Raw genomic sequence first — 56,395 nt, 5'->3', positions numbered from 1 at the left:
GCGTCCCAGAACCAGGGCGCCGTGGTGCACCTCGACAAGCCGTTCACCTTCGAGCCGCTGGCCTGGGCCATCCGCAAGGGAGATCAGGACACCCTCAACTGGTTCAACAACTACCTGCGCCAGATCAAGGGCGACGGCAGCTACGACCGTCTCTACAAGAAGTGGTTTGAATCCACCGCCTGGCTGAACCAGCTCAAATAACCTCTCAAAGGGGCGGCATGCCGCCCCTTCACGCAGACTCCCCACACGATAACGACAAAAGAGGTTGTGACAGTGATCAACCCCAAACTCACAAGACAGATGGAAAAACAGCCCAATCAGCTGCTCTGGCACGGGATCTTCCTGCTGCTGGTGCTGGCCGCCATTTTCGGCATCTACAAGGCCGTGCAGGCAGTGGATTACACCTGGCGCTGGGAACGCATTCCCCAGTACATCGCCTATCAGGCAGAACAGAAACATTATGCCGAGTTTGACGGCACCGTGGTCGCGGACAAGGGACAGCTCTTCCTGCAAGACGATCTCGACCCCAGCCGCCGTCAGGCCATCGCACCCAAGGGCTCCCAGCTGGCTGAAGGGGATACCGTCTTCCTCGGCGATACCCTGGATGTGCAACTGAGCTGGACCGCCGGCCCCATCGCCTGGGGCGTCTGGGTCACGGTCAAGCTCTCCCTGGTGGCGGGCATCTTCGCCATCCTGCTTGGCACCCTGGCCGGGCTCGCCCGCCTCTCCCCCAATCCGGCCCTGCGCAACCTGGCCGTGACCTATGTGGAGCTCATCCGTGGCACCCCGTTGCTGGTGCAGATCTTCATCGTCTATTTCTTTATCGGCACCGTGCTGAACCTCGACCGATTCACCGCTGGTGTGGCGGCGCTCGCGGTCTTCACCGGCGCCTACGTGGCGGAAATCGTGCGCGCCGGCATCAGCTCCATTCACAAGGGGCAGATGGAAGCGGGCAGAAGCCTTGGCATGACCTCGGCCCAGACCATGCGCTACGTCATCCTGCCCCAGGCCTTCAAACGGGTGCTGCCACCGCTCGCGGGCCAGTTCATCAACCTCATCAAGGACTCCTCCCTGGTCTCCGTCATCTCCATCACGGATCTCACCAAGGCGGGACGCGAAGTGGTCAGCTCCACCTTCAGCCCGTTCGAGGTGTGGTTCACCGTGGCCCTGCTCTATCTTGTGCTGACCGGCACTCTCTCCTTCCTGGTGCGTCGTCTGGAGGTGAAATATGCGCGCAGCAACTGATCCCGTTATCAAGGCGCCATCGGTGTCGAAACGTTCTGCCATCACCGGCACTCCCTGCCCCTTGCCGGCGCGTCGTCTGGAGGTGAACTATGCGCGCTGCAACTGATCCCATCATCAAGGCGACCGGTGTAGAGAAGTTCTACGGCACCGAGGTGCACGCCCTGAAAAACGTCAGCACCCAGGTGGCCGAAGGGGAAGTGGTGGTGATCGTGGGGCCGAGCGGCTCGGGCAAGTCGACCTTCCTGCGCACCCTCAACCAGCTGGAGACCATCAACGATGGCAATATCGTGGTCGACGGCATCAGCCTCACCGAACCCGGGGATGTCAACAAGCTGCGGGAAGAGGTGGGCATGGTGTTCCAGTCCTTCAACCTCTTCCCTCACCTGACGGTGCTGGACAACATCACGCTGGCCCCCCAGAAGGTGAGAGGGCTCTCTCGCCAGGAGGCAGAGGAGCGGGCCAAGGCCCTGCTGCTCAAGGTCGGTCTCTCCAACAAGGCCCAGAGCTACCCCTCCCAGCTCTCCGGCGGCCAGCAGCAGCGGGTGGCCATCGCCCGGGCGCTCGCCATGCAGCCGCGCATCATGCTGTTTGACGAACCCACCAGCGCCCTCGACCCCGAAATGGTGGGAGAGGTGCTGGACGTCATGAAGGGGTTGGCCCGTGAAGGGATGACCATGGTGGTGGTGACCCACGAGATGGGCTTTGCCCGGGAAGTGGCGGACAGAGTGCTCTTCATGGAGAGCGGCGAGCTGCTGGTGGACGAGAAACCCGCCGACTTCTTCGACAATCCCCCCTCCCCACGCCTGCGCCAGTTCCTGAGCCAGGTGCTATAACCCGCGATGCACCAACACGAAGAGGGAGCCCATGGCTCCCTCTTCTATGCTTGCCTTCCCCCCAGATCATCTCCCTGGCGCATTGCTTGCCGCAGCCTTTTGCCATCGGGTTGTCACCACGCCAACGAGCAAGGATGTTAATGAAATTTTAAATTCATCCGGTATGCTGACACCCAACTGGTCCAACCGGATGGCTCACATGGATGTGCAACTGCTCCTGCTCTACCTCTCGCCCCTCTTTCTGGTGTTCATCGGCTGGGAGATGCTCTACCTGCGAAAACACGGCGCCGCCTATCCCACGGCGGGCTACCAGTGGAAGGATCTCTTCGCCAATGCCACCCTGGCACTGATGCATCAGGGGGGCGATGCCCTGGCCGCCATTGCCATCGCCTATCTCTATGACACCCTCTGGGGCTGGCGACTATTCGATATCGAGCTGAACCTGTGGAGCCTCTTGCTGCTCTTTCTGTTGCAGGATCTCTGCTACTGGCTGTTCCACTTCGCCAGTCACCATGTGCGCTGGCTCTGGGCCTCCCACGTGGTGCACCACAGCTCGGAGCGGCTCAACCTCTCCACCGCCTTTCGCCAGAGCCTGATGTATCCGGTCTCCGGCATGTGGCTGTTCTGGATCCCCATGATCCTCATCGGCTTCCCCCCCGAGGCGGTGGTGGCCACCGTGCTCTTGAGCCTGGGTTTTCAGTTCTTCGTCCACACCCAGGTGGTGGGCAAGCTCGGCTGGCTGGAGTGGGTTTTCAACACCCCCTCCCACCACAGGGTGCACCACGCCAGCAACGCCAGATACATCGATCGCAACTTCGCCGGCGTGCTCATCATCTGGGATCGGCTGTTTGGCACCTTCGTGGAAGAAGACTTGGGCGAGCCGTGCCGTTTCGGCATCACCAAGCCAATCCACAGCTTCAACCCCCTCACCCTCACCTTCCACGAGTGGCGCGACATGCTGCAAGAGGCCCGGGGCCTCCCCTGGCGGCAAAAGCTCGCCGTGCTGTTTGGCAAACCGGCGGGCCCCACCAGCGGTTGACCCACCGACCAAGATAAAAAAGAGCGCCCAGGGGCGCTCTTTTTCATGACAGGGACAACCCCCAGGTCAGACGTGAACGAAGGACCAGACGGCGGGGATCAGGCTCAGCAGCGTCACCCCGGCCAGCAGCCGTTCGCGACCGCTGAGCCGCTGTTCGGCGCCGAGCTGGCGACGGCTGTAGAGAAACAGCAGCAGACCCGGCCCGTAGAGCAGAAGCGACAGCAGCAGGTACTCCACCCCGGCGGCGTAGAGCAGCCAGAAACCATAACCGCTCGACACCAGCGCCACCACCTGCATCAGGCCGCGGCCCTGCCCCCCCTTGCCACTGAAGACCAGCTTGAGCAGGAAGAGGCCGATGAGCAGGTAGGGCACCAGGATCATGGAGGTGGAGATGAGCAGCAGGTTGGTGTACCCCTTGCCAAGCAACCACACCAGCAGCAAGCAGCCCTGCACGGTCAGGCTGGTGAGCCAGAGCGAGGCGATGGGGGTGCCGTTGCGGTTCTCGCGCCGGAAGATAGCCGGGAAGGCCCCGTGACGCGCCGCGCTGAACGGCACCTCGGCCGAGAAGAGGGTCCAACTCACGTAGGAGGCGAGCACCGACACGATGAGGCCGGCGCTGATGAGCAACTTGCCCCAGGAACCGGTCATCTGGGCCATCAATCCCGCCATGGAGGGGTTAGGCAGGGCCGCAAGCTCCGGGCGGCTCAATATTCCGAGCGCCAGCACCGAGATGAGCACATAGAGCAGCAGCGCCAGCACCACACCGAGCACGGTGGCGGTGCCCACGTCCCGCTTGTTTCTCGCCCGGGCCGAGAGCACCGCTGCCCCTTCGATGCCGGTGAAGACCCAGAGGGTGATGAGCATGGTGTTGCGCACCTGCTCGGAGACCGGTACCGCCAGGGTGCTGCCCTCCTGATCCGCCGCAAAGGTGACCGGATCGAACCAGTAGCAGGCGAACAGGATGAACAGCAGCAGCGGCAGGCTCTTGGCCAGGGTCGCCACTAGGTTGAACAGCGCCGCCTGCTGCACGCCGCGGGCCACCAGCAGGTGCACCGCCCAGAGGATGCAGGACTCGCCGACAAAAGCTGCCAATGTGTTGCCCTCGCCAAACCAGATCCGCTCCGGCGTGTCGACGAAGCTGCCCAGCGCAGCGAAGGCGATCACCAGATAACCCACCACGCCGATGGTGGCACAGAGCCAGTATCCCCAGGCGGAGAAGAACCCCACCAGCTCGCCAAAGCCGGCCCGGGCATAGCTGTAGATGCCGCCGTCGAGCTCGGGTTTGAGCCGCGACAGGTAAAGGAAGCTCATGGCCAGTGCCAGTATGCCGACCCCGGTGACGGCCCAGCCGATCAGCACGGCGCGGGCGCCCGCCACATCGGCCATGTTCTGGGGCAGGCTGAAGATGCCGGCCCCCACCATGGAGCTGAACACCAGCGCAGTGAGGGACCAGAGCCCGATCTTGCTCTCTTTCATGGGCGCTCCTTAACGCAGCCGGCTGGCCAGCGCCTCGATGTGTTCCGGGCCGATGCCGCAGCAGCCGCCGATGAGGTTTGCCCCGGCTCTGCGCCAGCGCTCGGCCCAGCCGAGGTAATCCAGCGGCCCCAGATCGCCGCGGATCTCGTCCAGACCATCATTGGCAGTCGCCTCCTTGGGCTGGGGCGGGAAGGCGTTGGCATAGGCGCCGAGGCGAACGTCGGTGCGCCCCTGAACCTGCAACGCGGCGACGGCCACCTTGAGCGCCCCTTCAATCACCTCGGGCTGGCAGCAGTTGAACAGGATGGCATCCACCCCGGCCGACGCCAACGCGGCCACGGCATCCGCCACCCGCTCGCCGGAGCGCAGGGTGGGCTCGCTGCCTGGCGCCTCGTCTTCCAGAGTAAAGGAGACCCAGAACGGCTTGCCGTCCTCGGGCAGCAGGGCCTTGAGGGCCAGGGGCTCGGCGATGAGGCTCATGGTCTCCGCCAGCCAGAGATCCACATGGGGTGACAGGGCACGGATAAGCGGTGTCGCCAGCTCGCTCACCCGCTCGGCTTGATAGAGGTCCGCACGATAGGAGCCAAAGAGCGGCGGCAAGGAACCGGCCACCTTGACGGCTCCCCCCTGTTCGTCGGCCACGCCTCGGGCCAGTTGCCCGGCCAGAGCCGCAAGTGCCTCCCCTTGGGCGGCAAAGCGTGCCTCGCCGATATGGAAGGGCACCAGGGCATAGCTGTTGGTGGTGATCACCCGGGCACCGCTCGTCGCATAGGCCTGGTGTACCTCGCGCACCGTCTCGGGCGCTTCCATCAACGCCAGTGCCGACCACTCCGGTTGACGGAACGGCGCACCACGCCGCGCCAGTTCACGACCCATACCGCCATCGAGTACCCACAAATCCTGCTTGTCCATCTCTGTCTCTCTGCGTCTCCCCGCCATGACGGGTGTTTATTGTGTGAAACCATATTAAGCCATCAAAACATCTAGACGGCTAGAAATCCCAAATATCATGACCCAAAGTAGAACAAGAGGCAATCGGGGGCTACGAACAAATCCGGGCAAGCTCAGGATGATGGCGGCAAAGGGAGGTCTCCCCGGCACAGGCATCACCTGGCCAGGCACTGAAACGACAAGAGGCCACCCCGGGGGGTGACCTCTTGTGAAACAGGGGATCAAGGCGGGCACAGCCGCCGATAACCAGGGGGCTCAGCGCCCGGCCAGCACCCGCTTGGTCTGCTTGACCCAGTCGGAGACCCGGCCCTGCTGGGGATAGCCCTGCCAGATCTGCTCCCACTGGGCGGGGCTGAGCGGACGGCCCAGCCGACGCTGCACCCCGGCATAGAGGTAGTCGTGGGCCGTGGTGCGTGCCTGGGCGGAGGTGAGGAACTTGGCCACCGGGTCGGTCAGGCGCACATCCCGCATGCCGAGCAGCGGGTAGTCGCTGTGCACCGCCGCCAGCATGGTCTCGCGCATGGCGGATTCGATGTAACCCCGGGCAAACAGGGCGGTGACCGATTCAAGCGACCCTTGATCCGGGCCGTGATACTCCTCGTCGAACACCGGGCTGGGCTCTGCCACGGCGCTTTGCACCACCGCATCGGGATCCTGCTGCGGGACCACCACGGCAGGCTCGGGGGTAACGGGTTTGGCAGGCGTCACCGGCTTGCGCGGTGCGCTCTGGCTGCAGGCACCCAGTGCCAGGGCGAGCGCCACACAGGCCAGCGCACGGGAATGAGTCTTCATCTTCATGATTGCTAACGAACTCCTTTAGGATTCCTGAGCGGGCTTCTCATTGCTCGCAGGTTCTACCCGGGTGACCAGCAACTGGTCAATCTTGTAACTGTCGATGTCCACCACTTCGAACTTGTAACCGGCATATTTGACCGAGTCGGTGCGCTTGGGGATCTTGCGCAGCATGTACATGATGAAACCGGCGATGGTCTCGTAGTTCTGGTTTTCCGGGAACTCCTCGATGTCGAAGGCGCGCATCACGTCGGAGATGGGGGTCACCCCGTCCACCAGCCAGGAGTTCTCGTCCCGCTGGACGATCTGCTCTTCCACCACGTGGGTGGCCCACTCCCCCATGACGGTGCTCATCAGGTCATTCATGGTGACGATGCCCACCACCAGGGCGTATTCGTTCATCACCACCGCAAAATCGCCGCGATGGTTCTTGAAGTACTCCATCGCCTCGTAGAGGTTGAGGGTGTCTGGAATGATGATGACGTTCTGCACCAGGGAGCCGCTGTTGAGATCGATGCTCTGGCCGCCGATGACGCGGATCAGCAGCTCCTTGGCATCCACGAACCCCTTGATGCTGTCGAGGTTGTGGTCGCACACCAGGAACTTGTTGTGGGGGTGCTCGGCGATCTTCGCCTTGATGCTCTCCTCCCCCTCTTGCAGGGTGAAGTAGATGAGGCTCTCCCGCGCCGTCATGGCGGAAGTGACACCCAAGGACTGGAGCTCGAACACGTTCTCGATGAGCTGGTGCTCCTCGCGCTGGATGACACCGGCTTCGGCACCTGCATCCATCACCGCATAAATATCGTCGGAGGTGATCTCGTCGTTGCGCACCATGGAGATGCGCATCAGCCGGAACAGGCCATTGGCCATGCCGTTGAACAGCCACACCAGCGGCATCAGCAAGGTGACGCACAGCATCATGGGACGCACCACCACCACGGCGATCCGCTCGGGCATGGTCATGGCAAGGCGCTTGGGCATCAGGTCCGCTATCAGGATGAACATGCCGGTGACGAAGACGAACGAGGCCGCGGAGCTAATCTGGCCGAGCCAGGGCCCCTGATAGAAGCCGGCAATCAGCTCTCTGATGGCGGGATTGAGGGCGGATTCCCCCAGGATACCGCCGAGGATGGCGACGGTATTGAGGCCTATCTGCACCACGGTAAAGAAGTTGCCCGGCTGGGCCTGCAATGCCAGCACCTTCTCGGCGTGGCGGTTGCCCTCGTCGGCCATCACCTGCAACTTGATCTTGCGGGAGGCGGCAAGGGAGATCTCGGAGAGTGAGAAGAACACGCTGCCGGCGACCAGCAGCATCAGAAAGAACAAACTATCGGCAAAACTCATGATTAACCTATTGCTACAGCCGCCTTAGCACAAGACGGCAAACTGGGCCCGGGAAACCGGACCGTGACTCCATCCGGGACTCACACAGGGGCCATATTCTAGCAGAAAAGCGCCCGCTGGGTGGCGTTATCTTGAACTGCCGTGCCATGCAATGAAAAAGGCGCTCAAAGCGCCTTTTTATTCAATCAGGGTTGGATTCCCATCGTGCAGCCGCGACGGAGTCTCCACTCAAGGCGCCCGATCAGCCCTTGCCCAGCAGGTCGCTCAGGTCATCGGCCTTGGTGTGGCGCACATCCTTGCCCTTGACGTAGTAGACGATGTACTCGCAGATGTGCTGGCAGCGATCACCGACCCGCTCGATGGCCCGTGCCGCCCACAAGACGTTCAGCACCTGCGGTATAGTGCGCGGATCTTCCATCATGTAGGTCATCAGCTCGCGGATGATGGACTCGTACTCCCGGTCCACCTTGTCATCTTCCTTGTAGACCGCCAGGGCGGCATCCAGATCCATGCGGGCGAAAGCGTCGAGCACGTCGTGGAGCATCTTGATGGTGCGACGCCCCATGTTCTCCAGCGACACCAGCGGTGGCTGGGGCTTGTTGGCGTTGTCGGTCAGCATGCGGGCAATCTTGTCCGCCACGTCGCCAATCCGCTCCAGATCCGTGATGGTCTTGATGATGGCCATCACCAGCCGCAGGTCGGACGCGGTGGGCTGACGCTTGGCGATGATGCGGGTGCACTCCTCGTCGATCGCCACTTCCATGGCGTTGACCTTGTGGTCGTTGGCCACGATCTTGCGCGCCGCATCCAGATCCTGGCCATGGATGGCGGCGATGGCGTCGGTGAGTTGCTTCTCCACCAGCCCCCCCATCACCAGTACCTGATTGCGCACGCTCTCAAGCTCGGCATTGAACTGACCGGAGATGTGTTTGTTGAGGTTCATATTGTCCATACCAGTAATCCTTGTTGCTCCGATTATGCCTTAGCCGTTGAACTGACTGCCAATCTGTTTGTTGATGCTCATCTTGCTCATCTTGCTCATCTCAATCAGCGGCATCCCTTAACCGTAACGACCGGTAATGTAGTCTTCGGTCTTCTTCTTGGCCGGGGTGGTGAAGATGGTGTTGGTATTCGAGTACTCGATGAGTTCCCCCATGTACATGAACGCGGTCTGATCCGAGACCCGCGCCGCCTGCTGCATGTTGTGGGTCACGATCACCACGGTGAACTGGCTCTTGAGCTCGTTGATGAGCTCCTCGATGGTGAGGGTGGAGATGGGGTCCAGCGCCGAGGTCGGTTCATCGAGCAACAGCACTTCCGGCTCGATGGCGATGGCACGGGCAATCACCAGACGCTGCTGCTGACCACCGGAGAGGCCGAAGGCGTTGTCGTGCAGACGATCCTTCACTTCCTCCCACAGGGCGGCACCGCGCAGGGAACGCTCGGCGGCCTCGTCCAGAGTACGGCGGTCATTGATGCCCTGCAGGCGCAGGCCGTAGACCACGTTCTCGTAGATGGACTTGGGGAAGGGGTTGGGGCGCTGGAACACCATGCCCACCTGGCGGCGCAGGGCGGAGACATCCACGCTCTTGTCGTAGATATTGTGGCCGTGCAGCTGGATCTCCCCCTCGATGCGGCAGATCTCCACCAGATCGTTCATCCGGTTGATGCAGCGCAGCAAAGTGGACTTGCCGCAACCGGACGGGCCGATGAAGGCGGTGACCTGACCCTTGGGGATCTTCATGTTGACGTTGAACAGCGCCTGCTTGTTGCCGTAGTACAGGTTGAGATCCTTCACCTCCAGCGCAGTCTGCTCCGGGGTCAGGTTGAGCAGGTCGGTGGCGGTGTGCGGGGCCGAACTCGGTGTTACGTTGATCATCTGTTTACCTCAAATTCTCTTGGTGGCAGCGGGCAAACGTCTTGCCCGCTGCCGGAATATCTGGTTGGCAGGGAAGGCCCCTGCCCGTCTCTGTAATGGCTGGATTAATGTTCCAGCGACCGGAATTTCTCGCGCAGGTGGTTACGAATACCGATCGCCGTCAGGTTGAGGCCGACGATCACCGTTACCAGCAGGAAGGAGGTGGCGTAGACCAGAGGACGCGCCGCCTCGACGTTCGGGCTCTGGAAGCCCACGTCATAGATGTGGAAGCCCAGGTGCATGAACTTGCGCTCCACGTGCAGGTACGGGAAGTTGCCGTCCATCGGCAACGTGGGAGCAAGCTTCACCACCCCCACCAGCATCAGCGGCGCCACCTCGCCCGCCGCACGGGCGATGGCCAGGATAAGGCCGGTCATGATGGCCGGGCTGGCCATGGGCAGCACGATGCGCCACAGGGTCTCGGCCTGGGTGGCACCCAGCGCCAGCGAACCCTGGCGAATGGTGCTCGGGATCCGGGCCAGCCCCTCTTCGGTGGAGACGATCACCACCGGCAGGGTCAGAATGGCCAGGGTCAGGGCTGACCAGATGACTCCGGGGGAACCGAAGGTCGGGCTCGGCAGCGCTTCCGGGTAGAAGAGGCGGTCGATGCTGCCCCCCAGGGTGTAGACGAAGAAGCCCAGACCAAACACGCCGTAGACGATGGAGGGCACCCCCGCCAGGTTGATCACCGCGATGCGGATGATCTTGGTCAGGCTGTTTTTGCCCGCGTACTCGTGCAGGTAGACCGCCGCCACCACCCCGAGCGGGGTCACGATGATGGCCATCAGGATCACCATGAAGACGGTGCCGAAGATGGCCGGGAAGACGCCGCCCTCGGTGTTCGCCTCCCGGGGGTCATCGGAGACGAACTTGCCAATCTGGTGGAACCAGTGACCCACCTTGGCCATCAGGCTCATGTCGTTGGGCCAGACTACATCCAGCACCCGGGACATGGGCATGGTCACCAGCTCGCCGCGCATGTCCTTGACGGTGATGCTGTCTCTGTCCGCCTGGGTACGCAGGGAGAAGAGCTCTTTCTCCAGCACCTGATAACGGTCGTTGAGCGCCTGACGCTCGCTCGCCAGCTCGGCTTTAAGCTGATCGGTCAGCTTGTCATCCAACTCGGCCTTGCGCTCTTTCAGGCGCAGGCGCTCCAGCTGATAGTTGATGCTGCCGATGGCCCCTTTTTGCAGGTCGTTGGCTTGGCTTGAGAGGCCGTTGGCACGGGCCAGCACCCGCTGCAAGGCGGGATGCAGATCCGTGGTCAGCTCCTGGCCATCTTCCTTCACCGAGGTGATGTAACCATAGAAGTTGCCGTTGGTGGCGCGTTCCACCATGGCGAGCTCCGCCGGCTGGGTGCGCGATTTGATATCGGTCTCCAGCACCCAGCGAAAATCGAGGTCGACGAACTCCCGGTTGCCGGTCTTGACCAGATAACGGGTGATCTCTTCGCGATCCTCCCCTTCCAGCGCCTGGCCTGCGGCGCGCAGGCGCTCCACCGGCACCAGCTCCCGGTCGTTGATCTCGCCAATCAGGACGCTCTTGTTGCCGCTTGCATCTTCAAGTTGCCACTCATAGATGGGATGGGGCCAGAAATAGACCAGACCACGCCAGCCAATCAGCAACAACAGACCCAGTACGGCCACCAGACTCAGGCTGACGGCGCCCCCCGTCATCCAGATCCAGGGGGCCCCCGATTTAAACCACTTACCCATTGTCGATTCCTTAGTCCTTACAGAGAGCTGTACTTTTCACGCAACCGCTGGCGGACGAATTCGGCCAGGGTATTGAACAAGAAGGTGAACACAAACAGCACGAAGGCGGCGAGGAAGAGCACCCGGTAGTGGGAGCTGCCCACTTCCGATTCCGGCATCTCCACCGCGATGTTCGCCGCCAGGGTCCGCAGCCCCTGGAACATGGAGAAGTCCATGATGGGGGTGTTGCCGGTGGCCATCAGCACGATCATGGTCTCGCCCACGGCGCGGCCAAGGCCCATCATCACCGCCGAGAAGATGCCCGGGCTCGCGGTGAGGATCACCACCCGGCTCAGGGTCTGCCACGGGGTCGCCCCCAGCGCAAGCGAGCCCTGGGTCAGGTGCTTGGGCACCGAGAAGACCGCGTCTTCGGCGATGGAGAAGATGGTGGGGATGACCGCAAAGCCCATGGCGATACCGACCACCAGGGAGTTGCGCTGGTCAAACTTGATGCCCATGTCGTGGGTCAGCCAGATGCGCGAATCACCGTGCATGAAGGCGTTCTCGATGATGGGGCTCAAGGCGAAGGCGCCCCATCCGATGAACAGCAGCACAGGGATAAGCAGGATGGCGTGCCAGCCTTCCGGCAGCCAGGTGCGGCCGCGCTCCGGCAGATAGTTCCACACCAGGGCGGTGAGCAGCATGCCCATGGGCAGCAGGATCAGCAGCAGGATCACCCCGGGCAGGGCCCCTTCGATGATGGGCGCGAGCCACAGACCCGCCAGGAAGCCGAGGATGACGGTCGGCAGCGCCGCCATGATCTCCACCGTCGGCTTGACGTATTTGCGCAGCCCCGCCGACATGAAGTAGGCGGTGTAGATGGCACCGGCGACACCCAGGGGCACCGCGAACACCATGGCATAGAAGGAGGCTTTCAAGGTACCGAACACCAGGGGCACCAGGCTCAGCTTGGCTTCGAAGTCGTTGCTGGCGGAGGTGGACTGCCACACGTACTGGGGCTCGGGATAGCCTTCATACCACACCTGTTGCCAGAGGGCAGACCAGGTTACCTCGGGGTGATCGTTCTCGACGTCAAAGACCTTGAAGTCATCCCCCTGCTGGGTCAACAGCAGGTTGTGGCGAGGAGAGATGGCAACAGCAGCCAGGTTGCCCCCGTCAACCTTCTCGCCAAGCAGCTTGGCTTCGCCGGTGGCATGGAAGAAGTTGATGGTGCCGTCGCTGCCTGCGCTGATGAAGCCCTTGCGAAAGTGCTCGGGGGTCAGCAGGGCGACCGGCGCGTCACTCTTGAAGTCACGGATCTGGGTGAACTGGCGCTTGCCATCCTTTGCCACCTCGAACCACTGGGAGATGACGCCGTTGTCGTTGCCCACCAGCAGGGAGGACGCACCGGAGAGCAGGGCCACCTGGGTCACGCTGGCATTGGGGGCGTTGATCTCCATGACATTGCGCAGGGAAATGTCGCTCAGGTTGTGGATGTCATAGACCGACAGGCGGTTGCCCTCGCGCACGAACAACAGGCGCAGGTTCGGGGTCAGCAGCATCTGGTCAACATGGCGTGGCAGGGACGGAATGGTGTAGGTCTGGTTGCTCCACTCGATTTCGCCGGAGAGGAAGTTCTCCTCGCCGCTCATCACCATCAGCACACCACGACCATCTTCGGTCACGGCCGCGGTCGCCATCTTGTCCTTGGTCGCCTCGAAGACCATGCGCGTCAGCGCCTTGCCCTGGGGATCGATCACCACGGGGGTCTCGCCGAAGGGATATTGCAGGCTGGGCTCAATGACGCGCACGTCATTGGGATAGGAGATCTTGAAATAGGGTTGCACCACCTGAGCCTTGCCGTCGGCAAACCCATAGGCGATGAGTTTCTGGCCCGGCGCAGGCGGCGCGACCGCCGTGATCTCGCCGTTCACCTGCGCCTCGCCAATCACCTGTCCGGTCTTGATCTTGCCATCCGGTTGCACGGCAAAGAATTTGACCTTCCCCTGGTCGCTGAAGCGGTAACCTATCTCGTTTTGCTCCTCGACCCCGAGCCAGGCGGTCTTGCCCTTGATGGGCAGGGTGAAGGAAGCGGTGCTCTCCATGCTGGCGCCATTGAAGATGGGCTTCACCACATAAAGCAGGTAGAAGAAGATAAGCAACAGCGCCACCAGCACCAGGGCTCCCCCTGTGGTGACGCCATATTTGGCCAATTTATCCTTGATCCGGCGTTTTCGACTGCCCGCCATGACCAGATTTAACGATTCCGATGACATGCAAGACCTCAATGTGAGCTAGGCTTGGCGGCATTATATGGCGGATGCATGACAGTTTTGTTACATCAACAGCGGCAAAGAGCGCAGGCTCCATCGGGGGGTGTGGCAGTTGGTATTCGGGGGGAAGCAGGCAGCCGGTCTGGCAGTGAAATAAAAGCAAACGGGGCCATCAGGCCCCGCTGTCATCTTGAGGAAGCGCCTCTTTCGCGGCGAGTCTGGCCGCCTTCTTCTCGGCGCGGCGCCGTTTGAAGAAATCCGACAGCTGGGCCGAGCAGGCGTCGGCGAGCACCTCCCCCGTCAGTGCCACCTGGTGGTTGTGGCGGGGATCCAGCAGGATGTCGAACACAGAGCCTGCCGCCCCCGTCTTCAAATCCCGGGCACCATAGACCACCCGCTTGACCCGGCTGTGGATGAGGGCGCCGGCACACATACAGCAGGGCTCCAGCGTCACATAGAGGGTAGTATCGAGCAGGCGATAGTTTTCAAGCTGCTTGCCCGCTTCCCGAAGCGCCATCACCTCGGCATGGGCGCAGGCGTCGTGCTCGCTGATGGAGCGATTCCACCCCTCTGCCACTATCTTGTCCCCCAACACCAGCACGGCGCCCACCGGGATCTCGCCTATCCCCTCTGCCCTGGCTGCCAGGGCCATGGCATGGCGCATCCAGCGTTCGTCCTCCTCGCGCTGGCTGATCTGTGCTGCAACTTCAGATGGTTTCACGCCCTGATCCTCTCGTCGATATGATGTCGGCTTGCCTGGCCCCTGCACGGCATCGGCCGCGCACTCCCGGATTGCTGCGTCCCGGCCCTGGGCACACCGGGCCCCTTCCGCCTCGCGCTGGCCGGTAGCCGGTAGCCCACGACAGAAGATGCTGTCAATGAAAGAGAGGCCAAAGGCCCCGGCGACATCGGAACGCCCCGAGTTGGGTGTGCCCGCCTAAGGGGGCGGCGATTATGCCAAAACTCCGGCCAGGGCCCAAGTTGCATCTTGGCTGAACAATAAAGAAGCAGTCGGCATCTCCCTGATAAAAAAGGAGTTGCGCCCGCCAAATCATCCGATTAGACTTCCTCCCCGTCAGCCGAGCTGACTCCGTCGGTGTGTAGCGCAGCCAGGTAGCGCATCTGCATGGGGTGTAGAGGGTCGGAGGTTCGAATCCTCTCACACCGACCAAATTCCCCGAGAATAGCCCAGTCAAACGACTGGGCTATTTTTTTGCCTGCACGCCCGACGCTTGCCTCTTTTCCCTCTCGCCTCCCCCGTTCATCAGGTCGCCGCTTTTTATTGGCATGAATTTTATACAGAACCACTTGAAGCTTTCATAAAGTGCCGCTAGGATACGCAACTTTTCCGCCGGCCATAAAAACAGGGAGGTGGACACTAGGGTGATGGAATCACCGACCGGCTTGCAATCAATGAGGCAAGCATCCATGACCCAAGCTGTTGACTCCCAGCCCGTTCAGCCCCTGATCTCCCCCACGCCCTCCGAGCTCGATTCCGCAGAGCACGGGTTTGGCAGTTCAGTGCACCTCGATGTGATCGATCTCGCCGCCCCGGATGAAGATTACTGAGACGAGCCCGTACCATAGTGCGGTTCAAGACGCCGGTTTTGCTGTCCGGCACCGCCCTTGACCCCGGCCAACAGACCGCCACCGCAAATAACGACAAAATGCTGGTTTTTCTTCAAAAATCAGTTTAATTGACCATCTTCTGCGCCCCAACCTCCCTCTCCTTCATGGACACGCCGTGATACAAACCTACGTTATTGCTCGTCATTTCCCTCTCTCCTGTTCGCCTTCGCCATTTTGACCCAATTTGACATTTTAGTTTTAAACATAAGTTCACTACCCGGTCACTTCATAGCCCTCATGCAGGCTGGATTGAACGAAGGCATTTCATACAGCTGTTTTTGCAAAGCTTGGAGTAATGTCGGGATTTGTTTTTGCATTTGTAATTTTATTACGTAATTAATTACATTTTTAACCCATCCCCTCTACCGAAATCCTCCCCCCTGCCGCCCCGGCAACCCAAGAGCATAACCATCTGCAAAGAGCTTTTGCACTAATCACATAAATCCATTTAAAACAGCACCTTAACTATCATCAAAAAACACCTGTTTTAAAAATCAAGTTGACGAATCCGCCATTCTTTTGCACCTTATGAATCGTGTTACCCCGCTGTTACGGGGAGTTTGAAAGAAAGGGATATAGACGTTAGTCGTAGTTAATAAATTCAAAATGTAACTTTTGGAGGAGTACCCACTATGTCGGCACCGGCCCAGACCATCAGCAGCACCCGCCTGCGCATTCAAGGCGAGATGCTTCCCGATTACGCGCAGATCCTGACGCCGGATGCGGTGGCCCTGGTGTCCGAACTGGTGGAACATTTCGCTCCCCAACGCAATGAGCTGCTGAAGCAGCGAGTCGCACGCCAGGCCCGTATCGATGGCGGCGAGTTGCCGGACTTCCTGCCAGAGACCGCCCATATTCGCGCTGGTGACTGGACGGTGCGCGGCATCCCCGCCGATCTGCAGGACCGCCGTGTGGAGATCACCGGCCCGGTCGAGCGCAAAATGGTGATCAATGCCCTCAACGCCAACGTCAAAGTCTTCATGGCCGACTTCGAGGACTCACTGGCCCCGGCCTGGAACAAGGTGATCGAGGGCCAGATCAACCTGCGCGATGCGGTCAACGGCACCATTGCCTACCAGAGCCCGGAGGGGAAGGCTTATACCTTGAATCCAAATCCGGCCGTGCTCATCTGCCGGGTTCGCGGTCTGCATCTGCCGGAGAAGCACGTCACCTTTGATGGTGCCCCCATTCCCGGCGGCCTGTTCGACTTCGCCCTCTATTTCCTGCACAACCACAAGGCGTTGCTGGCCAAGGGCTCCGGTCCCTACTTCTACGTACCCAAGCTGCAGAGCCATCTGGAAGGGCGCTGGTGGAGCGAGGTGTTCGCCTGGACCGAGGACAAATTCGGTCTGCCCCGCGGTACCATCAAGGCCACCGTACTCATCGAGACCCTGCCGGCGGTATTCGAGATGGACGAGCTGCTCTATCAGATGAAGGATCACATCGTTGCCCTCAACTGCGGTCGCTGGGACTACATCTTCAGCTATATCAAGACCTTGAAAAACCACCCGGATCGCGTCCTGCCGGATCGTCAGGTGGTGACCATGGACAAGCCGTTCCTCTCTGCCTACTCGCGACTCCTCATCAAGACCTGCCACAAGCGCGGCGCGCTGGCGATGGGGGGCATGGCTGCCTTTATTCCGGCCAAGGACGCGGCAGTCAACGAGCAGGTGTTTGCCAAGGTGCACGCGGACAAGCAGCGCGAGGCCGACAACGGCCACGATGGCACCTGGGTCGCCCACCCCGGTCTGGCCGATACCGCCATGGCGGTGTTCAACGCCACCATTCCGGCGGGTGCCCAGAACCAGATCGGCGTGCTGCGCGAGCAGGATGCCCCCATCACGGCCGCCGACCTGCTGGCCCCCTGTGAGGGCGAGCGCACCGAGGCGGGCATGCGCACCAATATCCGCGTCGCCCTGCAATATCTGGAAGCCTGGATCAACGGCAACGGCTGCGTGCCCATCTACGGACTGATGGAAGATGCCGCCACCGCCGAGATCTCCCGCACCTCCATCTGGCAGTGGATCCGCCACGGCAAGACCCTCTCCAACGGTCAGGCGGTGACCAAGGCGCTGTTCCGCCAGATGCTGGCCGAGGAGCAGGAGGTGGTCAGAGGCGAAGTGGGCGAGGCCCGCTGGCAATCGGGCCGTTTCGCCGAGGCGAGCGCCCTGATGGACGAGATCACCTGCGCCGACACACTCATCGATTTTCTGACGCTGCCCGGCTACGAGCGGCTGTGAGACCCGGGCCGGTAACGGCCCCCAAAACAAGTCAATGGAAACGTGAAATCAATGAAAGAGGGAACTGATATGGCACTGACCCGTGAGCAACAGATCCAGGCTATCGAGAAAGACTGGGCAGAAAACCCCCGCTGGAAAGGGATCAAGCGCGGCTACAGCGCCGAGGACGTGGTGAACCTGCGTGGCAGCCTGCAGCCGGCACACACTCTGGCCCAACGCGGCGCCGACAAACTGTGGGAGCTGATCCACGGCGGCGCCAAGAAAGGCTATGTAAACTGCCTCGGCGCCCTGACCGGCGGCCAGGCGGTGCAGCAGGCCAAGGCCGGCATCGAAGCCATCTATCTCTCCGGCTGGCAGGTGGCGGCGGACAACAACCTCTCCTCCACCATGTACCCGGATCAGTCCCTCTACCCGGCCAACTCCGTCCCCTCCGTGGTGGAGCGCATCAACAACTCCTTCGCCCGGGCCGACCAGATCCAGTGGGCCAACAAGGTTGGACCAGAGGACAAAGGCTTCATCGACTACTTCCTGCCCATCGTAGCGGATGCGGAAGCCGGTTTCGGCGGCGTGCTGAACGCCTTCGAACTGATGAAGGGGATGATTGAAGCGGGCGCCGCCGGCGTGCACTTCGAAGATCAGCTCGCGTCCGTGAAAAAGTGCGGCCACATGGGCGGCAAGGTACTGGTCCCGACCCAGGAAGCGGTGCAAAAGCTTGTCGCGGCTCGCCTCGCGGCAGATGTCTGCGGCACCACCACCTTGGTCATCGCCCGCACCGACGCCAACGCAGCGGATCTGCTGACCACGGATGCCGATCCCTACGATGCCGGCTTCCTGACCGGTGAGCGCACCAGTGAGGGCTTCTACAAGGTGCAGGCCGGCATCGAGCAGGCCATCTCCCGCGGCCTGGCCTACGCCCCTTACGCCGACATGGTGTGGTGCGAGACCGCCAAGCCCGATCTGGACGAGGCGCGAAAATTTGCCGAGGCCATCAAGGCCCAGTACCCGGACAAGATCCTGGCCTACAACTGTTCCCCGAGCTTCAACTGGAAGAAGAACCTGGACGATGCCACCATCGCCCGCTTCCAGCAGGAGCTCTCCGACATGGGCTACAAGTACCAGTTCATCACCCTGGCGGGTATCCACAACATGTGGTTCCACATGTACGAGCTGGCCTACCAGTACGCCCGTGGCGAGGGAATGAAGCACTATGTCGAGATGGTGCAGCAGCCGGAATTCGCCGCCGCCGAGCGGGGCTACACCTTCGTGGCACACCAGCAGGAAGTGGGTACCGGTTACTTCGACAAGGTGACCACCGTCATTCAGGGCGGCCAGTCGTCGGTGACCGCGCTGACCGGCTCGACCGAAGAAGATCAGTTCCACTGATAGCTGTGTAATGCTCGCAAACAAACCCCGGCCAAGTCCCGGGGTTTGTCGTTATGGGGCTTAGAACCTCTCCCAGTAGGCGTAATCGTTGAAGGCAGTTTGAACACGGACAGCGCGCAGAAACCGGAGCGTACTGTAGTACGTGAGGATTTCGAGCACTGCCCAGGTTCAAAATGGCGAATAAGATAGCCTAATGGGATAGGTTTTCAGAGCTCGAGGATCTCTTTGACGAAAGGGATGGTCAGCTTGCGCTTGGCACGGAAGGAGGCGTTGTCGAGACGATTGAGGGTGGCAAGCAGGGTGCGCATGTCGCGGGAGAGGCGGTTGAGCAGGAAACGGCCCACGTCGATGGGCAGCTTGAAACCCCGCAGCTCGGCGCGCAGTTGCAGGGCGCTGAGTTTGCCCTCGTCGTCCAGCTCGTCGAGGTGGAAGCTCACTCCCCAGTCGAGACGGGACGCGAGATCCGGCAGTTGCAGCCCCAGCTTGCGTGGCGCGCTGCAGCCGGTAACGATGAGCGTCCCCTCCCCCTTCTCCTTCCAGCGATTGTAGAAGTCGAACAGGGCCCGCTCCCACAGGGCGTTGCCGGCGATCGCCTCCAGGCTGTCAAGACAGACCAGGGGCAGGCTCTCCAAAGCATCGAGCATGCTGGGGTCGAGCTGTTCGAACTGATCGAGGGAGAGATAGGCCGCCGCCGCGTCGCGGGCGTTGACCTCGGCACAGGTAGCATGGAGCAGATGGGAGCGGCCCGACCCCTTGGCTCCCCAGAAATAGAGGAAGGGCGAGCCCTGACCGATGGCCGCATTCTTGAGGGCGGTGATCAGATGGGCGTTGTTGCCGGGATAAAAACTGACGAAGGTTTCATCATCCGGTAGTTGTACGGCTAAAGACAGTTGGGCCGGTTGCTTCACTCGTTGGGCTTTGACTGTGATATTTGCGGGCAAGTGTATCACCAGCGGGGCAGATAGAGAACCGCCCGGACCATGCCGGGCGGTCAGGATCCTTCCCCGGGATCAGGGCTGCGACCATTGATAGCGCAGGCCGCTCTCGTTGTCTTCCACCTGATGCAGGCGGCTCTCAAGTTGCAACCCCCTCACCAGCTCGGCCTTGTCCCCCTGCAGCGAGAGGTTGAAGGTCACCTTGTCCCCTTCCAACTTGCCGATGGCCACCTTGGTGACACTGGCCATCCCCTGCAGCAGCTTCTGGATCTGGATCATGCCATCGATATCGGACAGCCCCTCCACCACCAGGGTCTGGCTGGAAGCGACACCGGAGAGACGGGTACCGTACTGCTGCACCAGCCAACCGGCCAGGGCATCGGCAAAGCCCTTTGCCACCTCGGCCTGGGTACCTGAACCCGAGCCCTTGGTCAGCTCGGTCAGCTCTCCTGCCTGCGCCCCCGGCTTGGACCCATAAAGACCCCAGTCGATGCTCCAGGCCTCCCCCTCCGGGCTCAGTTTGCCGAGCACCACCATTTCAGCGCCGTAACGCTGGCTCGCCTTGAGCACGGGATCGGCAAAGCGGCCCCAGACATCGGTGGCATTGACCGCCATGTTGTCATCCAAGTCCATCAGCGGGAGACTGACCGGCAGCCCCATGGCCTGGGTCTGGGCACGCAGCGCCTCGGACCAGCCATCGCCGGACTGATCCGGCAGTATGCGCCGCTCCCCTTCGTCGACCACCAGCCAGATGGCGACCTGCGGCCGCACCGGGCCAAGCAGGGCAAACTTGCTCTGGCCAACCAGGGCGTTCACCTTGGCCACATTGAAATCCGCCTTGAGAAACTTGACCGAGCCGATGTCCTGATAGCTGTATTGCTGCACGTAATCCGCCGGCGCCGCCAGGGCCTTCACCACATCCGGCTGGGTGAGGATATCGCGCTTGCCCGTCACCTTGACGAGCACATCCCCCAGCGCCTGGGACTGGGCGGCCGTCATGTCGCCACTGGTGGGAGCCTTGCCCTGATAGAGGTCGGTTACCTGGGCGGCCGACACCACGAGTGGCAGACAGCAGCAGAGGAGAGTCGCTAAGCGTTTCAGCATAAAGAAGATTCTCGAAATGGGGGATGGTGCTTATGGTAGCGGCAAGGCGCGCATGGCAGCAAGCAAAGGGGGGAGAAACAGCGGAGCCGGCAGGGTGCCGGCTCCGTTTGCGCGCCTTGGGCGCGGCGATGGGGTGATGCTTATTTGGTGCCGAAGATCTTGTCGCCAGCATCCCCCAGACCCGGGACGATATAGCCTTTCTCGTTCAACCCCTGGTCGATGGAGGCACAGAACAGCTCCACGTCCGGGTGAGCGGCTTCCAGGGCCTTGATGCCTTCGGGGGCGGCAACCAGCACCAGCACCTTGATGGACTGGCAACCTTTCTTCTTGAGCAGATCGATGGTGGCGATCATGGAGCCGCCGGTGGCCAGCATGGGGTCGATGACCAGGGCCAGACGCTCTTCGATGTTGCTGACGATCTTCTCGAAGTAGGGGACAGGCTGCAGGGTCTCTTCATCGCGATAGATACCAACCACGCTGACGCGGGCGCTCGGCATGTGCTCCAGCACGCCATCCATCATGCCAAGACCGGCGCGCAGGATGGGCACGACGGTGACCTTCTTGCCCTTGATCTGGTCTACTTCCACAGGGCCGTTCCAGCCATCGATGGTCACTTTTTCGGTTTCGAAGTCAGAGGTCGCTTCGTAGGTCAACAAACTGCCCACCTCCTTGGCCAGTTCACGGAAACGCTTGGTGCTGATGTCGCCTTCGCGCATCAGGCCGATCTTGTGCTTGACCAGGGGGTGTTTGACTTCAACGACTTTCATTATTATCTCCTCTAACCGGCGCCAAAAAAATCGCGGAATCATACAACAAAAGCCACTGCTTGTAGAGCTTTTCGATTCAAAAACGCGCAAACGATTTTCTTTCTGGTTTTTCGTGCCCGCTGGTAGAATACGCCCCGAATTTTACCCTCCACTTCTTTATATGACGGGGAATACGCGTGACTGACAAAACCTCACTGAGCTACAAGGATGCTGGCGTAGATATCGATGCCGGCAATGCACTGGTTGAACGTATCAAGGGCGTGTCAAAACGCACTCGTCGTCCTGAAGTCCTTGGTGGTCTTGGCGGCTTTGGGGCCCTGTGTCAAATCCCTGCTGGCTACAAGGAACCGGTACTGGTCTCCGGTACCGACGGGGTGGGCACCAAGCTGCGTCTGGCCATCGACCTGAAGAAGCACGACACCGTGGGGATCGACTTGGTCGCCATGTGCGTCAATGACCTCATCGTGCAGGGCGCCGAGCCCCTCTTCTTCCTCGACTACTATGCCACCGGCAAACTGGACGTGGACACTGCCGCTGCCGTGGTCACCGGCATCGGCGCCGGCTGCGAACAGTCCGGCTGTGCTCTGGTCGGCGGTGAAACTGCCGAAATGCCTGGCATGTATGAAGGGGAAGATTACGACATCGCCGGTTTCTGCGTCGGCGTGGTGGAAAAGAGCGAGATCATCGACGGCAGCAAAGTTGGCGAAGGGGATGCCCTGATCGCCCTGGCCGCCAGCGGTCCCCACTCCAACGGCTTCTCCCTCATTCGCAAGATCCTGGAAGTCTCCAAGGCCGACGTGCAGCAGCCGCTGGGTGATACCACCCTGGCCAACGCCCTGCTGGAGCCGACCCGCATCTACGTGAAGCCCGTGCTCAAGCTCATCAAGGAGTGCGAGATCCACGCCCTGTCCCACATCACCGGCGGCGGCTTCTGGGAGAACATCCCGCGCGTGCTGCCCGCCAACACCCAGGCGGTCATCGACGAGCAGAGCTGGCAGTGGCCGGCGGTGTTCAGCTGGCTGCAACAGGCAGGCAACGTCACCCGCCACGAGATGTATCGCACCTTCAACTGCGGCGTCGGCATGATCATCGCCCTGCCGGCGGATCAGCTGGACAAGGCGCTGGCCCTGCTCAAGGCCGAAGGCGAGAACGCTTGGCACATCGGCCACATCGCCAAGGCGGCCGATGGTGAGGAGCAGGTCATCATTCAATGAATGATCGGATCAACGGCCAGATGACCTCCCCTATGAAACGCATCCTCGTCCTCATCTCAGGCAGCGGCAGCAACCTGCAGGCCATCCTCGACGGCTGTGCCGGCGGCAAGATTGCCGGTCAGGTGGTCGGCGTCATCAGCAACAAGGCTGATGCCTATGGCCTGGTGCGTGCCAGGGAAGCCGGGGTGGCAACCGCCATCCTGGCCCAGCAGCAGTTCGCCAGCCGGGAGGAGTATGATGCCGCCCTGCTGGCCCTGATGGCGGATTATCAGCCGGATCTGGTGGTGCTGGCCGGCTTTATGCGGATCCTGAGCGCCGACCTCGTGCGTCACTTCGCCGGGAGGATGATCAACATCCACCCCTCGTTGCTGCCGAAATACCAGGGTCTGCACACCCACCAGCGCGCCATCGAGGCCGGTGATGACGAGCACGGCGCCAGCGTCCACTTCGTCACCGAAGAGCTCGACGGCGGCCCGGTGATCCTCCAGGCACGGGTCCCCATCTTCGAAGGGGACAGTGCCGACGAGGTCGCCGCCCGAGTCCAGGTACAGGAACACAGCATCTACCCCCTGGTGGTGCAGTGGTTCTGTGAAGGGCGCTTGCAGATGCGAGAAGGGTCTGCCTTCCTCGATGGCAAGCAGCTTGGCCTGGCAGGCTATGCCAGCGAGTAACCGCTAGCAGCAGTAAGACACAACAAGGGAGGCTCAGGCCTCCCTTGTCATTTCCATCGACCAGCGCAATGGCTGTCATCACGTCCGATGACGCCGCTGCGCGGCTAATCGGCCCTACACCGGATTGTCGATATCGATAAAGGTCACCTCCAACCCGTGTACGGTGGCGAGCCACTCTCCCAGCGCCTTGACGCCGTAACGTTCGGTGGCGTGGTGGCCTGCGGCGTAGAAGTGCATGCCCATCTCCCGGGCGGTGTGAATGGTCTGCTCGGAGGCTTCGCCGGAGATGAAGGCATCGATGCCCTGCTCCGCCGCCTGGCTGATGTAGCTCTGACCACCGCCGGTGCACCAGGCCACGGAGCGGATGAGCTCGGGACCACTGTCACCACAATGAAGCGGCTCGCGACCGAGACGCTCGGCAATCAGCTTGGCAAAATCGCTGCCGCTCATGGGCTCCTCCAGCTTGCCCACCATGGCGACGCTCTTGCTGTTCCAGGGTTCGAGGCCGCGACGCACCTTGATGCCAAGCAGCCTGGCAAGCTGGGCGTTGTTCCCCACCTCGGGGTGCACGTCCAGCGGCAGGTGGTAGGCAAACAGGTTGATGTCGTGGGTCAGCAGGGTCTTGAGACGACGCTGCTTCATGCCGGTGATCTGGGCCGGCTCGCCGCTCCAGAAGTAGCCGTGATGGACCAGGATGGCGTCAGCATCGGCGGCCACGGCGGCATCGATGAGGGCCTGGCTGGCGGTGACGCCGGTCACCACCTTGCGAATGCGCTCGCGCCCCTCCACCTGCAGGCCGTTGGGGCAGTAATCCTTGATGGCATGGGGTTCGAGCAGGTGGTTGAGCAGGCTTTCCAGTTTACGATGAGAGATCATGGGGGTCTCCTAGCTGGGCTCCCCACGTACTGTGCGGGGAGCCGGATTCCGATCGTCAGGGCCCATGATAATCGAGCCGGACCGGCAAGGCCATGCGCCTGTCAGGCCTAGGCGGGCAGCTCGATGCCGGCGTCACGCATCTGGGCCAGCTTGTAGCGCAGGGTGCGCGGGCTGATGCCGAGCTTGTCGGCCACCGCTTTGCGACTGCCGTTGCACTCCTGCAGGGTGTCCAGAATGATCTGGTGCTCCTGCTGCTTGAGTTCGCCGCCGAGCCCCTCCCCTGACAGCCGCTCGAGCGGGCGCACCAGGGTCTCGTCCGTCTCCTCCAGGATCAGGTGCTCACAGTCGATGAGGCCATCTGGACAGAGGATCAAGGCGCGCTGAACCACGTTGTCGAGCTCGCGCACGTTGCCGGGCCAGGGGTGAACCATCAGACGCTCTCGGGCGTCCTCTGCGAGCTGCGGCGTCGGCAGCCCCATCTGGCTGGCATGCAGCGCCAGCAGATGCTCCGCCAGGGGAAGAATGTCCCCCGGGCGCTCCCAGAGCGCCGTCCAGCGCAGGGGGAAGACGTTGAGGCGGTAGTAGAGATCTTCGCGGAACTGCCCGTCCTGCACCGCTTTTTTCAGATCCCGGTTGCTGGTGGCAATGACCCGCACATCGAGGGGGATCATCTTGCGGCTGCCGAGCCGCTCCACCTCTTTCTCCTGCAAGACCCGCAGCAGCTTGGCCTGCAGCCCCAGATCCATCTCGGTGATTTCGTCGAGCAGCAGGGTTCCTCCCTGAGCCTGCTCGAACTTGCCAGGGCACCCCTGCACCGCACCGGTAAAAGCGCCCTTCTCGTAGCCAAACAGGGTCGCTTCCAGCATGTTCTCCGGAATGGCGGCGCAGTTGATGGCGACGAAGGCCTGCTCTGCCCGGCTGGAGTGGTCGTGAATGTAGCGAGCCAGCACCTCCTTGCCCGTCCCGCTCGGTCCGGTCACCATGACGGTGGCTTCGCTTCTGGCCACCCGGGTCGCCAGCTGGAACAGCTCCGCAGTCCTGGGGTCCCCGTACACCACGGCCCGTTTCTCCACCTTCTGGGCCGGCACATAACGGCTGACCTGGTTGAGCAGCACCTCGGGGGAGAAGGGCTTGGCCAGATAGTCGATCGCCCCCTCGCGCATGGCGCGCACCGCCCCGTCGATGTTGGCGTAGGCAGTCATCAGGAGCACAGGCACCTGGGGATATTGCTGGCGGATGTTGGCGAGCAGAGTCAGACCATCCATGCCCCCCATCTGGATGTCGGAGATCACCATGTCAAAGCGCTGACGGGACAGGGCAAGCAGGGCCCGCTCGCCGCTGTCCACCTCGCGGCACTCATAGCCACCGAGCAGCAGGGTATCCACCAGCGCCTCGCGCAGGCCGTTGTCATCTTCCACCACCAGAATGCGAGCCTGGGTCATGCCACACCTCCTACAACCAACATGGCCTTGTCGAGATTCATCTTCACCGGCGCTCCGGCTTTTGCGCGCCTCATGCCACGCCCCCCAACTGAACCTGTTGCTGATGCAGGGGGAAGGACAGGGTAAAACAGGTGCCCTCGCCAGGGACCGAGGCCACGCTTACCTCCCCCTGATGGGCTCGTACCACCGACTGCACCACCGCAAGACCGAGGCCCGTGCCCTGGGATCGGGTGGTAAAGAAGGGTTCGAAGATCTGGTTAAGCAGGGAGGGGGCCATTCCCTTGCCGTTGTCGATGACCCGCATCTCTACCCGGTTGCCGCTGCGCACAGCGCTCACCAGGAGCGAATCGGCGCCGGCCTGCCGGGCATTGGCGATAAGGTTGTTGATGGCCCCCGCCAGGGCACTGCTGTTGGCAAGCAGACAGAGATCAGGCTCAGGGGCCTCCAGATGCAAGACGCAGCCCTGCTGCTGGCAGAAGGCTTCGGCCCCCGCCTGCACTTCCGCCAGCAAGCCCTGCACCGAGAGGGGTGCCACCACCTGGTTGTCGCCATTGCGGGCAAACAGCAGGATGTCGTTGATCTGTTTTTCCAGGTCTTGCAACCTGGCCATCAATTTTTGCTGGAACTGGCTGCGGGATTCAGGCTTGAGGGTGCGGTTGGCCAGGTTGGCCGCATAGAGCATGGCGGCGGAGAGCGGGGTGCGGATCTGGTGCGCCAGAGAAGCCGCCATGTTGCCAAGGGCGGAGAGGCGCTTCATGTGGTTGACCCTGTCCTGCAACTGGCGGGTCTCGGTCAAGTCGGTAATGAACACCAGTTGGCCGGGCTGATCCGGCAGCGGCTGGGTCGACAGCTGGACCCGACGGCCGTCTCGCAAGGAGATCTCGTGACCGTCATCCTCACGGGGTTCGAAGCAGCGGGCGATGATCTGGCGCCAGGAGAGGCCCTCCAGTGGCTCCCCCAGCAGCGCCAGGGCGGCAGGGTTTGCGCGGGTGATCAGCCCCTCGCCATCGAGCAGCAGCACGCCGGTCGGCAGCGCCGTGAAGATGGCGTAAAGCTGACTCACTTCATGTGACTGGAGGGGGGCATCCTGCTGCAAGATTGTCATAAAGCTGACCTCAAACGGGCGATTGAGTCAGCTTATTCAATTTCCATGCCAGCAAAATAGACGTTATTTATCAATGTATTGGGTCAATGCGTCAAAGCATTGACCTCAATTGTCCTTGCTCATGCCGTACTTCTTCATCTTCTCCACCAGGGTGGTGCGGCGCATGCTGAGCAGGTCGGCGGCGCGGGCCACCACCCCGTCCTGGGACTCCAGGGCCTGGCGGATCAGCTCCACCTCGAGGTCGGCCAGCATCTCCTTGAGGTTGACTCCTTCCTGGGGCAACTGCATGGGCAGGGGCATGGCGATGCCGGGATCCAGCTCTGGTGGGGACTGAAACACGGCAGCCAAGGCGTCCCGCTCGTCCATCTCGGTGAGCCGTTCATCTCGTGGCTCGCAGGGCAGCAGGCGATAGCGGCCGGGCAGATCCGCCACATCGACGATCTGGTTCGGATAGAGGATGAGCAGGCGCTCGATGAGGTTGGACAGCTCGCGTACGTTGCCGGGCCAGGCGTACTGCATCAGGGACTCCATGGCGCGCTGGGTCAGACGGATGATCCCCTTGTGCTGTTCGGCATGGCGATTGAGCAGCTCCTGCAGCAGCAGCGGGATGTCGTCGGCCCGATCCCGCAGGGGGGGCGTCTCGATGGGGAACACATTGAGGCGGTAGTAGAGATCTTCGCGAAATGCCTGGGTGCGGATCATGGCTTCCAGATCCCGGTGGGTCGCCGCGATCACCCTCACATCGGCCTGGACGGCCTTGCCGCCCCCAACCCGGTCGAACTGGCGCTCCTGCAGCACCCGCAGCAACTTGACCTGCATCGGCAGCGGCATATCGCCGATTTCGTCGAGGAAGAGGGTGCCCCCCTGGGCCAGTTCGAAGCGGCCGCGCCGGGCGGCAATGGCACCGGTGAAGGCCCCCTTCTCGTGACCGAACAGCTCGCTCTCGAGCAGTTCAGCCGGAATGGCGCCGCAGTTGATGGGCACGAAGGGGCCCGCGCTTCGGGCGGACAGCTCGTGGATGGCGCGAGCCACCACCTCCTTGCCAGTCCCGGACTCACCGAGGATCAGTACGTTGGCGTCGGTCTCGGCCACCTGGCCGATGAGACGGCGCACCTCCTGAATGCCCCTCCCCTTGCCCACCAGCAGGCGCAGCAGGGTCTGACCCTTGTCGTGAGTCTGATGACGGGGATGCAGGGAGATGAAGGCCTGGCAGAAGTGCAGATGACGGGTGAGGGACTCATAGGTAAAGGGGGCCTCGGCCACCCCGATGAAGTTGCTGCAACCATGGCTCGCCGGCATCAGGGAGAGGAAGGGCAGACGAGGATGGGCGGCAAGCAGCTCACTCAGGGCGCGCTCGCGCAGTTCCCCGGCCAGAATCCCCTGCAAGGGCCCGGCAGTCTCGATGGCCACATCGAGATCGCTCTCCACCACCTCCTGCCAGGGGATCCCCATGAAGGAGAGCACAGTCCCCAGTTGCTGGCGCCGCACATCATCGGCATCAACAAGCAGCACACCCATAGCCATCCTATCCATATTTTCACACCTGACGCCAAGTTATTGTTTTTTAAGTGCTTATTAAAACCAATTTCGCACTGTGTCATAAGGGGGACAAAGTGCCAAAATTCTGGCGGATTGTCAAAACTTGTCGCATCCTCCCGGACCCTGGCGGGACGGGGATCACGCTTCCAGCCAGATTGAGTATCGGATGAAAACCAGCGAAGGGAAAAGAATGACGCCGACAGGGGGCGGCGTCAGAGGAGGGATCAGTGCTTCACGCTCTCCTGGGGAGCGGCATAGCGGCACTCGGGAAACCGGCTGCAGGCGAGGAACAGGCGACCGGCGTGGGGACCCTTTCGTGCTTCCCGTGCCACCAGGGGCGCGGCACAGCGGGGGCAATGGGGGATCGTCTCCCGGGGCTCCTCCTCATCCGGATCGAGGAAGGGATTCTCCTCCATCAACACGGGCATTGCCTCTTCGGCCTGGGAGGGCGGCACCTGGGGCTCCCTGGCAACCCCCGGGTGTGACGTGCCCAGATCGACACCATCGAGCAGCAGCGGGCTGAAGGTCGGTTCGCGGCGCTCGCCGGGCAGCAGGTCATCCACCGGCGCCGTCGTTCTCGCCAGCAGGGGCAGCAGTTGCTCCCGCAACTCGTCGACCTGGTAGTGGCTGCTGGCCGGGATCTGCAACAGCGGCAGACCGGCGCCATCGCAGGCCGCCTTCAGGAAAAGATCCCGCGCCTTGCGCTTCTGGTGGCGGTGCCCCTCGTCATCCAGCTCCACGGCACACAGGAAAGAGAGATCCGCCGGGTGGCAGAGCAGAAAATCGAAGTGCTTCTCCCCTATCTTGCCGAGCGCCTGCTGGCGCTTGCCCTTGCCAAGGTGCGCCTCGGGCGTCAGCACATAGGAGGCTCGTACCTTGGCAAAGACACGGGCCTTGTCCCCCACCGCCTGATCCAGCACCCCGAAGAAGGTGCGCTCCGCTGGGCTCATCAAGGTTTCCTGCAGATCATAGGGCTCGGCTTTGCCCCCTTTCTCCCTGCGCCAGACGATCACCAGCAGGAGCAACCCCAGCAACACGGCTCCCGATACGACAAGGCTATTCATACACGCACATCCCGTTTACAAGACAAATTCAGTTCACACCAGAGGAAGGGGCACACTCTACCACGGGGAAAGCGACTCAGGCAGCGCAGAAATCAAGCCCGTCCCGGCATTCACGTTTTTTCACTGAATTTGCGCAAGGCGGGCTTCATATGGCCTGTCACAGCAGGCACAATGCTAGAGCCCATGGACGTTCTGGCGCACTCCCCGTCACCGCCAGGCGTCAACGGACCCCACGCAGCCCCATTCAAGGAGAGCAGGATGCAAAAGCAATTGGTCGTCACCGTGATCGGCGCAGACAAACCCGGGATCGTCGAGAGCCTGGCCGATACCATCACCCGGCAGCAGGGCAACTGGCTGGCCAGCTCCATGAGCGAGCTGGCGGGGCAATTTGCCGGCATTTTGCACGTCGCCGTGCCTGACGAGCATTACCGCAGCCTGTGCGAGGCCCTGGTGATGCTGCCTGGCCTCACCGTGAGCTTCGCCGAAGGGCAGCTCAGCCCGCAACCGGCCCATCAGGTGATGCTGAGCGTCACCGGCAACGACAGACCGGGCATCGTCCATGAAGTGGCCAGCATCCTGCGCCAACTCAACATTAACGTCGCCGACCTCACCACAGGTTGCGAACCTGCGCCCCACTCAGGCGCCCCCCTCTTCTATGCCCACGCTCTGGTGGCCCTGCCGCCGCAGCTCGAACTGGACGATCTCGTCACGGCCCTGGAGTCCCTCTCCGACGACCTCGTCGTCGACATCGATCAGGATCTGAGCGAATAGTGTCGCCTGTCATAAATTTGTCATGGTTTGACGCCATAACTTCCGCGCAGACGCAACCAGAGCAAAGAGGCACCAGATGAGCACCGACAAGCAGTATGAAGAGAAAGAGCTTAGCTGGCTCTCATTCAATGAACGGGTGTTGCAAGAGGCGATGGACAAGACGGTACCCCTCATCGAGCGGGTCCGCTTCCTCGGGATTTTCTCCTCCAATCAGGACGAGTTCTTCAAGGTACGGGTGTCGGACGTCAAGCGCCGCATCCTCATCAACGAAGTCCACGGCGGCGACGACGAGGCCAAGGTGCTGCTGCGCGCCATCCAGCAGAAGGTGATGGCGCTCGGCGAGGCGTTCGACAACACCTACAAGGAGCTGCTGATCGCGCTGGCCCGCCACAACATCTTCCTGGTGAACGAAAGCCAGCTCTCTGAGTCCATCCAGCAGTGGCTGCGGATCTTCTTCCGGGAAAAGGTGCTGCGCCACATCATCCCCATCCTCCTCAACAAGGAGGTCAACCCGGTCAAGTTCCTGAAAGACGAGCACACCTATCTCGCCATCGAGATGAAGAAGAACGGCCAGGTGATCCAGTACGCCCTGGTGGAAGTGCCCACCGACGATCTGCCCCGCTTCTTCCAGCTACCGCCGGAGGGCACCCGTCGCAAGAAGCAGATCATCATCCTCGACAACGTTATCCGCTTCTGTCTGGACGAGATCTTCAAGGGCTTCTTCGACTACGACGAGATTGCCGCCTACGCGGTCAAGCTGACCCGGGATGCCGAATATGACCTCTCCGACCAGCTGGACTTGAGCCTGGTGGACAAGATGAGTGACGGCTTGAAACAGCGCCTCACTGCCATGCCGGTGCGCTTCGTCTACGAGCGGGAGATGCCGGCTGCCATGATAAGCTTCTTGAAGCTCAAGCTGCAGATCAGCTCCTACGACGCCATCATGCCCGGTGGGCGCTATCACAACTTCAAGGATTTCATCGGCTTCCCCAATGTGGGCCGGGATTATCTGGAAAACCCCAAGCTGCCGGCCCTGGACTGCCGCGACTTTGACGGCTTCGTCAACGCCTTCGACGCCATCGCCAAGCAGGACATCCTGCTCTACTACCCGTACCACAAGTTCCACCACTTCACCGAGCTGGTGCGCCAGGCGGCCTTCGACCCGGCGGTCAGCGCCATTCGCATCAACATCTACCGGGTGGCCAAGAAGTCGCGGATCATCCACTCCCTCATCGACGCCGCCAACAACGGCAAGAAGGTGACCGTGGTGGTGGAGCTGCGCGCCCGCTTCGACGAGGCGGCCAACATCGACTGGGCCAACATCCTGACCGACGCAGGCGTCAAGGTGGTGTTCGGGGTGCCCAGCCTCAAGATCCACTCCAAGCTCTGCCTCATAACCCGCCACGAGAACGGCGAGGCGGTGCGCTACGCCCATATCGGGACCGGCAACTTCAACGAGAAGACCGCCAAGATCTACACCGACTTCTCCCTGCTGACCCGCCATCCGGACATCACCGCCGAGGTGGAGAGCGTGTTCGAGTACATCGAGTACCCGTACCGGCGCTACAAGTTCAACCACCTGCTGGTCTCCCCCATCAACAGCCGCCGCCAGCTCTATCGCCTCATCGACAACGAGCTGACCAACGCCAAGGCGGGGCAACCCAGCGGTATCACCCTCAAGATCAACAACCTGGTGGACAGAGACCTCATCAACCGGCTCTATGCCGCCGGCCAGGCCGGGGTGCCCATCCAGATGATCATCCGGGGCATGTGCGCCCTGCGCCCGGGGGTGCCGGGTCTGAGCGACAACATCCGGGTCATCAGCATCATCGACCGTTTCCTCGAACATCCGCGGGTGATGGTGTTTCACAACAAGGGCAATCCCCAGCTCTATATCTCCAGTGCCGACTGGATGAGCCGCAACATCGACGGTCGCATCGAGGTGGGCACCCCCATCTATGACGAGCGGCTCAAGCAGCGCATCCTCGACATTCTCGAGCTACAACTGAGTGATACCTGCAAGGCGCGGGTGATCGATGCCGACCAGAAGAACGAGTACGTGAAGCGGGGCAACCGCCGCAAGGTCCGTTCCCAGGTGGCGATTTACGACTACCTCAAACGCATAGAGTCAAACCATGGACAATAGTCTGTACGCCGCTGTCGATCTGGGCTCGAACAGCTTCCACATGGTCATTGCCCGCCTCACCGAGGGGCGGATGCAGATCATCGATCGCATCAAGGAGCGAGTGCGCCTCGCCGAAGGGATGGATGAGCAGCGCCGCATGTCCCAGGAGGCCATGGCGCGCGGGCTGGACTGCCTCGCCCTGTTCGCCGAGCGGCTCACCAACATCAAGCCGGATCAGATCCGCATCGCCGGCACCTACACATTGCGCCGCGCCAGCAACGCCCGCGACTTCGTGCGCGAGGCGGCCAAGGTGCTCAACCACCCCATCGAGATCATCAGCGGCCAGGAAGAGGCCCGCCTCATCTATCAGGGGGTCGCTCATACCCAGCACATCGAGGGCCAGGTGCTGGTGGTGGACATCGGCGGCGGCAGCACCGAGCTCATCATCGGCGAAGGGTTTGAGCACAAGGCGCTCACCAGCCGCAAGATGGGCTGCGTGAGCTTCACCCAGAGCTTCTTTGGCAACGGCAAGCTCGGCGAGAAGGCCTTCAACGCCGCCGTGTTGGAAGCCCAGCATCAGCTCGCCCCCATCATCAACCAGTACCGCAAGCTGGGCTGGCAGAGCTGCCTCGGCAGCTCGGGCTCCATCCGCACCGTGCGCGACGTGTTGCAGGGGGAAGAGTGGACCGATGGTGCCATCACCCTGGCGGGACTCGAGCGGCTGAAGGAAGAGATGCTCAAGCACAAGCGGGTCGACCAGCTCAAGCTGGCGGGCCTCACCGAGGAGCGTCAGGGGGTGTTCGCCGCCGCGGTGGCCATCCTGCTCGGGCTCTTCACCTCCCTGCCCATCGAGCGAATGGAGTACTCCGACGGCGCCCTGCGCGAAGGGTTGCTCTACGAGTTCGAGGAGCGCCTGCAGCATCACGACATTCGCGAACGCACCGCGCTTGCACTCAGCACCCACTATCGCATCGACAAGCGCCAGGCCACCCGGGTGGAGAGCAGCGTCCTCTCCCTGTTCGACGCCCTGAGCGGCCCCTGGGAGATGCCGGAAGAGCCCTATCGCGCCATCCTCGGCTGGGCGGCGCGGTTGCACGAAATCGGCCTTGCCATCAACTACAGCGGCATCCACAAACACTCCGCCTACATCTTGCAAAACACCGACCTGCCCGGCTTCAACCAGGACGATCAGGCCTTGCTGGCGGCCCTGGTGCGCTTTCATCGCAAGGGGCTCAAGCTCTCCGAGCTGCCGGCCCTGCCCAACCACGACGAGCAGACGGTGCTGCGCTGCATCCGCATCCTGCGCCTCGCGGTGGCGGCCCACCACAGGCGTCAGGACAACCTGCTGCCCGAGTGGAACGTGCAGGCCGCCGGGGATCAGCTGGTGGTCACCCTGCCGCTCGACTGGTGCGACGAGAACAAGTTGCTGATGCAGAACCTGGAAAAGGAGCACCGCTACTGCCACGAGCAGGGCTGGCCCCTGCTGTTCCAGCTCGGGTGATCCGCTCCTCTGTGCAAAAAGGCAGCCGATGGCTGCCTTTTTTTGTCTCTTGTCTTTTCCTACTGCAGATCCGGCAGGATCAGCTTGGCTATCTCGAAGTAGATGATGAGGCCGGTACCGTCCACCAGGGTGGCGATGAAGGGGGCGGAGACCACCGCCGGGTCGATGCGAAAGCGACGCAGCACCATGGGGATCACCGAGGCGACAGTGGCGCTCCAGAGCACGATGGCGACGATGGTCAGGGTCACCACCATGCCGATCTCGGGCCCCACCCCCAGGCTCCAGGCCCGCACCCAGGCCGCCAGCGCAATGGCGGCCGAGATGAGCAGACCGGTGGAGATCTCCTTTTTCAGCACGGTGCCGAGGTTTTTCAGGCTCACCTCCCCCACCGCCATGGCACGCACTATGGTGGTGGTGATCTGGGTACCGCTGTTGCCACCGGTACCGATGAGGAGCGGGATGAAGAAGGCCAGGGCGATGGCTGCCTCCAGCTGCTCTTCAAAGGCCCGCAGCACGGTGCCTGTGTAGGCTTCCGCCACGAACAGGATCAGCAGCCAGCCCACCCGCTTGCGCCACAACTGCCAGGGGGTGGCCTGCAGATAGGGGGTATCCAGCGGCGAGGAGCCCCCTTGCAGCTCCGCATCCTCGGTGGACTCCAGCTCCAGAATGTCGGCGGCATCGTCCACGTGGAAGACCCCCACCAGACGACCCTGATCTTCCACCGGCAGGAGCGAGAGGTCGCGGTCAATGAGCAGGCGGGCCGCCAGCTCCTGATCCGCCCGGGCGTTGATGCGCACCGCCTCCCCCTCCATCAGCTCCCCCACCGGCAGCAGAGGATCGGCGATCAGCAACGACTTGAGGGAGACGCTGCCAAGGAGGCGCTGCTCGCCGTCAACCACATAGAGATGACCGAACAGCCTGGCCTGATCCCAGGCGCCGTGGATCAGCTGCTTGGCGCTTTCCACCGTCGCATCGGCCTCCACTGCCAGGTATTCGTGGCGCATGTTGGCCCCCACCGACTCGTTCGGCCAGGCCAGCAGGGACTGGAAGGCTTTACGGGCGGGGTCTGGCAGCCGGGCGAGCAGAGTCTTGCGATCGTGCTCGTCGAGCCTGCGCAGGATGGCCAGCAGGTCCCGACGGGCCAGGGTGCCCTGTAGTATCCCCACGATGCTGCCATGCAGCCTGAGCAGCAGATGGCCGGCACACTCCGCCGGGAGGGAGGCGAGCAAGGACGCCCCTTCCGGCATGGAGAGGGTATCGAAGATGCAGTTGAGCTCTTCCGGGCGCAGGGTCAGAAGCTGATCGGCACGGGCCACCGGATCCAGGTTGTGCGCCAGCCAGTTGCGCAGGGCAACCGGGTCGAGCAGTTGATGACGATTGAGCAGGGTGTGTGTTTTCTTCATCACAGATGTCCTCATGTGATTTCAGGCGAACCTGAACGCCTCCGGCACCTGGCCGGATGCAACGGCAAGAAAACAGCAATTTGATTGACGAGTAACAGGCAGGAAATGACGCCGTCCGGCGTGTTTTCATCCCCACGTACCAGCTTTAGCACTGCATAACGTATCCGGCATGCCGGAAGCCACTTGGGTTGACACCTTAATCCGATGAAAACTGTCCTGATCTTGGGCGTCTCTGGACGTCGTGAGATCAGTGGCCTGTGTTTATGCAGGAGCCTCGCCTAACGAGATGCTGCGAACATTGATTGCACGGCGCTACCGTGCGGGCGGCATCATCTGCCCAGGCGCAGGTCGAGTCAAGGCAAACGGGCCCCTGGCAACGGGTTGTTACAAATTGGCCGGACGGCGGGCCTTTCATGAAACGAGGCTCCCCCGTGCGTGGCACGGGGGAGCCTGCGGTCAACGGATGAACGTCAGCGGATATAGTCGAAGAGGGTCAGCTTGCTTATCTTGCTGAAGGCGAGCTGGGAGGCGCTCATGGCTGCATCCTCCTTGGAGAGGGCCGCGATCACCTCGTACATGTCCGCCTCGGACACCTTGGCCCGCGCCTGCTGGTTCAGGGTGCTGAGTCCGTCGTTGGAGCTCATCACCTGCTCCAGGCTGTTCATCCTTCCCCCCAGCTCCCCCAGTCCCCGGTCTATCTTGGTTCTGGCGTTGCTCATGTGGGTGGTGGCATCGGAGACCGCCAGCTGGAAATCGCTCTCGGACAGGGTCGGATCGCGCATGGCGGAGATGAAATCGGACATGCCATTGAGGATGTTGTCGTTTTTCGGGGTATCCAGCACGAAGTTCTGGGTCGCCGACCCCGCAGGGAGGTCGAGGGTGAGCGCCAGGCCGTTGAAGGGGATCTTGTTGCCCGCCACATAGTCGCCGCTTTGCAGCAGGGTGCCACCGCTGTCACGGATCTCGTAGGTGTCCGGCGGCCCGGCCAGGGTGCTGACCGCATACTGGTTGCTCGGCAGGGAAGCATCATAGTTGTTGCGATAGAAACTCTCGAAGTTCCCCTGATCCGCCACCGACACCTGGATGTTGCCACTGGCGGCGCTGGCGGTGCGCCGGGTCGCCACCATCTCGAACAGATCGAAACCGGAGTCGTTGGCCGGGATCTGCACCGTGGGAGAGACCTGGATGTTGCGCTGCCCCGTGTCCCCCTGGAACACATAGTTGCCGCTGGCATCCTTGACGAAGGGCTGGGTCTTGCTCTGATTGCCGCCGAAGATGTACTCCCCCTGGGAGTTCTTGCTGTTCATCAGGTCGAACATCTGCTTTTGCAGCCCCTCCAGTTCGCTCGCGATGGCGTTGCGCTCCTCGGAGCCCATGGCGGAGTTGTTCGCCTTCTGGATCAGGGTCTGGGCACTCAACATGGCGTTGTTGAGGGAGGTGAGCACCGTCTCCTCGTGGCCAAGGCTGTTCTCCAGCAGGCTGCCGTTGACGCCGTACTGCTTGAAGAGATCGATCTCCTTGGTCAGCGCCATCTTCTGGCTCATACCGGCCGGGTCCTCCCCGGAACGGGAGAATTTATCCCCCGTCATCAACTGGTTGTAGGCGGTGTTCTGGCGCTCGCTCACCTTGCTCATGGAGGCAAGATTGCGGTCATAGATCATGTTGGTGGTGATGCGCATGACTTACCTCACGGAGGAGAGCAGGGTGTCGAAGATGGTCTTGGCGGTATTCACTATCTGGGCCGAGGCCGCATAGGACTGCTGGAAGCGGATGAGGTTGGCCGCCTCCTCCTCCAGATTGACGCCGGAGACACTCTCGAAGATGGCGGTACTCTGGGTCAGCTTCGCCTCGTTGGCCTGCAACAGGGTCTTGGCCTGGCTGGTCTTGTTGCCAATGCCGCTCACCAGACCCGAGTAGGCATCGTTGAAGGTCATCTTGTCGTTGCTGGTGGCGGCGTTGTTGTTCTTGCGCACCAGCTCCTTGTTCTGCAGCTCCGCCAGCGCCAGGCCGTTGGCGTTGTCCGCAAAGCCGTCCTTGTTGTAGCTGAGCGTGAAGCTGTCGTTGGCCTCCACCTTGCCGGTGATGCTGAACTCATAGCCCGGGCTCTGGGTCGGATCGGCGTAGACCTTGGGCCCCCCCAGGGGGCTCTCGAGGGCGGCCATCAGGTTCTTTCCCTTGCTGGAGGCGGGGGCCACACCGAGCAGGTTGTTGTTCTTGTCATAGACCTCGTAGTTGCCGCTGCCGTCGATCTTGATGACCTGGGGGGCACTCGGGTCCAGAGTGTTGGTGCCAAAACCCGAGCCCGTGCCGGTGTTGTAGACACCGCCCAGCGTTATCTCGCCCGAGCCCAGGTTCTGGGATCCCTTGTCCGCCTTCAGGGGGGATGCCAGCGCGATATCCTCGGGACGGGTGATCGCCTGCTCCAGGTTGGCAGCCGCATTCCGGGTGGGTTGCAACAAGATCTTGTCACCCGCGACCGGAGTGCCGGAGAGATCGATTTCGATGCCGTGTCCCGCCACCTCGAAGGTGGCTGGCGGCGTGGTCCCCGTGGCGAGCGAGGTACGCTGCCCGCTGCCGTCGATGGCGAACACCTCGTAACCGGTGGCGCTGTTGAACCGCACCTCGTAGTCGAAGGTGGTCACCTCGCTCCCCTTGCCGGGGACGAAGTTGACGCTGGCCGCCCCGTTACCCTGGTTGCTGGCGTAGGGCAGCCCCTGGCTTCCCTTGAGGGTGAAGAGATCCCCCCCAAGCTCGTTGTCGAGATCCATCCCCAGCCGGTTCTGCTGGTTCATGGCATCCCCCAGGGCGACGGCCAGCTGCCCCAGCTCCCGCTTGGCGGGCTCCAGATCCCGGCGCGCGGTGAAGAGGCCACCGATGGCACCGCCAATATCCTGGTCGTTGATGCTGGCCTGGTTCTTGCCCAGGGTCAGCTGCAGGGAAGGCTCACGGGAATCCGGATCCCCCGGCACCACCTTGAACTGGGCCACGCCGCCATCGAGCACCAGGGAGTGCCCTGTGCTCATGTTGACCAGCATGCTGCCATTGGGCTGGGTCACGGTGCGGATCTCCATCTTCTCGGAGAGCTGGCGAATGGCCTCATCCCGCTGATCGAACAGCATCAGGTTCTCTTCAGGGGAGCCCTGGGTGCGGACGATGGCCTGGTTCAGATCGTTGATGCTGTTCAGCAGGCTGTTCACCCTGTCCGTCTCGTCCCCTATGGTGGCGTTGATGGTATCGGACTGCTTGTCGAGCTGGGCGGAGAGGGTATGGAATCTGTCCACCATGCCGCTCAGTTCACTCAGGGTCGTCTTGCGCCCCCCGATCTCGGACGGTGACTCGTTGGCGGTGTGGAAAGCCTTGAAGTAGGAGGTGATGGTGGTCCCCACGCTGTTGCTGGCATCACCAAGCAGGCTGTCGAGCCGGAACAGTTGATCGTAGCGGGTGTTGGCCGCCTGATAGGCGGACGTATCCCGGCGCACCTCGGCCTGGGCATAGGCGTTGATGATGCGCTCGCTCACCATGTCCCCCGTCCCCAATCCGACGGAATTGGTGTAGATCAGGGTGCGTTCACGTACATAGCCCTGGCTATTGACGTTCACTATGTTGTTGCTGGTGGTCTGCAGCAGTCGCTGCTGGGCCAACACACCCGAGGTCCCAATTCCAAGCAGATCGCTTGCCATAGCTTACAGCTCCATCTCTGTGTTCCTGTCTGCAATGTTGCCGGGCGTCGAGTAACCGGCGATGGCATCACTGCGCAACACTTGTTTAAGTTTCCTGGCGTACTGGGGATCGGTGGCATAACCGGCCTGCTGCAACGCCTCGAAGTAACGGTCCGGGCTGTCCACCTTGGCCAGAGCCCCCTTGTAGCGACTCCCAGAGGTCAGGAAATCCACGTAGTCGTTGAAGCTCTCTTCGAACGACTCGTAGGAGCGAAACGCCGCCTTCTGGCGCGAGGCCACCCCTTGCTCATATTCCAGGGTGCTCACCACCGCCTTGGGGCCTTCCCAACGCGGATCGGCCTTGATGCCGAACAGGTTGTGCGTCACGTTTCCGTCTGCATCCTTGATCACCCGCTTGCCCCAGCCACTCTCAAGGGCGGCCTGGGCCACCAGCACCGCCGGACTCAACCCCAGCTTGTCCGCCGCCTTCTTGGCCAGCGGCATCAGCCTGTCGACGAACTCTTCCGGGCTGTCAAACACCTTGGCGCTGCCATCCAGGGCCGAAGGCCTCTGGCTGCTGCCCATGGGCGGCACGGTGCGGTGGGGGCGTCTTGGCAGGGCCAGCGTACGTTCGGCCCCATTCAGCTCACCCTTCATTTCGTTATCAGCAAAATCTTTGCCAACTTTGGAGGCAGCAATCAGATCGTTGGAGGCACTGGGGGGTTGATAGGGCTTGTAGACCCGCTCGGTACGCTGGGGCAGCTTGAGTACCCGGCCATCCTGATGGGTGAAGGTCTGCTCGGGTGAGAGCTGCCTGGCCACCATCTCGGCAATGCCCAGCCCCCCCTTGCTCGACATGTCGGCAACCCGCTGCTCGTCCAGCATCCCTTCATAGAACTGGGTGTAGCTGCTGTTCATCGGGTTGCCCTCGGTGAGCACCGAGTTGGCCTGGCGCATCCCCTTGAACAGGGTCTGGGTGAAGATGGATTCGAACTGGCGGGCGGCCGCCATCAGGGCCCCTTGCTTCCCCTCCTTGCTCAGGCTCATCTGGCGCAGTTTGTCCAGGTTCTGGACGTCCTGCACCATGCCAATATTGATACCGCTCTGGGTGTCGAACTCTGCCATAACCTACCTCTTTGCCGCCCGTGGCAACCGCTTGCCGCTCACGAAATTACAGAATGACCAGTTGGCCCTGGATCGCGCCCGCCTGCTGCAGCGCCTCCAGGATCGCCATCAGATCCCCGGGGGCGACCCCCACCTGGTTCACCGCCCGCACCAGGTCGTCCAGGGTCGCGCCGGTATCAAGCTTGAACATCCGACCGGGATCCTGCTGCACGTTGATGGTGGAGTTGTTGGTGACCGCCGTCTGCCCGCCAGCGAGCGGATTGGGTTGGGAGACCTGCTGGTTCTCGGCGATGGTGACCGTCAGCCCACCGTGGCTGATGGCCGCCGGGCGCAGCTTGACCTCGCTGCCGATGACGATGGTCCCGGTGCGCGAATTCACGATGATCTTGGCGGACTCGCTCGCCGGGTCCACTTCCAGGTTCTCGATGGTGGAGAGGTAGGAGACCCGCTGGGCCGGATCCCGCGGTGCGAATACCTTGATGGAGGTGGCGTCCATCGCCTGGGCGGTGTTCGGACCCACCAGATCGTTGACCACGTCCGCCAGACGGCGGGCGGTGGTGAAGTCCGGCCGGTTCAGGTTGAAGGTGATGGTGTCGCCCTGGCTGAAGGAGTTGGGAACCTCCCGCTCCACGGTCGCCCCGTTGGCGATGCGCCCCACTGTGGGCGTGTTCACCACCACCTTGGAGCCGTCCGCCCCTTCGGCCCCGAGGCCACCGACCACCAGGCTGCCCTGGGCCACTGCATAGACGCGGCCATCCAGCCCTTTCAGGAAGGTCTGGAGCAGGGTGCCGCCACGCAGGCTCTTCGCCTCGCCGATGGCGGAGACGGTGACGTCTATGGTCTGGCCCGGCTTGGAGAAGGGGGGCAGATCCGCGTGGATGGCTACTGGTGCCACGTCCTTGATCTTGGGCTTGATGTTGTCAGGCACCTTGATGCCGAAGTTGTTGAGCATGGTCCTGAAGGTCTGCTCGGTGAAGGCGTTGTTCTTCTCCCCCGTGCCGGGCAGGCCCACCACCAGACCGTAACCGATCAGCTGGTTGCTGCGCACCCCTTCCACCGAGGCGAGGTCCTTGATGCGGGATGCGTGCGCCAGCCCGAAGGGCAGCAGGCAGCACAGCAGGGCAAGCAGACGGAATCGGTTCATGACATCTCCTAACAAAACCTTCCTGATCCGGGGCCCGTGAACGCCCCGGACTCTTGAGTCTTAAATGGGCCACCAGGGGCCGTTGAAGAAGCTGGTGAGCCAGCCCTGTTCCTGGGTGTTCGCCAGATCCCCGGTACCGCCGTAATAGATACGCGCATTGGCCACCCGCTGGGAGGAGACGCTGTTTTCCGAGCTCACGTCCTCCGGGCGCACCAGACCGGTGATGCGGATGTATTCGTTGCCATTGTTGAGCATGATCCACTTCTCGCCGCGCACCAGCAGGTTGCCGTTTGGCAGTACCTTGACCACGCTGACCGAGATGTTGCCCTGCAGGCTGTTGCTCTGATCCGCCTTGGCCTGCCCCTTGAAGGCACTGTTCTGGCCGATGGAGGCCGACAGATCGTAGGGCCCCGCCGTGACCGGCACGCCACCCAGGGTGACGGGGTCAAGCGCCAGCTTGTTGTCCTTGCCGCTCTGGGTGTTGGCCTTTTTCGACGCCGAGGTCGACTCCGCCAACTGGATGGTGATGATGTCACCCACCCGGTGCGCCTTGATGTCCGAGTAGATGCCGTTGACCTGCTCGGGCTGGAAGATGGCGCCGGTCGGGCGCACCGACACCGGCTCAGACTCCCCGTAGACGGGGGCGAAATCCGGGTCATCCGGTTTGGCGGTATTGGGGGTACTGGTACAACCCGCCAGCGTCAGCAGTCCCAGCATCCATATGGCTTTCATCATGACACTCCTTTCATCAGGTCCGCTGGGTCAGGAAGGACATCATGGAGTCGACGGCGGAGATGACCTTGGAGTTCATCTCGTAGACCCGCTGAGCCTGGATGAGATTCACCAGCTCCTCGGTCACGTTGACGTTGGAGGTCTCCAGCATCCCCTGCTTGATCACCCCCAGCCCGTCCGCGCCGGCAGTCCCCTGAATGGGGGCGCCGCTGGACTGGGTCTCGAGGAAGAGGTTCTCCCCCATGGGCTGCAGGCCGGTGGGGTTGACGAAGTCCGTGGTGTTGATCTGGCCCACCACCTGGGATTGGCCATCCCCCTTGAGCTGGACGGAGACCTGGCCATCCTCCCCCACGGTGACGCTCTGGGCGTTCTCGGGGATCTGGATCTCCGGTTGCAGCGGGTAACCGTTGCCCGGGGTGACGATGGTCCCCTCGTCGTTCAGGGTGAACTGGCCGTTACGGGTATAGGCGGCGCTGCCATCGGGCAGCTGGATTTCGAAGTAGCCGCGGCCGCTGATCATCAGATCAAGGGAGTTATCCGTGGTCTGGACGTTGCCCTGACTGTGGTTTTTCTGGGTGGCGACCACCTTGGCACCCGCCCCCAGCATCAGGCCGGAAGGGAGCTCGGTGTCCGCCGAGGAACGACCGCCAGGCTGGTTGATGTTCTGATACAGCAGATCCTCGAAGATGGCTCGCGCCTTCTTGTAGCCCACTGTGCTGGCGTTCGCCAGGTTGTTCGAGGTGACCGAGATGTTGGTCTGCTGGGCATCGAGGCCGGTCTTGCTGATCCAGAGTGCAGGATTCATGGGGTGCTCCTTGATTAGCTGATACGCAGCAGCTGGGTTTGTGCCTCGTCGTTCTCCTCGGCGGTCTTCATGATCTTGACCTGAGTTTCAAACTGACGTTGCAAGCGAATAAGGTTGGTCATCTCGTCGACCACGTTGACGTTGCTCCCCTCGAGGGAGCCGGCGATCAGGCCCACATCCGCAGACGCAGCCTCATTCTGGCCATCCTTGCGGCGAAACAGGCCGTCCTGGCCTTTCTCCACCGCATCTGCCGCCGGGTTGACCAGCTTGATACGCTGGAAATCTTCCGGCAGGTTGGCGGCTGCCCCCTCGGGACGGCCGCTGATGGTACCGTCACGATTGATCTCAATTTTCTCCATGGGCAGGGGCAGCACGATGGGCTGACCGGCATCATCCACCACATTCAGACCGGTGGAAGTCTGCAGATTGCCGGTGGCATTGAGCTGCAGGTTGCCCATGCGGGTATAGGCTTCCGCACCGTTGGGATCCTGCACCGCAATCCAGCCTGGCCCATCGACGGCAACGTCAAGATCCCGACCCGTGGTCATCAGCATGCCGTGCTGCAGGTTCTGGCCCGGCCGCTCGGTCATGGCGAACACCCGCGTGGGCAGCCCTTCGCCAAACGCCTGCATGCTGCGCGCCTGCTCGAAGTCAGACTTGAAGCCAATGGTGTTGGCGTTGGCAAGGTTGTTGCCACGAACAGCCAGGCTGTTCATGTTCTCCTTGGCCCCGGACATGGCGATGTAAAGCAGGTGATCCATGGGATCCTCCGTCAAACAGATGACTCTCACAGCTCAACTGCAAGTTGAATGCCAATAGAGATGACGAAGACGGAATGAAAGGAGGAAATGAGGCGGGACGGAAATGACAAGGGGCGCCGAAGCGCCCCTGCCAACTACCCGCCGTCTTAGCGGATCTGCAGTATGTTCTGCTGCAGGGAGCTGTTCACTTCCAGGGAACGGGAGTTCGCCTGGAAGTTGCGCTGGGCAGTGATGAGATCGACCAGCTCGGTGGTGAGGTCCACGTTGGACTGCTCCAGCGCCGACGACTTGATGGAGCCGAACGTGCCGGAGTTCGGGGTGCCGGGCAAGGCATCGCCAGAGAGCAGGGACTGGCGCCAGGAGGTGTCGCCGACCTGGGTGAGACCCTGGGCATTGGCAAACTTCGCCATGGCCACCATGGCCACCTTGACGGTGGTGGCGTTGCTGTAAGTGGCGGAGACAATGCCATCCGCCCCGATCTCCACCTTGGTCAGGCGACCGACGGTGGAGCCGTCCTGGGTCAGCTTGCTCACTTCAAAGGGGGAGGCGTACTGGGTCACGGTACCAAGCTTGAACTCAATCTCCTGGGTGCCATCGGCGCCATTGGTGATGATACCAGCCCCCGCCGCCCCCAGGGGTTCAGTCTTGATGACCGCCGGGGTGGTGGGTGTGACCATCTTGCCGGAGGCATCGAAGGTCACCCGGGCGCTCAGGGGGGCCTGACTCAGACCGGTCGCCATGGTGGTGGCCGTACCGCCTACGATGTCGATGGGCTTGTCCCCTTCATAGAGGTACATACGCCAGGCAGTCGGCACCGCCGCTTGGGTAGGATCGGCCGGATCCGCTTCCTTGGTGAAGTACTGGGTGATGGTGTGTGGCTCGCCCAGGGAGTCATAGACCACCACGGAGGTGGAGGAGGAGTAGGTGGTCGAGTCAGTGGGATCGAATTTGGAGGCATTGACATCCATCAGCGTTTTCGTGCTGGAAGGCAGGTTGAAACCAGCCTCGACCGTCGTGGTCTGCACCGGCTCACCGGCCTTGTCCGGGATCTGGATGGGCTTGGTGGCGTTGATGCTCACCGCCTTGGGGGTGCCATCAGAGTTGATCTCGTACCCTTGCAGATAACCGCCGGAGTTGCTGACCATGTAGCTGCTTTCATTGAGCTTGAAGGCGCCCGCACGGGTGTAGGTGCGATCCAGGTTGGTCAGGCCGTCCGAGGTCACGAAGAAGCCGTTGCCCTGGATGGCGAGATCCAGCGCGTTGTTGGTGAATTGCAGCGCGCCCTGGTGGAACTGCTGAGCCACAGCGCCAGTCGCCACCCCGTTGCCGACCTGGGTCTTGGCGTTGACGAAGATGGAGTTGGCATAGACGTCGGCAAACTCGGCACGGGACTCCTTGAAGCCGGTGGTATTGACGTTGGCAATGTTGTTCGCGGTGACGTTCAGGTCTTTTTGAGCCGCATTGATGCCGCTGAGGGCATTGTTGAATGACATGTCTTTCTCCTTAGATCACTGCGTTAGAGGACGAAGCCGACTGGGTGGTGGTCTTGCCGGTCGTCGCGCCAATTTCCAATACATCGGTCAGGTAGATGCCACCCAGTCCCTTGAGTTTGAGGGTGCTGGGGTTGGTGCTCGTTCCCAGGGTGACGCTCTCCACCTTGGCGTAAGTCAGGGCGGGGACGCTCTCCGACTTGCCGTCGACGGTGGCATGCGCCTCTATCGAATACTTGCCGCTCTTGGCCTCGTTGCCGGACTTGTCCTTGCCATCCCATTCGAAGGCCACGTTCCCCTTGTGGCTCCCTTCGATGGCGAACTCCCTGATGACCTGGCCGCTCTCGTCCTTCACCGTCACCTTGATGTTGCTGCCGCCATCGCCGGTGGCGATGACCCCCGTGAGGGTGCCCCCCTTCTCCACGTAACCCGTGTTGGACGGGATCAGCACGTTCTGCCCCACCAGCGCGGAGGCCTGCAGCGCCTGGCTGGAGGTCATCAGGCTGTTGAGGCTCTCCATCTGGGTGGAGAGACTGCTGATCCCCTGAGACGTCGACATCGAGGTCATCTGGGAAAGCATCTGGGCGTTGTCCACCGGTTTGAACGGATCCTGATAGGAGAGCTGCATGGTCAGCAGCTTCAGGAAGGACTCCTGATCCAGCTCCTTTTTCTGGGTACTGGTGTTGGCCGTACTGGTCTGGGCCGACGTCGTCCGGTTGACACCCAGCAGGCTGTCATAGGTATCTGCCACTTATGCTCCCCCCTCTAGGGCGTGCCCATTGGGCCGATTGTTGCCGCCTGGCAGGCGATCACGGGTCACTCTCATCCGGGTTCACCTCTGTCAGGACTTGCCCAGACCCAGGGTCTGCTGCAACATTTTCTTGGCCGCGTCGGCCACCTGGACGTTGGTCTGGTAGCTGCGCGACGCCGCTATCATGTCCGCCATCTCTTCCACCATGTTGACGTTCGGCTTGAAGATGAAGCCATCCTTGTCCGCCATGGGGTGATTCGGGTTGTACTCCTTGAGCAGGGGCGCATCACTCTCGACGATGCCCTTCACATCCACCCCGACCGAGGCCTGCTTGTCGGACATGGCCTGATCCAGCTGGGCGGCAAAGACTGGCCGCCTGGCGTGGTAAGTTTTTTCCACGCTGGAGCTGACACTGTCAGCGTTGGCCATGTTGCTCGCCACCGTGTTGAGGCGAACGGACTGCGCGCTCATGGCAGAGCCTGCAATGTCAAAGACCTTGAACAAACTCATCCTTGCTCTCCTTTCAGTGCCTTGAGCAGGCCGCTTATCTTGCTGTTCATGAATTCAAGGGAGGCCTGGTATTCGAGGCTGTTGCGCAGGAACTCGCTGCGCTCCTGCTGCACGTCCACCGTGTTGCCGTCACCGGTATCCGGTTGCAGGGGATTGCGGTACTGGGTCGTGCCCGGGGTATCCATCTGCAAGGCGAAGTGCTTCTCGCTGGTGGTGCTGAGCCCGAACCCTTGCTGGCCCTGGGCATCCTGCAACGCCTGTGAGAAGTCGATGTCACGGGCCTTGAAGCCCGGCGTGTCCGCATTGGCGATGTTGCTGGACAACACCTCGGCACGCTTGGCGCGCACGCTCAGCGTGTACTGATGAACACCGAATGCCTTGTCGAATGAAATTGCCATAGCACACCTCCTGCTTCATGAATATTTAGCAAGAGGTGTGCCAAGAGGGTATTGAGCGGGGTTATTTGACCTTGTAGACGATGCCGGGGTTGCAGCGGATCATCTCGAACTTGTCGGTGAGGCCGGCCAGAGACTCAGAGGCCCCCAGCATCAGGTAGCCGCCAGGATTGAGGCTGCTGGCGAACTGGTTGAGGATCTTGGATTTCACTTCGGGCGCAAAGTAGATGAGCACGTTGCGGCAGAAGATGATGTCAAACTTGCCGAGCAGGCTGTAGCTCTCCAGCAGGTTGAGGGGACGGAAGCTGGTCAATTTTCTGACACGCTCCACCACCCGCATCTTGTTGTCGCCACAGGGTTCGAAAAAGAGTCGCTTGCGCTCGGGGGAGAGCCCGCGAGCCAGCGCCAGGCTGTCGTAGACCCCCTCCTTGCACTGGTTGAGCATGGTGCTGGAGATATCGGTCCCCACTATCTGCACCCCGCCCGGCAAGGTACCCGGCCGCTTGACTTGCTGCTCCAGCGCCGTCATGGCGATGGAGTAGGGTTCCTGCCCGGATGAAGAGGCGGCAGACCATATCTTGATGGGACGACCGCTCTTGCCAAGCTCCGGGAAAATCTTGTCGCTCAGCAGCTGGAACGGATAGGTATCGCGAAACCACAGGGTCTCGTTGGTGGTCATGGCATCGACCACCGCCATCTTGAGCTCCCGCTCGCGCACGCTCATCGCCCGGGTGACCAGATCAGACAGACTCTCGATACCAAACTGAGTCATCAAGGGCGACAGGCGGCTCTTGACCAGATACTGTTTGTTGTCACCCAGCACTATGCCGCTCTGTTGCGCCAGAAAATTGCTGAATTGCCTGTATAAGTCGTCCGAAAGTGTCTTCATGCAGTTGTTCTTCTTGATTAGAGAGCGCCTTGTACGGCCTTGGCCAATTCATCCGGCTGGAATTTGGCAATGAAATTGTTCGCTCCGACTTTCTGCACCATGGCCTGATTGAACACCCCACTGAGGGAAGTGTGCAGGATAACATGCAAATCCTTGAGGTTGGGATTGTTGCGGATCTCGGCGGTGAAGGTATAACCGTCCATCTCCGGCATCTCGATGTCCGAAATGACCAGGGCTATCTGATCCTTGATGGGACCGTTCTTGGACATCTCCAGCAACATGTTGAGCGCTTCCCGTCCATCCTTGGCCAGCACGCACTGCACCCCGATAGCTTCCAGTGCCCGTTGAACCTGCTTGCGCGCAACCGAAGAGTCGTCCGCAACCAGCACGGGACGCCCGTGAGGATTGCGCTCCACGCTTGCTTCCACCAGTTCGGTGGACACCTCGGTGGAGACCGGCGAGATCTCGTTGAGAATGCGCTCCACGTCCAGGATCTCCACCAGCTCACCATCTACCTCGGTCACCGCCGTCATGTAGTTGATGCGACCTGCCCCTTTGGGTGGCGGCAGGATGGACTCCCAGTTCATGTTGATGATGCGCTCGACCGAGTGGACCAGGAACCCCTGAATGGAACGGTTGTACTCGGAGATGATGATGAAGCACTTGGAGAGGTCCTGGATGGGGCGTTTGCCCATCGCCATGCTGAGATCGATCACCGAGATGGTCTGGCCACGGATATGTGCCACGCCGCGAATGCAGGAGTTGAGCTTGGGCATGACGGTCAGAGGGGGACACTGCAGCACCTCGCGTACCTTGAATACGTTGATGCCAAATCTTTGACGTCCATTGAGACGAAACAACAGCAGCTCCAGCCTGTTTTGTCCCACTAGCTGGGTTCGCTGGTTGACCGAGTCCAGAATACTCGCCATAAACACTCCCTAAAAATGCTTGGCACTGATCGTGCATGTCATTATGCATGCACATTGGCTTGCATCAGATCATCGTTGTTTCAACAACCGAATAATTCTGGAGCAAGCATAGTTAACTACGGTGGTATACGTGAATAACTTATCGACCGGTAAGCAAAAATGATTAGTAGACTTTTCCTTATCTTACTGCCGTTTTGCAGTCTGTCTCACGCCATGGCGTCCGAGGTCACCGACTATCTGCAAGAACAGGCACAGGCGTTCGTGCTCGACCAGCTCGATATTCCCCTCGATGCACAGGCCGACGTCAAGGCCGGTACCATTGACGAGCGCCTCCCCCTCACGCGCTGCGAAGATGCCCTCACCATTTCCCTCCCCGCCAGGATGGAGATCCGTCGCAACACCACCGTCTACCTCAAGTGCGAGGGAGAGAAATCCTGGGATCTCTATCTACCGGTCCGGGTCAGCATCCAGAAACCCTATGTCACCGTCGCCGTCCCGGTTGCCAAGGGAGACATTCTGAGTGAACCCATGCTGACCCTGGCATACCAGGACCAGACCCTGATCCGTGGCGACTACCTTACCGACCCGACCGCCCTCATCGGGGTACGCAGCAAGCGTGAGCTCAAACCGGGCCAGCCAATCAGGCTGACCCAGGTATGCGTGGTCTGCAAGGGGGACCAGGTCACCCTGAGCGCCGAAAACAGCAGCATGCAGATCAAAACCATGGCCCGCGCCTTGCAAGATGGCAGCTTCGGAGACATGATCCGGCTTGTCAACACGCGCTCGGGCAGAACGGTGCAAGGCCAGGTCAGTGCAGTGGGCTCCGTGGTCGTGACATTCTGACACATGAATGCACTGCGCAATTTTTTTCTAAAGTTCTGACCGCCGTCACCGATATACAGGTAAGCGAACAGCAAAGCAGACGAAGGTAAACCTTATGGCTATCAACAATATCAACAACTTGGCTAACAACCGCCTGCAAAACAGCGGCAGCAGTCAAGGTGTAGCCACCAAGTCGGCGACCTCCAGCGAGAGCAGCCGTGCGACGACCGTCAAGAGCGACTCTGTCTCCTTGACCAGTGAGGCGCAGCAATTGCAACAGATGCAGAAGACCCTCAACACCGCCTCCACCGGTAACGAGAGCCGCGTCGAGAGCCTGAAGAAGGCCGTGGCCAGTGGGGAGTACAAGGTCAACAGCGAAGCCGTGGCCAGAAAGATGTTCAGCTTCGAAGCCGATCTGGATAAACGGTTGGGATGATGGACCTCCCTTCGCTGCTGCGCGCTCAGGACGACAACCTCTCCCAGATGCAAGGCTTGCTGGCAGAGGAGTTCGACCTCCTCAAGGCTCACCGGGCCCTTGCCTTGCCGGCACTCGCCGATCGCAAGCAGCAACTGCTGGTGGCCATCGAGACGCTGGACAAGACTCTGGCAGAGCTACCCGACCTGCAGCAACAGCTGGGCGCCTTCCCGACCCAATTGCAGGCCCTGCAAGCCAAGCTGGAAGCCTGTCAGGAGCAGAACAACCTCAATGGACGTCTGCTCGAACTCAGCATTGTCTCCAATCGCCGTCTCGCCAGCTTCCTCAGCAAGCTCAGAGACAGCAGCTCCCTGACCTATGACGCCAAAGGCAATACCCGCTCAGGCACCCGCTCTTTCGGGATCAAGGCCTGATCTCCTCTCCCCCTTCTGATTTTCTCTCCTTGTCAGCTCCTAGTCAGAGCACCAGCTGCATCAGGGTTTCTCCATCCTTGCAGGCATGGATGCTCATGCAGCCCTCGTCATAGCGCCCATAACTGGCCACCCACTCGCCCCTTGGAAAACAGATAGACCCCGGGTTCATCAGGAAAATCTCTCCCTCCTGGCGCAGCACAGGCACATGGGTATGACCGCTGATGAACAGGCTCCCTGCTGGCAGGGGCACGTTGCCGGGCTCATAGAGATGACCGTGGCTGACAAACCAGCGCCGCCCATCCACCAGCAGCTGGTTGTAGGGCGCCGTGATGGGGAAGTGGAGCAGCATCTGGTCCACCTCCGAATCACAATTGCCACGCACCGCCATGATGCGGGGGGCCAGCTCGTTGAGCCTTGCCGCCACGGCGGCAGGATCATACCCCGCCGGCACCGGATTGCGCGGCCCGTGATTGAGCAGATCCCCGAGCAGCAGATAGTGATCAGGCTGCCAGGGAGCGAGTTGCGCCAGCACCTGCTCGAGGGCAGTCAGACTGCCGTGCAGATCCGAGATAATGGCAATCTTCATTCCACACTCCTCATGGCTGGCTGAAATAGAGATCCTTGGTGGCGATGGCGCCCTTGAGGTTGCGGCTCGGCAAGCCGCGCAGTGCCGGGTCCACCAGTCGCATCTGGTTGTAGTGATAGACGGGGATGACGGGCACCTCCTCCATCAGCAGTTGCTCGGCCTGATGATAGATCCCGGACCGGGCGTTGGCATCCAGGGTCTCGGAGGCCTGCTGCAGCAGACCATCGAAGGCGGGGTTGCAGTAGCCGCTCTCGTTCTGGGGATCCTGACAGCGGAAACTGCCAAGCATGGACGACGGCTCGACATAATCACCAAACAAAAATGAACGAGCCAGCATGAAATCACCACTGTCCTTGGCGACCTGATAGGCATTCCACTCCATGTTGTTGAGAGAGACCTCGACCCCCAGCGGTTTCCACATGGCCGCCACCGCCAGGGCCAGCTTCTTGTGGTTCTCCGACGTGTTGTAGGTCAGCGTCAGCCTGAGGGGATGGGCGCTGTTGTAGCCCGCCTGGGTCAACAGCGCGGCGGCCCGGGCCAATCGGGTCGGCTGGTCTTCCCGGGAGAGGGGGATATCCAGCTCGTCATAACCCGGCATGGCGGGCAGCAGTGACCAGGCAGAGCGCTCCCCCTGGCCGCTCACCTTCTCGGTCAGCAGGTGGCGATCGATGGCCATGGAGAGCGCCTGGCGCACCCGCACATCCTGCAACTCGGGGCGATTGAGATTGAAGGTGTAAAGATAGGTGCCAAGCAGCGGCAGACCCCAGATCCGCTCCGGTGCCTCCTGCATGGTCTTCTGGTAGTACTCCAGCGCCACCTTGTTGGTGAGCTGGATCTCCCCCGCTTCGTAACGCAGCCGCTCCCCATGCTGGGAAGCGAGCGGCAGGTAGGTCACCCGCTGGATCCGGGTATGGGCGTCATCCCAGTACTGGGGGTTGCGTTCGGCTTCGATGCGCTCGTTCACCACCCAGCTCGCCAGCTTGTAGGGGCCATTGCTCACCATCTTGCCTGGCTGGGTCCACTGCTTGCCAAACTGGGCGATGACCCGCTCGTTGACCGGCACGAAGGGGCGCTGGCTGACCAGTTGCAGGAAATAGGGAACGGGGCGCTCCAGGGTCACTTTCAGGATCTGGTCGCTTTCTGCCTCCACCCCCAGGGCATCGAGGTCGAGCGCCCCGGCATAGATGGACTGGGCATTGTTGATGCCGGTCGCCAGCAGCAGGCCGGCGGAGGGGGAAGCCTGCGCCGGGTTCAGCAGCCGCCGCCAGGCGTAGACGAAATCCCGGGCGGTGAGGGGCTCGCCGTTGGACCATTTGAGCTGGGGACGCAGGAAGAAGCGCCACACCAGCCCATCCTCGCTGGTCTCCCAGCGCTGGGCCTGGGCGGGCACTATCTTGCCCTGACCATCCTCGCTCACCAGCCCCTCGAACAGGTCCACCAGCACCACCTCCCCCGGGAAACCGGAGCGGATCAGGGCCGGATCGAGGGACTCGGGTTCGGCGCCATTGCCCTTGACCAGGGTCTGCCTGTCCGACAGCACGGGCTGCTGCACCACGGTAGTGGCCTGAAGCGGCGGCACCGCCATCAACCCGAACAGCAAGGGAGAGAGCCAGCGGCGGGCTGGCCTGGCGGCGAAACGGTAAAACATGACATCAACCTCGTTCAATTCTTTTGACTGCAATGGGGGGAAGGCCGGCGGCGCGCCTGGAATCGAATGCATCATGCCGCGCTTGTTATCCCCGAAGACGACCCGTATTGTATCGGGCCTGCCCGATAGAGGGAGTCTTTCGGGCTATTTTTTTCAAGGTTTTATGACGACACGGCCGCCACGGGTGGGCGCAATCGCCAGAAGGCGCACTCCCCTGCCTCGTTGGCAATCGGCCCGGGGCGATGTGTCGCCTGCAAGTCCGGTTGTCGTCTACCGTTTCAGGGGTCTTTATGGGTTACGAATGGCTGGCGCTGGCTGCCGCCAGTTTATGGGCGATCGCCGCCCTCATCTCCGTCAAACCGGCTCGCCATCTGGGGGCCTTTGCCTACAGCCGCTGGCGGATGTTCCTGGTCAGCCTGATGCTGGCCAGCGCAAGTCTGGTGACGGGAGGCTGGCAGACCCTCACCGAGAGCGCCCTTCCCCTGCTGGCCCTCTCCGGCCTCATCGGCATCTTCGTCGGCGACACCGCCCTCTTTGCCTGCATGAACCGGCTCGGCCCCAGGCGCAGCGGTCTGCTCTTCTCCTGCCACGCCCTCTTCTCCGCCCTGCTTGGGCTCTGGCTCTTTGGCGAGCGGCTCGATGGTTGGCGCCTGCCAGGCGCCTTGCTGGTCCTGGCCGGGGTCATGCTCGCCATCCTGTTTGGTCGTCGTGGCGACAACCAGCAGAACGAATGGGAGCAGGTGCGCGGCCGCCTCGTGGTCGGCATAGCCCTTGGCCTCACCGCAGCCCTGTGCCAGAGCCTGGGAGCCATCATCGCCAAGCCGGTGATGATGAGCGGCACTGTGGACGCGGTGAGCGCTTCCGGCGTGCGCATGGCCAGCGCCCTCTTGGCACACTGCGTCTTGCGGGCACTGCGCCTGCCGCTCGCCATGCCGCACAACCCCATCAACCGGCAGGTGCTCGGCATGATAGGCATCAACGGATTTCTGGCGATGACGCTGGGAATGACCCTGATCCTGGTGGCCCTGCGTCAGGGAGATGTGGGCATGGTGGCCATCTTGTCTTCCACCACACCGGTCATTCTGCTGCCCTTGCTGTGGTGGCACTCGGGGATGCGTCCCTCGCTCCCCGCCTGGGCCGGAGCCCTGCTGGTCACCCTGGGCACGGCCCTGGTGCTGGGAATGGGGAACTGAGCTCCGTCTCTCCTGCAAGAAGGAAGGACCAACACGCCCATCGGCGGCACTGAGCCGCCGATGCTCACCCTTGCCGGACAGGGAGAGAGGCGATCGCGTCCCTAGAACAGGGCCACTTCCTCTTCGGTCAGCTCCCGGTATTCCCCCGGTGCCAGCTCATCGTCCAGAGCCAGATCGCCGATGCGTTCCCGATGCAGCCCGACCACCTTGTTGCCGATGGCGGCGAACATCCGCTTCACCTGGTGATACTTGCCCTCGTGGATGGTCAGGCGTGCTTCCCGCTCGTCAAGGATTTCCAGCTCCGCAGGGCGGGTCTTGTCGTTCTCGTTGCGCAGGTAGATACCGTCGGCAAAGAGCGAGATGGCCTCTTCACTCACGGGATCAGCCAGCCAGACGTGGTAGGTCTTCGCACACTCGTGCCGGGGCGACGTGATGCGATGGGACCACTGGCCGTCATCGGTGATCAGCACCAGCCCGGTGGTATCGAGATCGAGGCGCCCCACCACGTGCAGTTTACCCATGGCCGGCTCGTCGAGCAGGTGGAACACGGTGGCGTGATCCGGGTCCTCGTTGGAGCAGACATATCCTTCCGGCTTGTGCAGCATGAAGTAGCGATTCTGCAGGTTCAGGGTCAAGGTCACACCGTCAAACTCGATCTGGTGTTGCTCATTGATGTGAAAGGCGGGCTGCTTGACCAGCACGCCGTCTACCAGCACTTCCCCCTGACGGATCAGCTTGCCCGCCTGGGAACGGGTCAAATCGGAGCAATCGCAAAGAAATTTGTCGAGCCGCATGCAAAAACCTCGGAATCCATCATGATTGGGGGCGACATTATATCGGTCAGACCCGACAACACCAGTACTAAGCGACAGGGACTCAAGATGGCGCCTGACGCCATGATGTGCCAGTGATAGACTGCCGTCAGCAGACCGACATCACACATAATAATAAGCCCAGGATGTACCCATGAAGCCGACGAAGTCTCACCCCGTCATCCCCGTCAGCCAGCTAAAACCTGGCATGTACGTCATTGCCATTGCCAGCCAGACCGGCGCCATGGAGATTGCCCAGACCGGTATGGTGACCAACCCCCAGCAGGTGGAGGCGCTGATCCGGCGCGGCGTGCTGACGGTGCGGGTGGATCTTGCCCGCAGCAAGCTGCCGGGAGGGGGCTCGGCAAGCCCGGCGGATGTGGTGACAAACGGGGCGGGCTCCTCTCGTCAGATCGGCAGTGGTGAAGGGCGCGAGCTCAAGATCCGTCGGCTCTATCAGGAAGCGCGCGAACTCCAGGGCAAGTTCATTCGCCATCTCAAGGCCGGAGAGCCCATCGACATCACGCCCCTTGCCGCCGTGGCCGAAGAGATGGTCGATACCATGTTCACCCACGGCGATGCCATGCTCTGTCTGGCGCGGATCCGTGCCAAGGATGCCTACCTGATGGAGCACTCCATGAATGTCGCCATCCTCCTGGCGAACTTCGGCCGCTACCTGGGGCTGGATCGCAGCGTGCTCAAGGAGCTGACCCTGGGTGGCCTGCTCCACGACGTGGGCAAGATCATGACCCCGGACGAGGTGCTCAACAAACCGGGCAAGCTCACCGATGAGGAGCTGGAGGTGATGCGCGAGCACGTGGTCCACAGCCACGACATCCTGGCCGCCACCGCCGGCATCACCCCCATCATGCTGGAGGTGGCCGCCAACCATCACGAGCGGATCGATGGCACCGGCTACCCGCGGCGCCTCAAGGGGGATCAGCTCTCCCTCTACACCCGCATGAGCGGCATCGTCGATGTCTACGATGCGGTGACGGCAGACAGGGTCTACAAACAGGGCATGCAGCCAACCCAGGCGTTTCGCATTCTGCTCAAGGGGGTTGATCTGCATTTTGATGCCGACCTGGTAACCAGGTTCATCAAGTGCATGGGGGTCTATCCGGTGGGTACCCTGGTGCAGCTATCCAACCAGCGCCTGGCCATCGTGATGCAGCGCAACGAACAGCAACCGCTCAAGCCCGTGGTCAAGGTGATCTATCACGCAGGCCATCGCCATTATCTCGAGGTGCAGTGGCTGGATCTCGCCAAAAACGGGGTTCAGGAGACCATAGAGAGCACGGTGGACCCCAAGGAGTTTGGCATCAACCTGGCCAACTTCGTCTAACCTATCCGGCTTGTTGGCGGCTGCTCGCGGCAATGGCGAATCAGGAACTCCTCATCCAGCGGGGAGAGATCGAAGCGCAGGCAGGCCTCTTCGATGGCCCGGATGTCGTGTTGATGGTGTTCGCTGAGCCAGCGCACCGCGCGGCGCAAGTCTTCACCATGGGGCAGCAGGGTATGGTCGCTCATGGAATACCTCCGATCAGCCATCGACGCCAGCCCGTCAATCCGGGCTCTCACTTTTAGCTTAGCCCGCCCTCACTCGCCCGGCAGACACCTGCGCCCTTGACGGTGCCCACCCTGTAGCAGGTATGCTCGACCCCTTCGGCGCCCTGCCGTGCCGGCGCCGCTCAAACAAGGATGCTGCATGCAAACCAAGGACAAGTGTCTGGCCGCCCTGGTCATTCTCTGCTGGGGACTCAACTTCGTTGCCATCAAGTGGGGGCTGGAAGGCATCCCCCCACTGCTGCTGGGAGCACTGCGTTTCGTCGGAGTCGTCTTCCCCGCCATTCTGCTGGTCCCCAGGCCTGCCATGCCCTGGCGCTGGCTGCTGGCCTATGGCGGTGCGATCAGCCTGGGCCAGTTTGCCTTCCTGTTCTGCGCCATGAAATTCGGCATGC

Annotated in this window: 54 protein-coding genes, 1 tRNA gene and 1 riboswitch (2 of these 56 only partly in view); of the genes, 20 read left to right on the top strand and 35 right to left on the bottom strand. The window is 61.7% G+C overall.

Translation table 11 applies throughout. The annotated features are described in order from the left end of the window. From BN1120_RS19090 to BN1120_RS19075, 5 genes are all read left to right on the top strand, one after another. Positions 1-201: the end of a transporter substrate-binding domain-containing protein gene (locus BN1120_RS19090; RefSeq protein ID WP_010675255.1), read on the top strand. The gene continues 588 nt to the left of window position 1, outside the view; only the last 201 of its 789 coding nucleotides appear in the window; its start codon lies off the left edge, out of view; the stop codon is at positions 199-201. A 99-nt stretch (positions 202-300) separates the two neighbouring features. Next, entirely contained in the window at positions 301-1,245 is a 945-nt protein-coding gene (locus tag BN1120_RS19085; protein ID WP_041201654.1) for an amino acid ABC transporter permease, read from the top strand. Continuing rightward, on the top strand, positions 1,229-1,351 hold the full coding sequence (locus tag BN1120_RS21885) for a hypothetical protein (protein WP_268877501.1): 123 nt from the start codon (positions 1,229-1,231) through the stop codon (positions 1,349-1,351). The genes BN1120_RS19085 and BN1120_RS21885 overlap by 17 nt, the downstream gene beginning before the upstream one ends. Further along, on the top strand, positions 1,335-2,078 hold the full coding sequence (locus BN1120_RS19080; protein WP_010675257.1) for an amino acid ABC transporter ATP-binding protein: 744 nt from the start codon (positions 1,335-1,337) through the stop codon (positions 2,076-2,078). Before BN1120_RS21885 ends, BN1120_RS19080 begins: the two co-directional genes overlap by 17 nt. 199 nt (positions 2,079-2,277) lie before the next feature. Then, complete coding sequence (locus BN1120_RS19075) at positions 2,278-3,117, top strand: sterol desaturase family protein (RefSeq protein WP_042017580.1); 840 nt, start codon at positions 2,278-2,280, stop codon at positions 3,115-3,117. 66 nt (positions 3,118-3,183) lie between these two features. Here BN1120_RS19075 and BN1120_RS19070 read toward each other — a convergent pair whose 3' ends face one another. The 9 genes from BN1120_RS19070 to tadA form a co-directional block, all read right to left on the bottom strand. Further along, positions 3,184-4,593, bottom strand: a complete 1,410-nt coding sequence (locus tag BN1120_RS19070) for a basic amino acid/polyamine antiporter (protein WP_042017563.1) — start codon at positions 4,591-4,593, stop codon at positions 3,184-3,186. A gap of 9 nt (positions 4,594-4,602) precedes the next feature. Continuing rightward, positions 4,603-5,505, bottom strand: coding sequence for a homocysteine S-methyltransferase family protein (locus tag BN1120_RS19065; RefSeq protein WP_042017562.1), 903 nt, complete (start codon positions 5,503-5,505; stop codon positions 4,603-4,605). A gap of 294 nt (positions 5,506-5,799) precedes the next feature. Continuing rightward, positions 5,800-6,342, bottom strand: coding sequence for a hypothetical protein (locus tag BN1120_RS19060; RefSeq protein WP_042017561.1), 543 nt, complete (start codon positions 6,340-6,342; stop codon positions 5,800-5,802). A gap of 18 nt (positions 6,343-6,360) precedes the next feature. Next, positions 6,361-7,680 carry a polyamine export protein PaeA gene (gene paeA, locus BN1120_RS19055; protein WP_029314751.1) on the bottom strand — a complete coding sequence of 440 codons (1,320 nt, stop codon included), beginning with the start codon at positions 7,678-7,680 and terminating at the stop codon, positions 6,361-6,363. A gap of 241 nt (positions 7,681-7,921) precedes the next feature. Beyond that, positions 7,922-8,632 (bottom strand): phosphate signaling complex protein PhoU, encoded by a 711-nt coding sequence (gene phoU, locus BN1120_RS19050; RefSeq protein ID WP_029314752.1) that lies wholly within the window; start codon positions 8,630-8,632, stop codon positions 7,922-7,924. A 108-nt stretch (positions 8,633-8,740) separates the two neighbouring features. Next, positions 8,741-9,559: a phosphate ABC transporter ATP-binding protein PstB gene (pstB, locus tag BN1120_RS19045; protein WP_010675264.1), complete on the bottom strand. Its 819-nt coding sequence runs from the start codon at positions 9,557-9,559 to the stop codon at positions 8,741-8,743. 104 nt (positions 9,560-9,663) lie between these two features. Continuing rightward, positions 9,664-11,313 carry a phosphate ABC transporter permease PstA gene (gene pstA / locus BN1120_RS19040; RefSeq protein ID WP_042017560.1) on the bottom strand — a complete coding sequence of 550 codons (1,650 nt, stop codon included), beginning with the start codon at positions 11,311-11,313 and terminating at the stop codon, positions 9,664-9,666. 17 nt (positions 11,314-11,330) lie between these two features. Then, on the bottom strand, positions 11,331-13,568 hold the full coding sequence (locus BN1120_RS19035) for an ABC transporter permease subunit (protein ID WP_041213152.1): 2,238 nt from the start codon (positions 13,566-13,568) through the stop codon (positions 11,331-11,333). Between the two features lie 169 nt (positions 13,569-13,737). Beyond that, a complete protein-coding gene (tadA, locus tag BN1120_RS19030) occupies positions 13,738-14,286 on the bottom strand; it encodes a tRNA adenosine(34) deaminase TadA (RefSeq protein ID WP_080768115.1) in 549 nt (182 codons plus the stop codon). 373 nt (positions 14,287-14,659) lie between these two features. Between tadA and BN1120_RS19025 the strand changes: the two genes are divergently transcribed. The 4 genes from BN1120_RS19025 (at position 14,660) to aceA (ending at position 18,817) form a co-directional block, all read left to right on the top strand. Continuing rightward, positions 14,660-14,736: transfer RNA gene (locus BN1120_RS19025), tRNA-Pro, on the top strand. Positions 14,737-14,993: 257 nt separating this feature from the next. Continuing rightward, positions 14,994-15,134: a hypothetical protein gene (locus tag BN1120_RS21635; protein ID WP_010675269.1), complete on the top strand. Its 141-nt coding sequence runs from the start codon at positions 14,994-14,996 to the stop codon at positions 15,132-15,134. Positions 15,135-15,826: 692 nt separating this feature from the next. Further along, entirely contained in the window at positions 15,827-17,434 is a 1,608-nt protein-coding gene (aceB, locus tag BN1120_RS19015; RefSeq protein ID WP_042017559.1) for a malate synthase A, read from the top strand. Positions 17,435-17,503: 69 nt separating this feature from the next. Next, positions 17,504-18,817 carry an isocitrate lyase gene (aceA, locus tag BN1120_RS19010; protein ID WP_041213155.1) on the top strand — a complete coding sequence of 438 codons (1,314 nt, stop codon included), beginning with the start codon at positions 17,504-17,506 and terminating at the stop codon, positions 18,815-18,817. 206 nt (positions 18,818-19,023) lie between these two features. Here the strand turns inward: aceA and hda are convergent, their stop codons facing one another. From hda to upp, 3 genes are all read right to left on the bottom strand, one after another. Then, positions 19,024-19,725 (bottom strand): DnaA inactivator Hda, encoded by a 702-nt coding sequence (gene hda, locus BN1120_RS19005; RefSeq protein WP_010675272.1) that lies wholly within the window; start codon positions 19,723-19,725, stop codon positions 19,024-19,026. A gap of 102 nt (positions 19,726-19,827) precedes the next feature. Then, complete coding sequence (locus tag BN1120_RS19000; protein WP_042017558.1) at positions 19,828-20,856, bottom strand: DUF2066 domain-containing protein; 1,029 nt, start codon at positions 20,854-20,856, stop codon at positions 19,828-19,830. A 140-nt stretch (positions 20,857-20,996) separates the two neighbouring features. Next, positions 20,997-21,623: a uracil phosphoribosyltransferase gene (upp, locus tag BN1120_RS18995; RefSeq protein WP_005302745.1), complete on the bottom strand. Its 627-nt coding sequence runs from the start codon at positions 21,621-21,623 to the stop codon at positions 20,997-20,999. Positions 21,624-21,799: 176 nt separating this feature from the next. On the opposite strand from upp, the gene purM reads away from it, so the two are divergent. Together purM and purN are read left to right on the top strand one after the other, a co-directional pair. Further along, the gene (purM, locus tag BN1120_RS18990; RefSeq protein WP_010675274.1) at positions 21,800-22,837 is read left to right on the top strand and encodes a phosphoribosylformylglycinamidine cyclo-ligase; all 1,038 of its coding nucleotides are present in this window, start codon (positions 21,800-21,802) and stop codon (positions 22,835-22,837) included. 32 nt (positions 22,838-22,869) lie between these two features. Beyond that, on the top strand, positions 22,870-23,508 hold the full coding sequence (gene purN, locus BN1120_RS18985) for a phosphoribosylglycinamide formyltransferase (protein ID WP_042017578.1): 639 nt from the start codon (positions 22,870-22,872) through the stop codon (positions 23,506-23,508). Between the two features lie 114 nt (positions 23,509-23,622). Here the strand turns inward: purN and BN1120_RS18980 are convergent, their stop codons facing one another. The 5 genes from BN1120_RS18980 to BN1120_RS18960 form a co-directional block, all read right to left on the bottom strand. Beyond that, a complete protein-coding gene (locus BN1120_RS18980) occupies positions 23,623-24,384 on the bottom strand; it encodes a Nif3-like dinuclear metal center hexameric protein (protein ID WP_010675276.1) in 762 nt (253 codons plus the stop codon). A gap of 107 nt (positions 24,385-24,491) precedes the next feature. Continuing rightward, the gene (locus BN1120_RS18975) at positions 24,492-25,826 is read right to left on the bottom strand and encodes a sigma-54-dependent transcriptional regulator (RefSeq protein ID WP_042017557.1); all 1,335 of its coding nucleotides are present in this window, start codon (positions 25,824-25,826) and stop codon (positions 24,492-24,494) included. Positions 25,827-25,896: 70 nt separating this feature from the next. Further along, positions 25,897-26,931: a sensor histidine kinase gene (locus BN1120_RS18970; RefSeq protein ID WP_042017556.1), complete on the bottom strand. Its 1,035-nt coding sequence runs from the start codon at positions 26,929-26,931 to the stop codon at positions 25,897-25,899. Between the two features lie 105 nt (positions 26,932-27,036). Further along, a complete protein-coding gene (locus tag BN1120_RS18965) occupies positions 27,037-28,455 on the bottom strand; it encodes a sigma-54 dependent transcriptional regulator (protein WP_041213159.1) in 1,419 nt (472 codons plus the stop codon). A gap of 239 nt (positions 28,456-28,694) precedes the next feature. After that, positions 28,695-29,534 (bottom strand): DUF2726 domain-containing protein, encoded by an 840-nt coding sequence (locus BN1120_RS18960; protein ID WP_042017555.1) that lies wholly within the window; start codon positions 29,532-29,534, stop codon positions 28,695-28,697. 258 nt (positions 29,535-29,792) lie between these two features. On the opposite strand from BN1120_RS18960, the gene BN1120_RS18955 reads away from it, so the two are divergent. From BN1120_RS18955 to ppx, 3 genes are all read left to right on the top strand, one after another. After that, the gene (locus BN1120_RS18955) at positions 29,793-30,305 is read left to right on the top strand and encodes a glycine cleavage system transcriptional repressor (RefSeq protein WP_010675281.1); all 513 of its coding nucleotides are present in this window, start codon (positions 29,793-29,795) and stop codon (positions 30,303-30,305) included. A gap of 76 nt (positions 30,306-30,381) precedes the next feature. After that, positions 30,382-32,451, top strand: a complete 2,070-nt coding sequence (gene ppk1 / locus BN1120_RS18950) for a polyphosphate kinase 1 (protein ID WP_039040240.1) — start codon at positions 30,382-30,384, stop codon at positions 32,449-32,451. Further along, the gene (gene ppx, locus BN1120_RS18945; protein ID WP_041214872.1) at positions 32,441-33,931 is read left to right on the top strand and encodes an exopolyphosphatase; all 1,491 of its coding nucleotides are present in this window, start codon (positions 32,441-32,443) and stop codon (positions 33,929-33,931) included. Before ppk1 ends, ppx begins: the two co-directional genes overlap by 11 nt. Positions 33,932-33,990: 59 nt before the next feature. Here the strand turns inward: ppx and mgtE are convergent, their stop codons facing one another. The 14 genes from mgtE to BN1120_RS18875 all read right to left on the bottom strand — a co-directional run bounded on the left by mgtE (position 33,991) and on the right by BN1120_RS18875 (position 48,524). Beyond that, complete coding sequence (gene mgtE / locus BN1120_RS18940; RefSeq protein ID WP_042017552.1) at positions 33,991-35,334, bottom strand: magnesium transporter; 1,344 nt, start codon at positions 35,332-35,334, stop codon at positions 33,991-33,993. 123 nt (positions 35,335-35,457) lie between these two features. Then, positions 35,458-35,627: riboswitch (M-box (ykoK) riboswitch) on the bottom strand. A 177-nt stretch (positions 35,628-35,804) separates the two neighbouring features. After that, positions 35,805-37,013, bottom strand: coding sequence for a flagellar hook-associated protein FlgL (gene flgL / locus BN1120_RS18935; protein WP_010675285.1), 1,209 nt, complete (start codon positions 37,011-37,013; stop codon positions 35,805-35,807). A gap of 3 nt (positions 37,014-37,016) precedes the next feature. Continuing rightward, the gene (gene flgK, locus BN1120_RS18930) at positions 37,017-39,014 is read right to left on the bottom strand and encodes a flagellar hook-associated protein FlgK (RefSeq protein ID WP_042017550.1); all 1,998 of its coding nucleotides are present in this window, start codon (positions 39,012-39,014) and stop codon (positions 37,017-37,019) included. 3 nt (positions 39,015-39,017) lie between these two features. After that, positions 39,018-40,118, bottom strand: a complete 1,101-nt coding sequence (gene flgJ / locus BN1120_RS18925; RefSeq protein WP_042017546.1) for a flagellar assembly peptidoglycan hydrolase FlgJ — start codon at positions 40,116-40,118, stop codon at positions 39,018-39,020. Positions 40,119-40,164: 46 nt separating this feature from the next. Continuing rightward, complete coding sequence (locus tag BN1120_RS18920) at positions 40,165-41,262, bottom strand: flagellar basal body P-ring protein FlgI (RefSeq protein WP_010675288.1); 1,098 nt, start codon at positions 41,260-41,262, stop codon at positions 40,165-40,167. 60 nt (positions 41,263-41,322) lie between these two features. Beyond that, positions 41,323-41,994 carry a flagellar basal body L-ring protein FlgH gene (flgH, locus tag BN1120_RS18915; RefSeq protein ID WP_010675289.1) on the bottom strand — a complete coding sequence of 224 codons (672 nt, stop codon included), beginning with the start codon at positions 41,992-41,994 and terminating at the stop codon, positions 41,323-41,325. Between the two features lie 16 nt (positions 41,995-42,010). Further along, entirely contained in the window at positions 42,011-42,799 is a 789-nt protein-coding gene (gene flgG, locus BN1120_RS18910) for a flagellar basal-body rod protein FlgG (RefSeq protein WP_010675290.1), read from the bottom strand. Positions 42,800-42,813: 14 nt separating this feature from the next. Continuing rightward, entirely contained in the window at positions 42,814-43,560 is a 747-nt protein-coding gene (gene flgF / locus BN1120_RS18905) for a flagellar basal-body rod protein FlgF (RefSeq protein ID WP_010675291.1), read from the bottom strand. A gap of 146 nt (positions 43,561-43,706) precedes the next feature. Next, positions 43,707-45,053: a flagellar hook protein FlgE gene (gene flgE / locus BN1120_RS18900; protein ID WP_042017542.1), complete on the bottom strand. Its 1,347-nt coding sequence runs from the start codon at positions 45,051-45,053 to the stop codon at positions 43,707-43,709. 10 nt (positions 45,054-45,063) lie between these two features. Continuing rightward, positions 45,064-45,801 carry a flagellar hook assembly protein FlgD gene (locus BN1120_RS18895; protein WP_042017540.1) on the bottom strand — a complete coding sequence of 246 codons (738 nt, stop codon included), beginning with the start codon at positions 45,799-45,801 and terminating at the stop codon, positions 45,064-45,066. Positions 45,802-45,891: 90 nt separating this feature from the next. Next, the gene (flgC, locus tag BN1120_RS18890; protein ID WP_005329775.1) at positions 45,892-46,311 is read right to left on the bottom strand and encodes a flagellar basal body rod protein FlgC; all 420 of its coding nucleotides are present in this window, start codon (positions 46,309-46,311) and stop codon (positions 45,892-45,894) included. Continuing rightward, positions 46,308-46,709: a flagellar basal body rod protein FlgB gene (gene flgB / locus BN1120_RS18885; RefSeq protein WP_010675294.1), complete on the bottom strand. Its 402-nt coding sequence runs from the start codon at positions 46,707-46,709 to the stop codon at positions 46,308-46,310. The genes flgC and flgB overlap by 4 nt, the downstream gene beginning before the upstream one ends. Positions 46,710-46,770: 61 nt before the next feature. Then, the gene (locus tag BN1120_RS18880; RefSeq protein ID WP_010675295.1) at positions 46,771-47,595 is read right to left on the bottom strand and encodes a CheR family methyltransferase; all 825 of its coding nucleotides are present in this window, start codon (positions 47,593-47,595) and stop codon (positions 46,771-46,773) included. Between the two features lie 17 nt (positions 47,596-47,612). Next, positions 47,613-48,524, bottom strand: a complete 912-nt coding sequence (locus BN1120_RS18875) for a chemotaxis protein CheV (RefSeq protein ID WP_010675296.1) — start codon at positions 48,522-48,524, stop codon at positions 47,613-47,615. A gap of 237 nt (positions 48,525-48,761) precedes the next feature. Between BN1120_RS18875 and flgA the strand changes: the two genes are divergently transcribed. The 3 genes from flgA (at position 48,762) to BN1120_RS18860 (ending at position 50,195) form a co-directional block, all read left to right on the top strand. Then, positions 48,762-49,367 carry a flagellar basal body P-ring formation chaperone FlgA gene (gene flgA, locus BN1120_RS18870; protein ID WP_039040281.1) on the top strand — a complete coding sequence of 202 codons (606 nt, stop codon included), beginning with the start codon at positions 48,762-48,764 and terminating at the stop codon, positions 49,365-49,367. Between the two features lie 94 nt (positions 49,368-49,461). Then, positions 49,462-49,782: a flagellar biosynthesis anti-sigma factor FlgM gene (flgM, locus tag BN1120_RS18865; protein WP_010675298.1), complete on the top strand. Its 321-nt coding sequence runs from the start codon at positions 49,462-49,464 to the stop codon at positions 49,780-49,782. Continuing rightward, positions 49,779-50,195, top strand: coding sequence for a flagella synthesis protein FlgN (locus BN1120_RS18860; RefSeq protein WP_039040232.1), 417 nt, complete (start codon positions 49,779-49,781; stop codon positions 50,193-50,195). Before flgM ends, BN1120_RS18860 begins: the two co-directional genes overlap by 4 nt. A 43-nt stretch (positions 50,196-50,238) precedes the next feature. Here the strand turns inward: BN1120_RS18860 and yfcE are convergent, their stop codons facing one another. Beyond that, positions 50,239-50,781, bottom strand: a complete 543-nt coding sequence (gene yfcE, locus BN1120_RS18855; protein ID WP_042017538.1) for a phosphodiesterase — start codon at positions 50,779-50,781, stop codon at positions 50,239-50,241. Positions 50,782-50,791: 10 nt separating this feature from the next. Continuing rightward, positions 50,792-52,429, bottom strand: a complete 1,638-nt coding sequence (locus tag BN1120_RS18850) for a peptide ABC transporter substrate-binding protein (RefSeq protein WP_041215860.1) — start codon at positions 52,427-52,429, stop codon at positions 50,792-50,794. 290 nt (positions 52,430-52,719) lie between these two features. Here BN1120_RS18850 and BN1120_RS18845 point away from each other — a divergent pair, with 290 nt between their 5' ends. Further along, complete coding sequence (locus BN1120_RS18845) at positions 52,720-53,622, top strand: DMT family transporter (protein ID WP_042017536.1); 903 nt, start codon at positions 52,720-52,722, stop codon at positions 53,620-53,622. Between the two features lie 101 nt (positions 53,623-53,723). On the opposite strand, the gene rsuA is transcribed toward BN1120_RS18845, so the two are convergent. Then, the gene (gene rsuA, locus BN1120_RS18840) at positions 53,724-54,416 is read right to left on the bottom strand and encodes a 16S rRNA pseudouridine(516) synthase RsuA (RefSeq protein ID WP_039040228.1); all 693 of its coding nucleotides are present in this window, start codon (positions 54,414-54,416) and stop codon (positions 53,724-53,726) included. A gap of 172 nt (positions 54,417-54,588) precedes the next feature. On the opposite strand from rsuA, the gene BN1120_RS18835 reads away from it, so the two are divergent. Beyond that, positions 54,589-55,779, top strand: a complete 1,191-nt coding sequence (locus tag BN1120_RS18835; RefSeq protein WP_041214868.1) for an HD-GYP domain-containing protein — start codon at positions 54,589-54,591, stop codon at positions 55,777-55,779. Here the strand turns inward: BN1120_RS18835 and BN1120_RS18830 are convergent. Continuing rightward, the gene (locus BN1120_RS18830) at positions 55,776-55,964 is read right to left on the bottom strand and encodes a hypothetical protein (RefSeq protein ID WP_042017535.1); all 189 of its coding nucleotides are present in this window, start codon (positions 55,962-55,964) and stop codon (positions 55,776-55,778) included. The genes BN1120_RS18835 and BN1120_RS18830 overlap by 4 nt on opposite strands. 178 nt (positions 55,965-56,142) lie before the next feature. Here BN1120_RS18830 and BN1120_RS18825 point away from each other — a divergent pair, with 178 nt between their 5' ends. After that, positions 56,143-56,395 carry the 5' portion of an EamA family transporter gene (locus tag BN1120_RS18825; RefSeq protein WP_042017534.1) on the top strand. It continues 641 nt past the right edge of the window, so the window shows 253 of its 894 coding nt (coding positions 1-253); it begins with the start codon at positions 56,143-56,145; its stop codon lies off the right edge, out of view.

This window comes from Aeromonas caviae (assembly GCF_000819785.1).
GTDB classification, from domain to species: Bacteria; Pseudomonadota; Gammaproteobacteria; order Enterobacterales; family Aeromonadaceae; genus Aeromonas; species Aeromonas caviae.
The sequence above is the reverse complement of the archived record's forward strand: the minus strand, read 5'-3'. Positions and strand labels throughout refer to the sequence as shown.

Excerpts from the sequence above, each read along its gene's own strand:
- aceB (WP_042017559.1), top strand. The coding sequence starts at position 15,827 with ATGTCGGCACCGGCCCAGACCATCAGCAGCACCCGCCTGCGCATTCAA.
- BN1120_RS19085 (WP_041201654.1), top strand. The coding sequence starts at position 301 with ATGGAAAAACAGCCCAATCAGCTGCTCTGGCACGGGATCTTCCTGCTG.
- BN1120_RS21635 (WP_010675269.1), top strand. The coding sequence starts at position 14,994 with ATGACCCAAGCTGTTGACTCCCAGCCCGTTCAGCCCCTGATCTCCCCC.
- flgH (WP_010675289.1), bottom strand. The coding sequence starts at position 41,994 with ATGAAAGCCATATGGATGCTGGGACTGCTGACGCTGGCGGGTTGTACC.
- BN1120_RS21885 (WP_268877501.1), top strand. The coding sequence starts at position 1,229 with ATGCGCGCAGCAACTGATCCCGTTATCAAGGCGCCATCGGTGTCGAAA.
- BN1120_RS18980 (WP_010675276.1), bottom strand. The coding sequence starts at position 24,384 with ATGATCTCTCATCGTAAACTGGAAAGCCTGCTCAACCACCTGCTCGAA.
- BN1120_RS19080 (WP_010675257.1), top strand. The coding sequence starts at position 1,335 with ATGCGCGCTGCAACTGATCCCATCATCAAGGCGACCGGTGTAGAGAAG.
- flgJ (WP_042017546.1), bottom strand. The coding sequence starts at position 40,118 with ATGGCAGAGTTCGACACCCAGAGCGGTATCAATATTGGCATGGTGCAG.
- flgF (WP_010675291.1), bottom strand. The coding sequence starts at position 43,560 with ATGGATCACCTGCTTTACATCGCCATGTCCGGGGCCAAGGAGAACATG.
- flgL (WP_010675285.1), bottom strand. The coding sequence starts at position 37,013 with ATGCGCATCACCACCAACATGATCTATGACCGCAATCTTGCCTCCATG.
- BN1120_RS18880 (WP_010675295.1), bottom strand. The coding sequence starts at position 47,595 with ATGAAGACACTTTCGGACGACTTATACAGGCAATTCAGCAATTTTCTG.
- mgtE (WP_042017552.1), bottom strand. The coding sequence starts at position 35,334 with ATGAAGAAAACACACACCCTGCTCAATCGTCATCAACTGCTCGACCCG.
- flgB (WP_010675294.1), bottom strand. The coding sequence starts at position 46,709 with ATGGCAATTTCATTCGACAAGGCATTCGGTGTTCATCAGTACACGCTG.
- BN1120_RS18850 (WP_041215860.1), bottom strand. The coding sequence starts at position 52,429 with ATGTTTTACCGTTTCGCCGCCAGGCCAGCCCGCCGCTGGCTCTCTCCC.
- BN1120_RS19065 (WP_042017562.1), bottom strand. The coding sequence starts at position 5,505 with ATGGACAAGCAGGATTTGTGGGTACTCGATGGCGGTATGGGTCGTGAA.
- flgK (WP_042017550.1), bottom strand. The coding sequence starts at position 39,014 with ATGGCAAGCGATCTGCTTGGAATTGGGACCTCGGGTGTGTTGGCCCAG.
- BN1120_RS18875 (WP_010675296.1), bottom strand. The coding sequence starts at position 48,524 with ATGGCGAGTATTCTGGACTCGGTCAACCAGCGAACCCAGCTAGTGGGA.
- phoU (WP_029314752.1), bottom strand. The coding sequence starts at position 8,632 with ATGGACAATATGAACCTCAACAAACACATCTCCGGTCAGTTCAATGCC.
- BN1120_RS19000 (WP_042017558.1), bottom strand. The coding sequence starts at position 20,856 with ATGCTGAAACGCTTAGCGACTCTCCTCTGCTGCTGTCTGCCACTCGTG.
- BN1120_RS18965 (WP_041213159.1), bottom strand. The coding sequence starts at position 28,455 with ATGGCTATGGGTGTGCTGCTTGTTGATGCCGATGATGTGCGGCGCCAG.
- BN1120_RS18970 (WP_042017556.1), bottom strand. The coding sequence starts at position 26,931 with ATGACAATCTTGCAGCAGGATGCCCCCCTCCAGTCACATGAAGTGAGT.
- BN1120_RS18960 (WP_042017555.1), bottom strand. The coding sequence starts at position 29,534 with ATGAATAGCCTTGTCGTATCGGGAGCCGTGTTGCTGGGGTTGCTCCTG.
- yfcE (WP_042017538.1), bottom strand. The coding sequence starts at position 50,781 with ATGAAGATTGCCATTATCTCGGATCTGCACGGCAGTCTGACTGCCCTC.
- flgC (WP_005329775.1), bottom strand. The coding sequence starts at position 46,311 with ATGAGTTTGTTCAAGGTCTTTGACATTGCAGGCTCTGCCATGAGCGCG.
- BN1120_RS19035 (WP_041213152.1), bottom strand. The coding sequence starts at position 13,568 with ATGTCATCGGAATCGTTAAATCTGGTCATGGCGGGCAGTCGAAAACGC.
- BN1120_RS18920 (WP_010675288.1), bottom strand. The coding sequence starts at position 41,262 with ATGAACCGATTCCGTCTGCTTGCCCTGCTGTGCTGCCTGCTGCCCTTC.
- paeA (WP_029314751.1), bottom strand. The coding sequence starts at position 7,680 with ATGAGTTTTGCCGATAGTTTGTTCTTTCTGATGCTGCTGGTCGCCGGC.
- ppk1 (WP_039040240.1), top strand. The coding sequence starts at position 30,382 with ATGAGCACCGACAAGCAGTATGAAGAGAAAGAGCTTAGCTGGCTCTCA.
- BN1120_RS18975 (WP_042017557.1), bottom strand. The coding sequence starts at position 25,826 with ATGACCCAGGCTCGCATTCTGGTGGTGGAAGATGACAACGGCCTGCGC.
- BN1120_RS18955 (WP_010675281.1), top strand. The coding sequence starts at position 29,793 with ATGCAAAAGCAATTGGTCGTCACCGTGATCGGCGCAGACAAACCCGGG.
- flgG (WP_010675290.1), bottom strand. The coding sequence starts at position 42,799 with ATGAATCCTGCACTCTGGATCAGCAAGACCGGCCTCGATGCCCAGCAG.
- BN1120_RS18845 (WP_042017536.1), top strand. The coding sequence starts at position 52,720 with ATGGGTTACGAATGGCTGGCGCTGGCTGCCGCCAGTTTATGGGCGATC.
- BN1120_RS19070 (WP_042017563.1), bottom strand. The coding sequence starts at position 4,593 with ATGAAAGAGAGCAAGATCGGGCTCTGGTCCCTCACTGCGCTGGTGTTC.
- flgE (WP_042017542.1), bottom strand. The coding sequence starts at position 45,053 with ATGTCATTCAACAATGCCCTCAGCGGCATCAATGCGGCTCAAAAAGAC.
- ppx (WP_041214872.1), top strand. The coding sequence starts at position 32,441 with ATGGACAATAGTCTGTACGCCGCTGTCGATCTGGGCTCGAACAGCTTC.
- upp (WP_005302745.1), bottom strand. The coding sequence starts at position 21,623 with ATGAAAGTCGTTGAAGTCAAACACCCCCTGGTCAAGCACAAGATCGGC.
- BN1120_RS19060 (WP_042017561.1), bottom strand. The coding sequence starts at position 6,342 with ATGAAGATGAAGACTCATTCCCGTGCGCTGGCCTGTGTGGCGCTCGCC.
- BN1120_RS18860 (WP_039040232.1), top strand. The coding sequence starts at position 49,779 with ATGATGGACCTCCCTTCGCTGCTGCGCGCTCAGGACGACAACCTCTCC.
- rsuA (WP_039040228.1), bottom strand. The coding sequence starts at position 54,416 with ATGCGGCTCGACAAATTTCTTTGCGATTGCTCCGATTTGACCCGTTCC.
- BN1120_RS18835 (WP_041214868.1), top strand. The coding sequence starts at position 54,589 with ATGAAGCCGACGAAGTCTCACCCCGTCATCCCCGTCAGCCAGCTAAAA.
- purN (WP_042017578.1), top strand. The coding sequence starts at position 22,870 with ATGAAACGCATCCTCGTCCTCATCTCAGGCAGCGGCAGCAACCTGCAG.
- pstA (WP_042017560.1), bottom strand. The coding sequence starts at position 11,313 with ATGGGTAAGTGGTTTAAATCGGGGGCCCCCTGGATCTGGATGACGGGG.
- BN1120_RS18830 (WP_042017535.1), bottom strand. The coding sequence starts at position 55,964 with ATGAGCGACCATACCCTGCTGCCCCATGGTGAAGACTTGCGCCGCGCG.
- flgM (WP_010675298.1), top strand. The coding sequence starts at position 49,462 with ATGGCTATCAACAATATCAACAACTTGGCTAACAACCGCCTGCAAAAC.
- pstB (WP_010675264.1), bottom strand. The coding sequence starts at position 9,559 with ATGATCAACGTAACACCGAGTTCGGCCCCGCACACCGCCACCGACCTG.
- BN1120_RS19075 (WP_042017580.1), top strand. The coding sequence starts at position 2,278 with ATGGATGTGCAACTGCTCCTGCTCTACCTCTCGCCCCTCTTTCTGGTG.
- aceA (WP_041213155.1), top strand. The coding sequence starts at position 17,504 with ATGGCACTGACCCGTGAGCAACAGATCCAGGCTATCGAGAAAGACTGG.